Raw genomic sequence first — 55,719 nt, 5'->3', positions numbered from 1 at the left:
CGGCGTAGATGAAGGTGATGTACGCCACGACCGCGAGCACGAGCGGGACGCCGATGACCGAGGTGCCCGCGATGTTCAGGAACGGGATGATGCCCGTCAGGTTCATGAACAGCACCATGAAGAAGATCGTGGTGAGGATCGGGAGGAACCGCCGCCCGTCCTTCTTGCCGAGCAGATCCTCGGCGATGTTCACGCGGACGAGGTCGAGACCCATCTCGACCAGCGACTGGAACCGTCCGGGGACGATCTTCATGCGGCGGGTGCCGAGCCAGAAGACCAGGAGGAGGGCGACGACGGCGATGAACCGGACCAGCATGATCCGGTTGACCTCGAAGCCACCGATGGAAAAGATGGCCGGTGGGAAGAACTCGTCGATCGACGGGCCGTGGAAGGTGGCTCCGTCATCGGAGCTTGCGGCCTGGACCAGCAGGTTCACAGCGTTAGCTAACAGCGCTATCTCCTGTTTCGGGGCGTCGAGCTGAAAGCTCTCGCGACGGCGAACGGTGGACACCCGCGCTCGCGCGCCGGTGAAGCAGGGGCGCGTACGGGTGGGGGATCACCATTACTCTACAAGAGTTTTCAGCGGGTAACGAATCGATATATGCCTCAACGCTTATCCCCCGGAAGCGTGGCATCGCTGACATACGGGATGCGCGAGCGGAACACCACGATCATGTCGACCACCAGGGAGCCGATCACGCCCGCGATCAGGCTCAGGAAGAGCACAACGGGGTTGATCCACGGCTGATCCTTGAGCACGATCGCGAGCACGATGAACAGCACGAACTTGACGATCCAGCCGCCCAGGACGATGCCGAAGAACAGCCCGACGAAGAGGTCGGAGCCGATGAACCGGTTGGCGATCAGGATGCTGAGCGCCGTGATGCCGAGGAACACCGCCGCGATCGCCGTGCCGATGAGCGCGCTCGTGACGCCGATCCAGCCGGCGAAGACGCCGCCGAGCACCATCCCGACGACCGCGATGGCCACCGCGAGGATCAGCCCGTAGCGGAGCGCGTCCCTGAGGACGGGATTCGAACTCGGCTGCTGGGGCGCTGGTTCGTCCGGCCCGGCGGCGGAAGCGCCGTCCTGGTGGTCGGTCATCGGATCTCCTTGCTGGTGGTGGGGTCTTCGGGGACGGCCGGCGCCCGCGCGGGGACGCGCTCGCTCGCCGCGTCGAGCTGGTCGTAGCGGGCCGTCTCCGCGGCCTCCGGCGAGCCGGCGGGCGCCAGCTCGGCCGCGGCCTCCTTGGCCTTCTTACGGCTGAGCGGGGCGAGCGTGAGAGCGGTGCAGACGACGAGGCCGATCGCGACGAAGACGATGGCGATCCAGTACGAGTCGACGACGAAGAACAGCAGACAGCCGATCGACAGCACGGCCGTCCACGCGTAGAAGAGGAGCACGGCGTGCAGGTGCGAATGTCCCATGTCGAGCAGCCGGTGGTGCAGGTGCTTGCGGTCCGCGCTGAACGGCGACTTTCCCGCCCGGAGCCGCCGGATCACCGCGAGGCCGAAGTCGAGCAGCGGCACCACCAGCACCGCGAACGGCAGGATGATCGGGATGAACGCGGGCACCAGGGACGACTTTCCGAGGGTCTGCAGTTCCTCCGGGTTGATCGTGCCGGTGACCGAGATGGCCGAGGTCGCCATGAGCAGCCCGATGAGGAGGGCACCAGCATCCCCCATGAACATCTTCGCCGGGTGCCAGTTCAGCGGCAGGAAGCCGGCGCAGGCGCCGACCAGGATCGCCGCGATGACGCCGGCGAGGCTGAAGTAGTTCTGCGGGCTGATCTCGCGCTGCAGCAGGTACGTGTAGATGAGGAAGGTGCCGTTGGCGATCAATGCGACGCCGGCGACAAGGCCGTCCAGACCGTCGATGAAGTTGATCGCGTTCATCACGAGGACGATCGCGAACAGCGTGATGACGATGCTCATCACCGGGGAGCCGACCGTCAGGCCGCCGATCGGCAACGAGTAGATCTGGACGCCGAACCAGGCGACGAGACCGGCCGCGACGAACTGCCCGGCGAGCTTGGTCATCCAATCCAGGTCCCAGATGTCGTCCGCGACACCGATCACGACGATGAGCAGCGAGGCTCCGAGGACGGCCAGGATCGGCCCGGTGTCGGAGAAGATCAAGGTCAGCACGCCGAACTGGCTGGAGAGAAGCCAGGAGACGGCGAAGGCGACCAGGATCCCGAGGAACATCGCCACTCCCCCGAGCCGCGGCGTCGGCCGGGTGTGCACGTCGCGGGCGCGGATCTTCGGGTACAGCTTGTAGCGCATCGCCAGCTTGTAGACCACGAAGGACATCCCGAACGTGATCACGGCCGAGATGAGCGCGAGGGCGAGGAGGAGGGTCACGGCTCAGGCGTCCGAGGGGGTCTCGGCCGGCTCCGGGTCCGCGAGCGCGTCGCCGACGACCTCGCGCAGCTGCTCGGCGGAGATGACGCCGTGGCGCAGGATGCGGAGCTTTCCGGAGCCGGAGGCGAGAGCGGTCGCGTCCACGATGGTCGAGGAGGAGTCCTTGCCCTCAACGCGCTCGTAGCCGGTGCCCGCCTCTCCCCCGTCGAGGTAGACCGAGATCGAGTCGCCGAGCATCCCCTCCGCCTCCGCTGCGGTGCGGGCGGCCGGATGTCCGGTGAGATTGGCGGAAGAGACGGCCAGCGGGCCGGTCTCGGAGAGCAGTTCGAGGGCGATCCGGTCCTGCGGCATGCGCAGCGCGACCGTGCCGCGGGTCTCGCCGAGGTCCCAGACCAGGGAGGGCGCCGCCGGCAGCACGATGGTGAGACCGCCCGGCCAGAACGCCTGCACCAGCGCATCCACCTCGGCGGGCACGTGCTCCGCCAGCGCGGCGAGCGTGGGGATGCCGGGGACCAGCACGGGAGGCGGCGACTGGCGTCCGCGGCCCTTGGCGTCCAGCAGCCGCTGCACGGCGGCGGGGCTGAACGCGTCGGCGGCCACTCCATAGACCGTGTCCGTGGGGATGACCACCAGCTCACCGCGGCCGATCGCCGCGCGGGCGAGACGCATACCGGTGAGGAGGTCGGATTCGACGGAGCAGTCGTAGATGGTTGCCATGACGCACCAATGATAGTTGAGGGAGCGCACGGTTCCCTGACCGCGTGTCCCGGCGTCGCCTGGTCGATACTGGAGGCGATGGACGTCTACTTCTTCGACTGCGACAAGACCCTCTACGACTACGACTTCCACAAGCGTCTCCCGAAGCTCGCCGAGCTGGGCGGTGTGAGCCAGTACCGGCTCGCCTCGACCTGGTGGGCGGGCGGACACGAGCGGGCGGCCGAGATCGGCGAATACTCGACGAGCGAGGAGTACCTGGCCGCGTTCGCCGAGGTGACCGGCGCGCGGCTGACGCTCGCGCAGTGGCAGGAGGCGCGCAAGGCGGCCATGACGCCCATCCCCGGCTCGATCGCGGCCCTGAAGGAGGCGGCGACGCTGGGCACCGTCTCGCTGCTCTCGAACAACCCCATCCCGTTCAAGGACTCGCTCCCGGTGCTCACCCCCGAGATCGTCGACACGCTGCGCGACAACGACCTGGTGTCCGCCGTGCTCGGCGCGCGGAAGCCCGAGCGCCGCATCTACACCCGCGCGCTCGGCCGGTTCGGCGCGCGACCGGAGGACGCCATCCTGTTCGACGACTCGCTGCCCAACGTGGAGGGCGCCCGCGCGGCCGGGATGCACGCCCACCACTTCACCCGGCGCGAGGACGGCGGTTTCGACACGGACGCGATGCTGGACGCCATCCACGCGTTCGCGGAGCGCGAGAGGTGAGCGCGCCGCTGTTCGTGTTCGACATGGACAACGTGCTCTACGACTACGACTGGCGGCGCCGGACGGCGGCGATGGCTCGGCTCACCGGGCTGAGCGCGGAGCAGCTGCGCGAACGCTGGTTCAACCTCGACGGCGAGGGCTCGGCGGAGGCGGGCGCCTTCCGGACCGGCGAGGAGTACCTCGACGCCCTCTCGACCGCGCTCGGCGTCCGGGTCGCGGAGGAGGACTTCCTGCGGATCCGCGGCGAGGCGATGACGCCGTGGCCGGTCTCCCTCGCTGCGGTCCGCCGCGCCGCGGAGGCGGGGACGGCCACGCTCCTGACGAACAACGGCCCGCTCGTGGCCCGGAACCTCCCCCGGCTGGCGCCGGAACTCGCGGAGATCCTGCCCGTCGAGCACCTGTGCGCTTCGTCGGACTACGGGGCGCGCAAGCCCGACCCCGTCGTGTTCGAGCGTGTCCTCGACCGCTACGGGTTCGCCGCGGAGGACACGTTCTTCGCCGACGACCTGCCCGAGAACGTGGCGGCGGCGGCATCGATCGGCATCCGCGCGCACCTGTTCGAGACGCCGGACCGCCTGCTCGACGCCGTCGAGCAGGCCGTCGCGGTGCGCGCCTGAGACCGCCCGTCAGCGGCGGCCCGCCTTGCGGCGGAACGAGAAGGCCGCCCAGGCGTACGCGCCGACGATGATCAGGGCGCACCAGCCGAGGGCCCACCAGAGGTCGCTTCCGGGGTCGCGGCCGAACAGGAACGCCCGGATGGTCTCGATGATCGGTGTGATCGGCTGGTTCTCCGCCACCCACTGCAGCCAGCCGGGCATCGTGTCCGTCGGGACGAACGCGCTGGAGAGGTACGGCAGGAAGAGCAGGGCGAACCCGTAACCGCTCGCCGCGGCGGGCGTGGCGGCGACGAGCCCGATCGCCGCGAACAGCCAGGTGATCGCGAGGATGAAGAGGGCGACGATCCCGAGGGCGCCGAGCCACTCGAGAACGTTCCCGGTCGGCCGGAAGCCGACGGCCAGCGCGACCCCGATGACCACGCCGGTCGCGAGCAGGTTGCGCACCAGGCTCGCGACGACGTGGCCGGTGATCACTCCGTTGGCCTGCAGCGGCATGGTGCGGAACCGGTCGACGATGCCGTTGGTCATGTCCTCCGCGACGTCGACGGCCGTGCTGGAGGCTCCGAATCCGGCGCAGAGCAGGATGATGCCGGGCACGACATAGTCGACGTAGCCGCCCTCCGCATCCAGCGCGCCGCCGAACACGAACGTGAACAGCAGCATCAGCATCACCGGCAGCACGATCGCCATGGTGAGCGCCTCGACGTTGCGCAGCGAGTGGGTGAGGCTGCGGCGGATGAACACCGCCGTCGAGGTCAGCCGTCCGGCCGGGGCCGGGGCTGTCGCGGGGACGGTGGACGGGATGGTGAGCGCGGTCATCGGACGGCCTCCTCGCGGGTGCGGGCGGACGGGGTGGCCTCCGAGCCGGTGAGGGCCAGGAACACGTCGTCCATGGACGGTTTGCGGATCGCGATGGATGCGCCGGGAACGGCCAGCTCATCCAGCGCGTCGATGGCGTCGCGCAGCCCGTCGACGGAGCCGTCCGTCGGGACTTCGCGCACCAGCTCGTCGGCCGCGTCGCGCAGCTCGACGACCTCTCCGCCGACCCGTGCCTTCAGCTCGGCGGCCGTGCCCTCGGCCACGATCGTGCCGTGGTCGAGAACGGCGATGCGGTCGGCGAGCTGGTCGGCCTCCTCCAGGTACTGCGTGGTGAGCAGGATGGTGGTGCCTCGCGCCGCCAGGTCGCGGATGATCGCCCACAGCGTCTGCCTGCTGCGGGTGTCGAGACCGGTGGTCGGCTCGTCGAGGAAGATCACCGGAGGGGTGGAGACCAGGCTGAGCGCCAGGTCGAGCCGGCGGCGCATCCCACCGGAGAAGGTCTTGACGCGCTTGCGCGCCGCATCCCCGAGGTCGAACCGGTCGAGGAGCTCGCGCGCCCGCGCCGCCGACTGCTGCGCGGTGTAGCCGGCGAGCCGTGCCATCATGCGCAGGTTCTCCTCCGCGGTGAGCACCTCGTCGACGGCGGCGGACTGGCCGGTGAGGCTGATGGAGCGCTTGACGCCCTCCCTGTCCCGCTCGACGTCGTGGCCGCAGACGCTGACCGTGCCGCCGTCGGGCGCGACGAGGGTGGCGAGGATGGTGATGAAGGTGGTCTTGCCGGCGCCGTTCGGGCCGAGCAGCGCGAATACGCTGCCCCGCTCGACGCGCAGGTCGACACCGTCGAGGACCGTCTGGGAGCCGAACGACTTCCGCAGTCCGGCGACCTCGATAGCCGCTGTCGTCATGGTGGATCCTTCCTGTGTATCCAGCAAACTGTTTATGACGTATACGCTTCGTTTAAGTGATACACAGTTCTAGGATGGGTGTCAACAACCGGATCGGAAAGGCGACGCGATGGCGGACGAAGTCGAGGAGGCGCTCCCCCGCGCCGTCGCCCTGAGCTGGGGCGTGGCCGAGCGGCCGCAGCGCGGACCCAAGCGCGAGCTCAGCATCGAGCGCATCGTGGACACGGCGATCGGCATCGCGGACAGCGACGGACTCGCCGCCGTGTCGATGAGCCGCATCGCGAGCGACCTCGGCTTCACGACCATGTCGCTGTACCGCTACGTGACGAGCAAGGACGACGTGCTCGCCCTCATGCAAGACGCCGTCTGCGAAATCCCCATCCCGGCGGAGGGCGAGGAGGGAGAGGACTGGCGGGCCGCGCTGCGGCGTTGGGCGATGGCCAGCATCGAGGTGATCCAGGAGCACCCCTGGTACCCCGACATCCCGATCTCCGGCATCCCGCTGATGCCGAACAATCTGGCCGTTCTCGACTGGGGGCTGCGCGCGATGCGTGATCTCCCGCTCACGGACGCCGAGAAGATGTCGACGGCGCTACTGCTGTCCTCGTACGCGCGGGCGGTCGGCGTTGTGGAGCGGGACGTCGGCCGCTCACGCGGCGACCAGGCGCCGCCGCAGAACGGCGAGGCGTTCACCGCCGCCCTCGCCGAGCTGGTGACCCCGGAGCGCTTCCCCGACCTCGCGCCGCTGGTGCGTTCCGGCACCTACGCCGACGCCGACGGCGGGGACGACCAGGACGACTTCGCGTTCGGCCTCGAGCGCATCCTCGACGGCATCGAGCGCTACGTGTCGGCCCGCGCCGCCGGCGAGCCGGTCACGGCGTTCGAGGAGCGCCCGGAGCCGATCCCGAACGACAAGTCGGTGCGCGAGGCAGCCAAGCAGCGCCGCGAGGCGGAGAAGGCGCTGCGCGAGGCGCGCAAGCGCGAGCGCGAGGCGATCGCCCGCGCCCGCGAGCGCGTCGCCCGCGGGCGCTGAGACGGTCGCCTGCCGCCGAGCGTCGGGCCGGGCCGGATCGCACCGCTTCAGCGGAGTGCGGTGGTCGCGCGATCCCGCGTGGTCAGGTCGCGGTGGGTCGCGGCGGCGCGCCAGCCGTCCGCGGTGAGGATCGCGCGGATGTCGGCGCCCTGCAGTTCGCCGTGCTCGAGCACCAGAGTGCCGCCCGGGCGGAGCAGCCGCTGGGCGACGCGCGAGATCACGCGCACCACATCCAGACCATCCTCGCCGCCGTAGAGGGCCGCCGCGGGGTCGAACAGCCGCACCTCCGGGTCGCGGGGCACCGCGGCTGCGGGCACGTACGGCGGGTTCGAGATGACGACGTCGACGGTTCCGTCGAGCTCCGGGAAGGCATCGGCGAGGTCGGCGAACGCCCCGCTGATGTTGTCCCCGCCCAGCTCCTCGATGTTGCGCCGGGTCCACACGAACGCCTCGCGGGAATTCTCGACGGCGTAGACGCGGGCGTGCGGCACCTCGGTCGCCATCGCCAGCGCGATCGCGCCGCTGCCGGTGCCGAGGTCCACCGCGACGGGCTGCTCGGAGGGCACGGCGCGGAGCGCGTCGATGGCGAACTGGACGACCTGCTCGGTCTCCGGGCGTGGCACGAAGACGCCGGGGCCGACGGCGAGCTCCAGCGATCGGAACGGGGCGACGCCGGTGATGTGCTGCAGCGGCTCGCGGGCGGCCCGCCGGGCGGCGAGCTCCCGGACGCGTGCGACGTCCTCGTCCCCTGCCGTCGCATCCATCACGACGAGCGCCTGCACCCGGCCGCGCGGGACGCCGAGCACGTGCCCGATCAGCAGCTCCGCATCCACCTCGGGGTCGGGGACGCGCGCCGTGGCGAGCAGGGCGACGGTCTCGTCGCGGAGCGTGCGGACGGAGACGGGGGCGGGTTCGGTCATGGCCCGACGAGCTTACCGTCACACACGCCACGCACCTTCTGCGCGCGGTTAGAGTTGGACCCATGCCAGCACAGGTTTACGAGAACATCACCGAGGCCGTCGGCCGCACTCCCCTCGTCAAGCTCAACCGACTCGCCGCGGACACCGGCGCGACGGTGCTGGCGAAGCTGGAGTTCTACAACCCCGCCGGGAGCGTCAAGGACCGGATCGGCGTCTCCATCATCGACGCCGCCGAGAAGGCGGGGGCGCTGCGCTCGGGCGGCACCATCGTCGAGGGCACGAGCGGCAACACGGGCATCGCGCTCGCGATGGTCGGCGCGGCCCGCGGTTACAAGGTCATCCTCACGATGCCGGAGACGATGAGCAAGGAGCGCCGCGTGCTGCTGCGCGCCTTCGGCGCCGAGATCGTGCTCACCCCGGGGCCGGAGGGGATGCGCGGCGCGGTCGAGAAGGCCAAGGAGATCGTCGCGTCCACGGAGAACGCCATCTGGGCTCAGCAGTTCGCGAACGAGGCCAACCCCGCCGTGCACCGCGCCACCACCGCCGAGGAGATCTGGGCGGACACGGACGGCGGCGTCGACATCTTCGTCTCCGGGGTCGGCACCGGCGGCACCATCACCGGCGTCGGGCAGGTGCTCAAGGAGCGCAAGCCCGAGGTGAAGGTGATCGCGGTGGAGCCGCTGGATTCGCCGATCCTGAGCGGTGGCAAGCCCGGCCCGCACAAGATCCAGGGCATCGGCGCCAACTTCGTCCCCGAGATCCTCGACACCACCGTCTACGACGAGGTCGTCGACGTGTCGTTCGAGGACTCGATCGAGACCGCGAAGCGGCTGGCGAGCGAGGAAGGCATCCTGGCCGGGATCTCCTCCGGCGCCATCGTCTGGGCGGCGCTCCAGGTCGCCTCGCGGCCCGAGAACGCCGGCAAGACGATCGTGGCGGTCGTGTGCGACACCGGCGAGCGCTACATCTCGACGGCGCTCTGGGCCGACCTCCTGGACTGACCTCGGTGCCGATCTTCCGGGCGCGGGAGGACATCCGCAACGCGCGCACGCACGACCCCGCAGCGCGCGGCTCCTTCGAGGTCGCCGCCGTGTACTCGGGTCTGCACGCCGTGTGGGCGTATCGGGTCGCGCACCGGCTGTGGCGCTCCGGGTTCCGGATGCCGGCGCGCTTCCTGTCGCAGTTCGCCCGCTTCCTGACCGGGATCGAGATCCACCCCGGTGCGCGGATCGGGCGCCGGTTCTTCATCGACCACGGGATGGGCGTCGTCATCGGGGAGACCACCTGGATCGGCGACGACGTGATGCTCTACCACGGCGTGACGCTGGGCGGCCGCGGCAGCGGGCACGGAAAGCGACATCCCACCATCCACGACGGGGTGACAGTGGGCGCGGGCGCGAAGGTGCTCGGCGCCATCACCATCGGCACGCGCACGGTCATCGGCGCGAACGCCGTCGTCGTGCACGACGCCCCGCCGGACTCGGTCCTCACCGGCGTACCCGCCCGGGCCCGCCCCCGCTCCGGCCACGAGCAGATCGCCGGCGACGACTACCTCGACCCCGCCCTCTACATCTGACCCGCGAACCCGAACCGCCGAGTACGCAGATTCTCTGCGTACTCGGCGGTTTTCGCTGGATTTGGTTCGGACTCGCGGGGTTCAGTCGTTGGCCAGGTCGGCCAGGCGGGCCTCTTCATCGGCGAGGATGTTGGACCCGATGACGGGGTCGAGCGCGCCGTTCATCACCGCGTCGAGGTTGTAGGCCTTGTAGCCGGTGCGGTGGTCCGCGATCCGGTTCTCCGGGAAGTTGTACGTGCGGATGCGCTCCGAGCGGTCCATCGTGCGGATCTGGCCCTTGCGGAACTCCGCGGCCTCGGCGTCCGCCTCCTCCTGCTGCTTCGCCAGCAGCCGGGCGCGCAGCACGCGCATCGCCGCCTCGCGGTTCTGCAGCTGGCTCTTCTCGTTCTGCATCGAGACGACGATCCCGGTCGGCACGTGCGTGATGCGCACCGCGGAGTCGGTCGTGTTGACCGACTGGCCGCCGGGGCCGGACGAGCGGAACACGTCGATCTTGAGGTCGTTCTGGTTGATGTCGACCTCCTCCGGCTCGTCAACCTCCGGGAAGACCAGGACGCCGGCGGCGGAGGTGTGGATGCGTCCCTGCGACTCGGTCGCGGGCACGCGCTGCACGCGGTGCACGCCGCCTTCGTACTTGAGGTGCGCCCAGACGCCCTCCGCGGGGTCGCTGGAGGAGCCTTTGAAGGCGACCTGGACGTCCTTGATGCCGCCGAGGTCGCTCGAGGTCTGCTCGATGATCTCGGCCTTCCAGCGCTTCGAGTCGGCGTAGTGCAGGTACATCCGCAGCAGGTCGCCCGCGAACAGCGCAGACTCGGCGCCGCCCTCGCCCATCTTGATCTCCATGATGACGTCGCGGCTGTCGTTGGGGTCGCGCGGGATGAGCAGACGACGCAGGCGCTCCCCCGTCTCCTCCAGCGACTGCTCGAGCCCGGGGATCTCCTCGGCGAACGCCGCATCCTCCGCCGCCAGCTCGCGCGCCGCCTCCAGGTCGTCGGACAGCTGCTTCCACTCGTTGTACGCGGCGACGATGCGGGAGAGCTCGGCGTAGCGGCGGTTCACCTTCTTCGAGCGGACCGGATCGCTGTGCAGCTCGGGGTCGGAGAGCTGCTGCTGGAGGTCGTCGTGCTCGGCGATGAGGCCGCTGACCGACTCGAACATGCGTGTCTTCTTTCTTGGGGTGCGTCGTGCGGAAACGTGAAAGTGCCCGCCCGGTGCGCACGGTGGCGCGCCGGACGGGCACTTCGTCAGCTAGCGGTGGTCGTTCTCGTGGCCGTGCGAGTGCGCGGTGCCGTGGCCGTTGGCCGGCTGCGGCATCGACTTCTGCACCTGCATGAGGAACTCGACGTTGCTCGAGGTCTCCTTCAGACGGCCGAGCACGATCTCCAGGGCCTGCTGCTGGTCGAGGCCGGCGAGGGCGCGACGCAGCTTCCAGGTGATCTTGACCTCGTCCTGACCCATCAGCATCTCCTCGCGACGGGTGCCGGAGGCGTTGACGTCGACGGCCGGGAAGATCCGCTTGTCGGCGAGCTGACGCGACAGGCGCAGCTCCATGTTGCCGGTGCCCTTGAACTCCTCGAAGATCACCTCGTCCATCTTCGAGCCGGTCTCGACGAGGGCCGACGCGAGGATGGTGAGCGAACCACCGTGCTCGATGTTGCGCGCGGCGCCGAAGAAGCGCTTCGGCGGGTACAGCGCGGACGCGTCGACACCGCCGGAGAGGATGCGGCCCGAGGCCGGAGCCGTGAGGTTGTACGCGCGGCCGAGGCGGGTGATCGAGTCGAGCAGCACGACGACGTCGTGACCGAGCTCGACCAGGCGCTTGGCGCGCTCGATCGCCAGCTCCGCGACGGTGGTGTGGTCCTCCGCAGGGCGGTCGAAGGTCGAGGCGATGACCTCGCCCTTCACCGTGCGCTGCATGTCGGTGACCTCTTCCGGACGCTCGTCCACCAGGACGACCATCAGGTGCACCTCGGGGTTGTTCGTGGTGATCGCGTTCGCGATCTGCTGCATCACGATCGTCTTGCCGGCCTTCGGGGGCGCGACGATGAGACCGCGCTGGCCCTTTCCGATCGGCGCGACCAGGTCGATGATGCGCTGGGTGACCTTGGTGGGCTCGGTCTCCAGGCGCAGGCGGTCCTGCGGGTAGAGCGGGGTCAGCTTGCCGAACTCGACGCGGGTCGCCGCCTCCTCGACCGTCTGGCCGTTGATGGAGTCGACCTTCACCAGCGCGTTGTACTTCTGGCGGCTGTTGTTCTCGCCCTCACGCGGCTGGCGGATGGCGCCGACAACGGCGTCGCCCTTGCGCAGGTTGTACTTCTTGACCTGGCCGAGGGACACGTAGACATCGCTCGCGCCCGGGAGGTAGCCGGTGGTGCGCACGAACGCGTAGTTGTCCAGCACGTCGAGGATGCCGGCGACGGGCAGCAGCACGTCGTCGTCGCTCAGCTCCGGCTCGAACTCGTCGCCGGGGCCACCGCGGCGCTTGCGGTTGCGGTCGCGGTAGCGGCCGGAGCGCTCGCCCTCGGCCTCGCGGTTCTCGCGGTTCTGCTGGGGGCCACGGTTCTGCTGGCCCTGCTTCTCGCCCTCGCCGCCCTGCTGAAGGTCCTTCGGCTGGCTCTGGCCGCCCTGCTGACCGTTCTGGTTCTGGTCGCCGTTCTGGCCGTTGTTCTTGTTGCGGTTGCGGTTGCGACGGCTGCGGCCGCCCTGCTGCTGCTCGCCGCCCTGCTGGTCGCCGTTCTGCTGCTCGGCCCGCTGCTGGTCCGCGCCCTGCTCGCCCTGCTGGGCGTCAGCGGCGGTCTGCTCTGCGGCCTCGGCCTGGTCCTGCTGGCCGCTCTGGCTGCCGCGACCGCGACGGCGACGGCCGCCCTGGCCCTCGCGCTGCGCCTGCTCGCGGGAGGCGAGGGCCGAGTCGAGCAGGGCATCCACATCGGGGATGAGCGACTCGACACCGGTCTCGCCGGTGTTGACGTGGGTGCCGGCACCGATGCTGGTGCCGTCCGGGCTGCTGGCGCGACGCGGGCCGCGGCGGCGCGACTCGGTCGCGGGCGCCTGCTCGGCGGCGGGCGCGATGGCCTCGGGCTGCTCGGCGTCGGCCGGAGCCGCGGCCTCGGCCGGAGCGCTGGGCTCGGCCGGCGCGGCCTCCTCGGCCTCGGCCTGCTCGGCGGGAGCGGCCTGCTCGGCGGGAGCGGCCGGCTCGGCGATGAGCGGCTCGATGAGAACCTGCGACGCTGCGGTCGCGTGGTCCGCCGGCCGCTCGGCCGGAGCCTCGGCCTGCGGGTCCGCTGCGGCACGGGCCGCGGCGATCGCCGCGACCAGCTCGCCCTTGCGGAGCTTGCTCGCGCCCTGGAGACCAAGCTGTGCGGCGAGAGCCTGCAGCTCCGCCACCTTGAGCGAGGTCAGGTCGCTGGTGTCCACGCCCCCGGCGTGGAGTTCGACATCAGTCACTGAAGAGGATTCCTTTCCCCCGACGCGCGCTCTGCGCGCCGCTGTGGAGCACTCGTCACGTGAAGCCTGCCTTGACGCGCTGCGTTCTGATCCGCGCTACGTTGCGACCCGGGCAGCCGGAGACACCGGCCGTCGAAAGATCACAGGCAGGAGTGACGGCATGATTGCTAAGAGATCACCCGGAAGCTGGATTCGCTCGTGACGCGGGTTCTTCACGGGTGCACGCACAGTTTACCACCTCGCGACGGCCGCGAACGCCGCTACGCGGCCGGTGTGTCCGCGTCCTGTGCGGGCAGCTGCGAGACCGTCGCACCCTTGAAGTCGACCGCGAGCATCAGCGGCTGCCAGGCCGTCTGCGCCTCGCGGGCCACCAGCTCCGCCGCGGCCAGCCGCTGGCTCGGGTCGCTGCAGAGCACCAGGATGGACGGACCCGCTCCGGAGACGACGGCGGCGAATCCGCTCGCGCGCAGCAGCGTGATCAGCCGGTCGGTCTCCGGCATGGCCGAGGCGCGATAGCTCTGGTGGAGCTTGTCCTCCGTCGCGGCGTGCAGCAGCTCGGGGCTCTGGATGAGAGCGGCGACGAGCAGGGCGGAACGGGACACATTGAACACCGCGTCCTCGTGCGGCACGGACTGCGGCTGCAGGCTGCGCGCGAGAGCGGTGGACATCACGTGCTCCGGCACCAGCACCAGCGGCGAGACGCCGCGATGCACGATCAGCTTCTTGAAGCGCGGGCCCTCCGGGGTCACCCAGGCGATCGTGAGGCCGCCGAAGAGCGCGGGAGCCACGTTGTCCGGGTGGCCCTCCATGTCGTTCGCCAGCGCGAGCAGGTCCTGTGCGGAGAACTCGACGACCCCCTCCAGCAGGCCCTTCGCGGCCATGATGCCGGAGACGATCGCGGCGCCGGAGGAGCCCATCCCCCGGCCGTGCGGGATGCTGTTGCGGGCGATCAGGTCGAGCCCGGGAAGCGGGACGCCGACCGATTCGAAGGTGTGCGCGATGGCGCGGACGACGAGGTTGCTCTCGTCGGTGGGCACCTCGCCCTCGCCGACGCCGATCACCTGCACGGTCGCGCCGGGCGCATCGCGGACGGAGACGCGGAGCTCGTCGTACTGCGCGAGCGCGAGCCCGAGCGTGTCGAAGCCGGGGCCGAGGTTCGCGCTCGTCGCCGGGACCTTCACCGCGACCGCACGGCCGCTCAGGTCGACGGCGGCGGTCGTCACGCGCCGGCCTTGGCGTCGGCGGCGAGGCCGAGCACGTCGGCGATCGCGGCGGTGTCGACGGGGACGACGGTCGGCTGCACGTCGGAGCCGTCCGCGGTGCGGAGCGCCCACTGCGGATCCTTCAGGCCGTGACCGGTGACGGTGAGCACGACGGTCGCTCCCGCGGGGATGACGCCCGCCTCTGACCGCTCCAGGAGGCCGGCGACGCTGATCGCGGACGCCGGCTCCACGAAGATGCCGACCTCGGCGGAGAGGATGCGGTGCGCCTCCAGGATCTTGGCGTCGTCGATCGCGCCGAAGTATCCGTCGCTGTCGTCGCGGGCGTTCAGGGCGAGCTCCCACGACGCCGGGTTGCCGATGCGGATGGCGGTGGCGATGGTGTCGGGGTCCTTGACGGCGTGGCCGAGCACGATCGGCGCGCTACCCGCGGCCTGGAAGCCGAACATCCTGGGCAGCTTCGTGGCCTCGCCGCGCTGCAGCTCCTCGGTGTAGCCGCGGTGGTATGCGGTGTAGTTGCCGGCGTTGCCGACGGGGACGATGTGGAAGTCGGGCGCGTCGCCGAGCACCTCGACGACCTCGAACGCGGCCGTCTTCTGGCCCTCGATGCGGTCAGGGTTGACCGAGTTCACGAGGTGGACGGGGTAGTTCGTCGCGAGGTCGCGCGCGATGTCGAGACAGTCGTCGAAGTTGCCCTGCACCTGGAGGAGCTGCGCGTTGTGCGCGATCGCCTGGCTGAGCTTGCCCATCGCGATCTTGCCCTCGGGGACGAGGACGACCGCCTGGATGCCCGCGTGCGTGGCGTACGCGGCCGCCGACGCGGAGGTGTTGCCGGTCGAGGCGCAGATGACCGCCTTCGCGCCGTGCTCGACGGCCTTGGAGATGGCCATCGTCATGCCGCGGTCCTTGAAGGAGCCGGTGGGGTTCATCCCCTCGAACTTCACGAAGACGTTCGCGCCGGTGCGCGCGGACAGCGCGGCCGCCGGGAACAGGGGCGTCCCGCCCTCGCCGAGCGTGACGATCGGAGTGGCCTCGGAGATGTTCAGGCGGTCCGCGTACTCGCGGAGGACGCCCCGCCACTGACGACTGTAGGACTTCTCGGGCATTACGATCCTTCGACTCGGAGAACGGAAGAGATGGCGATCACCACATCGCTGGCCGCGAGCGCCTCCACGGTGGCCGCGAGCGCGGCCTCCTCGGCTTCATGGGTGCCGATCACCAGGGTAGCGGTGGGCGCGCCCGCGCCGTGAATCGCAGCGTTACCGGAGATGACGACGACGCCGGTGCCGGTCGGCACCGACTGCTGCACGTTCTCGACGCTGACGCCGCCGTCGCTCAGGATGCGCGCGACCGCGGCGAGCACGCCCGGCTGGTCCGCCACCTCGAGCGTGATCTGGTAGCGGGTGACGACGCGGCCGATGTCGAGCACCGGAAGGTCGGCGTGGGTGGACTCGGCCACGCCCGGTCCGCCGACCACGTGCCGGCGAGCGGCCGAGACCACGTCGCCGAGCACGGCGGAGGCGGTCTCGACACCGCCGGCCCCCGCGCCGTAGAACATCAGGTCGCCGGCGGCGGCGGCCTGCACGAAGACCGCGTTGTGCGCGCCGCGCACGGCGGCGAGCGGGTGCTCGCGGCCGATCAGGGCCGGGTAGACGCGGGCGGAGACGCCCTCCTCCCCCGTCTCCGGGTCGGTCAGGCGCTCGCAGATGGCGAGCAGCTTGATGACGGAGCCGCCCTCGCGGGCCGCATCCACCTGCTCCTTGGTCACCGACGTGATGCCCTCCCGGTAGACGCGGTCGAGCGGGACGGTGGTGTGGAAGGCGAGGCTCGCGAGGATGGCCGCCTTCTGCGCGGCGTCGTAGCCGCCGATGTCGGCGGTGGGGTCCGCCTCGGCGTAGCCGCGCTCGGTCGCCGTCGCGAGCGCGTCGGCGAGGGTCTCGCCGGTGACGTCCATCCGGTCGAGGATGAAGTTGGTGGTGCCGTTGACGATGCCGAGGATGCGGTTGACCCTGTCGCCGGCGAGGCTGTCGCGCAGCGGGCGGATGATCGGGATGGCCCCGGCGACCGCGGCCTCGTAGTAGAGCTGGGCGCCGACCTGCTCCGCGGCCTCGAACAGCTCGGGGCCGTGCGTCGCCAGCAGCGCCTTGTTGGCGGTGATCACGTCGGCGCCGGAGTTCAGCGCCTCCAGCACGTACCCGCGCGCAGGCTCCACGCCGCCCATCAGCTCCACGACGATGTCGGCGCCGAGGATGAGCGAGCTGGCGTCGGTGGTGAGCAGCTCACGCGGCAGGTCGACGTCGCGGGGCGCGTCGATGTCGCGCACGGCGATGCCGACGAGCTCCAGCTTCGCGCCGATGCGCGAGGCGAACTCGTCCCCCTGCTCCAGCAGCAGGCGCGCGACCTGCGAGCCGACCGAGCCGGCGCCAAGCAGGGCCACCCGGAGGTTGCGGTACTCGATCATCCCTTCACTCCTTCGTATGCGGCGTCGCGCGCCAGCAGGTCCTCTTCGGTCTCGCCCCGCACGATCACGCGGGCTTCGCCATCGCGCACCGCGACGACGGCCGGGCGGCCGAGATAGTTGTAGTTGCTGGCCAGCGACCAGCAGTAGGCGCCGGTGGCCGCGACGGCGAGCAGGTCGCCCGGCGCCACATCCCCCGGCAGGTAGTCGGCATCGACGACGATGTCGCCGCTCTCGCAGTGCTTGCCCGCGACCCGGACGAGGGCGGGCTCGGCGTCCGAGGCCCGGTTCGCGATGCGCGCCGAGTACTGCGCCTCGTACAGCGACGGCCGGGCGTTGTCGCTCATCCCGCCGTCGACGCTGACGTAGCGGCGCACGGCGGTCTCGGCGTCGTCTTGGTACGAGACGAGGACGTCCTTCGTCGTGCCGACGGTGTAGAGGGTGAGCCCGGCGGTCCCGATGATGGAGCGGCCCGGCTCGAACGCGACGACAGGGAGCGGGATGCCGAGCTCCTCGCATCCCGCCGCCACGGTCTCGGCGATCCGCTGGGCCAGCTCGCCGATCGGCGCCGGGTCGTCGGCCGCGGTGTACGCGATGCCGAAGCCGCCGCCGAGGTTCAGCTCGGGGACGTCGCCGCCGGCGAGCAGGTCGCGGTGCACCGCGAGCAGCCGGGCGGCGGACTCGGCGAACCCCTCCGCACCGAAGATCTGGGAGCCGATGTGGCAGTGCAGGCCGAGGAACTCCAGGCTCTCGTGCGCGCGGATGCGTGCGACGGCGTCCGGCGCGTCGGCCAGCGCGATGCCGAACTTCTGGTCCTCGTGCGAGGTGGCGAGGAACGCGTGGGTGTGCGCGTGCACACCGCTGTTGGTCCGCAGCCGCACGCGCTGGACGACGCCGCGGCGGGAGGCTGCGGCGGCGACGCGGTCGATCTCCTGGACGCTGTCGATGATGATCGCGCCGATCCCGACGGAGACGGCGCGCTCGATCTCGGCTTGCGACTTATTGTTGCCGTGGAAGCCGAGGCACTCCGGGTCGACGCCGGCGGCGAGGGCGACGGCGAGCTCGCCGCCGGAGCAGACGTCGATGTTGAGCCCGGCGTCCGCCATCCAGCGGGCCACCTCGATCGAGAGGAACGCCTTGCCCGCGTAGTAGACCTTGGCGGCCGAGCCGACACGGGCGAGCGCGTCCTGCAGCGCGGAGCGGACCTCGACCGCGCGCTCGCGCGCCTCCTGCTCGTCCACCACGTACAGCGGAGTGCCGAAGCGGGTGGCGAGCTCGGAGACGGGGACGCCTCCGACGACCAGCTCGCCGTCGGAGCGGGCGACGGTGCGGGACCAGAGTCCGGGGACGAGCGCGTTGGCATCGTCCGGGACGCTCAGCCAGGACGGCGCGAGCGGATTCGATGGCATGGGGACAACCTCACGGGGCGACGAGTGGGGGCGGCCTCCCAGGCGAGCGGACCCGGATTGGCCCCTGAAGCCGGTGGAGAAGTAACAGAAGTCTATCCAGGTCCCGGGCCGCATCCCGGCCGTGTTACGAGCAGCTGCCCTTGCTGTGCAGGAACTTCTCGTCCAGCACGAAGTCGGACGCGGTGAGCGTCACCGTCGCCGCCTTCGGCGTGACCTGGATGTCGCTGACCTCGACGCCGTCGGGGAGGTACTGCGCCGCGCAGACCGGGAACGGGCCGTTGTCGGTGAGCGCCTGCAGCAGCCGGGTGAGGTTCACGTCGCCGCCGCCGGTGGTGAGGCTGGCCTTGCCCGGCTGCAGCAGCACCTCTTTGCCCGCGGCCTTGGGGGTGGCGTTCACGGTGTAGCCGACGGGCAGGCCGAGCAGGTCGATCTTCCCCGCGTAGCCGATGGTGCCCTCCCCCAGGGTGATGTCGCCGGTGGAGCCGGGGATGGTGATCAGCTTGTTGAGCGAGTCCTGCGACACGGTGAGCACGCCGGTCGCCGACTGGACCGGTTTCGTGAAGTCGGCCGGAACGCCGGTGGCCGTGATGGTCGCGGAGAGCGGTGCGCCGTTCACGGTCGCGTGCGGCGCATCCAGCTCGACGCTTTCGAACGAGCCGGACAGGTACTGCTGGATCACCGAGAGGCCGCCGATGTGCACCGAGACGTCGGCCTTCACGGTGTCGGGGAGGTTCTTCTCGATCTCGGAGGCGACGCGCTGCTCCGCGATCGAGCGCACGACGACGTCCGCGATCACCAGCAGCGCGACGATCACGACGAGCGGGATGAGCGTCCACAGCAGGACGCGCACCCAGCGCGGTCGACGACGGCGCTGGGCGGGGGCGGGCGACACGGGACTCCGGTCGGCGCCGATGACCTCGGTCGGCTGATCGCTCATCGCGTCACATCCGCTCCGGGGCGGACACCCCCACCAGCGTGAGGCCGTTGCGGATGACCTGGCCGGTCGCATCGTTCAGCCACAGCCGGGTGCGGTGGGCGTCGGTCACCGGCTCCTCGCCGTGCGGGAGGACGCGCGTCGAGCCGTCGCGGACCGCGTACCAGGCGTGGTAGAGGCCGGCGAGCTCCTCGACGTAGCGGGCGACGCGGTGCGGCTCGCGCAGCTCGGCGGCCTGGGCGACCACGCGGGGGAACTCCTGCAGGCCGCCGAGCAGGGCGCTCTCGGTCTCGTTCGTGAGCAGCTCCGGCTTGAAGACGCTGCGGTCGACACCGGCCTTCTCCGCGTTCGCGGCGACGGAGCGGGTGCGGGCGTGCGCGTACTGCACGTAGTAGACGGGGTTGTCGTTGCTGCGCTTGGTGAGCAGGTCGAGGTCGATGTCCAGCTGCGAGTCGGTGGACGAGCGCACCAGCGCGTAGCGGGCCGCATCCACGCCGACCGCGTCGACCAGGTCGTCCAGCGTCACGATGGTGCCGGCGCGCTTGGACATCTTGACCGGCTCGCCGTCGCGCATCAGGTTGACCATCTGGCCGATGAGGATCTGCAGGTTCACGTTCGGGACGTCGCCGAACGCCTCCACCATCGCCATCATCCGGCCGATGTAACCGTGGTGGTCCGCGCCCAGCATGATGATGTTCTGCTCGAAGCCGCGCTCGCGCTTGTCGAGGTAGTAGCCGAGGTCGCCGGAGATGTAGGCGGGCTCGCCGTTGGAGCGGATGACCACGCGGTCGCGGTCGTCGCCGAACGTGGTGGTGCGCAGCCAGATGGCGCCGTCCGACTCGAAGATGTGGCCCTGCTCGCGCAACCGCTCGATCGCGCGCTCGACCGCGCCGGACTCATGCAGCGAGTCCTCGTGGAAGTACACGTCGAAGTCGACGCCGAAGGCGTGCAGGCGGTCCTTGATCTCCTGGAACATCAGCTCGGTGCCGCGGGAGCGGAACACCTCCTGCTGCTCCTCGCGCGGCAGCGAGGACAGGTCGCCGTCGTAGCCGTCGACGACCCGCGCGGCGATCTCGCCGATGTATGCGCCGCCGTAGCCGTCCTCCGGAGTGGGCTCGCCGAGGTGGGCGGCGAGCAGGCTGCGTGCGAAGCGGTCGATCTGCGACCCGTGGTCGTTGAAGTAGTACTCGCGGGTCACGTCGGCGCCCTCGGCCTGCAGGATGCGTGCGAGGCTGTCGCCGACCGCCGCCCAGCGGGCGCCGCCCAGGTGGATGGGGCCGGTCGGATTCGCGGAGACGAACTCGAGGTTGACGAGCAGGCCGTCGTAGACGTGCCCGGTGCCGTACGCCTCACCGGCGTCGAGGATGGTCTTCGCCAGCTGACCGGCGGCCGCCGCCTCCAGCCGGAAGTTGATGAAGCCAGGCCCTGCGACCTCCGCGGAGGCGACGCCGTCGATGGACGCGGCCGCCTCTGCGATCTCCGAGGCGAGCTCGCGGGGGTTCGCGCCGACGCGCTTCGCGAGGCGCATGGCGACGTTCGACGCCCAGTCGCCGTGCTCGCGGTTCTTCGGCCGCTCGAGCGGGATGTCCGCGGCCGTGATCGTCAGCTCGGCGGCGTCCGTCGCGCCCTCTCGTCGCCGGTCGACCACCGTCGTCACGATGGGCAGCAGGGCGTCGGAGAGGTCAGCGGGAGTCATGGGGATCGATTCTACCGGGCGCGGAGGCAACCCTTGTGCGCGCTTGATAGGGTGCAGGCGACTCGCACCGTGACGACCAGGAAGACACCCGCAGCATGCGCCACCTCACTGCCCGGACGGCCGCCGCCGCCCTCGCTTTCGCCGCCGTGGTCGCCCTCGCCGGCTGCGCCCCGAGCGCAAAGCCGGCCGCGACGCCAGGCGCCACCGGCACGGGCACTCCGGCCGCCGTCGCCACCCCGACGCCGACCCCGACCCCGACGCTGCCGCCGACCCCGGTGACCCTCACCTGCGACCAGGTGGTGACGCCGGATCAGCTGCAGGCGGCCGAGCCGTCCTTCGCCGCCGTACAGGACTACGCACCGAAGGCCGGAACGCTCGAGAAGCGGATCGCGGACTGGCAGGGCGCGACCTGCGCCTGGCGGAACGCATCCACCGGCGCCGTCATCGAGATCGCGATCGCCCGGCCCCCGAAGGACCGCCTGGAGGGTCTCAAGAACGACGCCATCACGGTGGCCCACCCGGTCCCCACCTACGGAACGCCTCCCATCGAGGGCTACTTCAAGCCGGGGACGAGCGGCCAGGTGCAGATCTTCCGCGGCAGCTACTGGGTGGTCGCGGAGTCGACAGCGTTCTTCGAGCCCGGCGACCCGGCGCCGCTCATGCAGGACGTGCTGGCGAACATCCCGACGGACTGATCCGCGCCGGTCCGTTTGGACGAACCGCGGGCCGAGGGATGCTACGCTGGACGGGCACTCCTGGCCCCCATAGCTCAGGGGATAGAGCGTCTGCCTCCGGAGCAGAAGGCCGTAGGTTCAAATCCTACTGGGGGCACCGTATCCACTCGGCCGCCGCGCACTCCGCCGCCGCGGCGGATCACTCCGCGTCGAGGTCCGTCTCGAGCAGCGCGACCAGGTCGTCGAGCGCCGCGTCGGCGCCGGGGGCGTCCGATCGCAGCGTGACGACGGTCCCCTTGCCCGCCGCCAGGCCCATGAGCGACAGGATGCTGGCCGCGTTCAGCTGCGGGCCGTCGCCGACGGCGATGGTGATCGGGATGGCCTTCTCCTGCACGGCCTGCACGAACAGCTTCGCGGGGCGGGCGTGCAGCCCGGAGGCGCTGGCGACGGTTGCTTCTCGCTGGGACATGGTTCTCTCGTTCTCTCTCGTTCTGTCGTTCTCTCGATGCCCCCGGCCGGGCGCGGTGCTCAGACGACGGCCGCTTCGACGCGCTCGTCGACGGCGTCCTCCGCGGCGATCGCCGCGTCCCTGCTCGGAGCGGCGAACCGCTTGAGCGCGACGACGATCAGCGCCGTGACGACGGTTCCGGCCGCGAGCGCCAGCAGGAAGCCCCAGATCGGGTCGATCGCGAAGAACACGAAGACGCCGCCGTGGGGTGCGCGGGACTCGACGCCGAACGCCATCGCGAGGCCGCCGGCGACCGCGCCGCCGACCAGGTTGGCGGGGATGACGCGCAGCGGGTCGGCCGCGGCGAACGGGATTGCGCCCTCCGAGATGAACGAGGCGCCCAGCAGCCAGGCCGCCGCCCCGTTCTCGCGCTCGACCTGCGTGAAGCCGCGCCGGTAGAGCACGGTGGAGGCGAGAGCCATGCCGAGCGGCGGGACCATCCCGGCGATCATCACCGCGGCCATGATCTGGAAGCTGGCGGGCGTCTGCGCCGCGAGACCTGCGACGGCGAACGCGTACGCCACCTTGTTGACCGGTCCACCCAGGTCGAAGCACATCATCAGGCCGAGGATGATGCCGAGCGCGATCGCGCCGGCCCCCGTGAGTCCGTTGAGGAAGTTCGTCAGCTGGGTCATCAGCCAGGCGATCGGCGCTCCGAGGATGAGCAGCATCAGGCCGGAGGCGATGATCGACGCCCCGAGCGGGATGATCACCACGGGCATCAGGCCGCGCAGCCAGCGCGGGACCGCGGGCCGGCCGATCAGCCACGCCGCGAACCCGGCGAGCAGGCCGCCGATGAGGCCGCCGAGGAAGCCGGCGTTCATGAACACCGCGATCGCGCCGGCGACGAAGCCCGGTGCGATGCCGGGCCGGTCGGCGATGGCGAAGGCGATGTACCCGGCGAGCGCCGGGACGAGGAAGCCGAGGCTCACGCTGCCGATCTCGAACGCGATCGCGCCCAGGTAGTAGCCGAGTCCCTCCGGCGGCAGGTTCCAGATCGCGAAGTGCTGCAGGGTGTAGACCGCGTTGTTGACGCCGGATGTGCCGTGCGCGAGTGCGATGCCGTAGCCGCCGAGGAACGGCAGGAAGCTGATCGCGATGAGCAGACCGCCGCCGGCGACGAACGGGATCATGTAGCTGACGCCGGTGAGCAGGATGCGCTGGATGTTCTTGCCCCAGGAGAGGTTCTCCGCGGTCGCCGCCGAAGCGGTGGCCCCTGCGGCGCTGACGCGCGCTCCGTTCGGGTCGGACGCGACGGCGACGGCCTCGGCGATCAGCTGCGTTGGCTGCTCGATGCCGCGCTTGACGCCGGAGCGCACCACCGGCTTGCCGGCGAAGCGCGCCTCCTCGCGAACATCCACGTCGTTGGCGAAGATGACGGCGTCGGCCGCGTCGATGACGCTCTGCGGCAGCGCCTGGTAGCCGCTGGAGCCCTGCGGTTCGACGACGAGGTCGACGCCGGATTTCGTGCCGGCGGCGGTCAGGGCGTCCGCGGCCATGAAGGTGTGGGCGATGCCGGTGGCGCACGAGGTCACCGCGACGATGCGGGCCGGCCGGCCGTCGATGAGGAGCCCGGCGTCGGTGGCCGTGGCGGAGGGGGCGGGCGAGGCCGCTGCCGGAGCGGCCACTGCCGGAGCGGCCGCTGTCGCCGGTTCCCCCTCGCCGATCGCCTCGTCGACGAGCGCCACCACCTGCTCCGGGGTGCGGGCCGCGCGCAGCCCCGCGGTGAACTCGTCGAGCATCAGTCTGCGCGCGAGCTTCGACAGCACGGCGAGGTGGGCCTCCGCTGCTCCCTCCGGCGCGGCGATGAGGAAGACGAGATCAGCGGGGCCGTCGGTCGCTCCGAAGTCGACGCCCGGTGTCAGGCGCGCGAACGCGAGCGACGGGACGGAGACCGCGGAGCTCTTGGCGTGCGGGATGGCGATGCCGCCGGGCAGGCCGGTCTCGTCCTTCTGCTCGCGCGCCCAGGCGTCCTCGAACAGGGCATCGGCGTCGGTCGCGCGCCCCTGTTCGACGACGCGGGCGGCGAGCGCGCGGATGACCGCGCTCTTGTCGTCGTAGCCGAGATCGAGTCCGACGAGTTCGGGGGTGATGGTCTTCGGTGACACGGTTGCCTCCAGGGTGTTCCAGGGTTCGGGAGTTCAGGGGTGCAGGGCGGCGACCCGGATGTCGTCGCCCGGCAGGTCGGCGGCGCGCGGGGCCTGCGTTCCGGGGAGGGACGCGGCGGCCGAGCCGAAGCGGACCGCCTGCACGAGCCGGCCCTCCGGCGCAGCGCCGGCCACATCCGCCAGCAGGTAGCCGGCCAGGGCGCTGTCGCCCGCACCGACGGTGCTGCGCACGCGGATGCGCGGAGCCTCCGCGACGTATCCGCCGTCGGCGGTCACGAGCACGGAGCCGAGCGCCCCGAGGGTGACCAGGGCGGCGCCGGCGTGGACGGGGACCAGCGTGCGTGCGACGGCGAGCACGGCCTGCGGCAGGTCGTCGCCCGCGAAGGCGACGCCGGCGAGCTCGGCGAGCTCGTCCTCGTTGGGCGTGATGAGGTCGGGATGCGCGTCGAGCACGGCCGTGCGCAGCGCGTCGCCCGAGGTGTCGACGGCGACCTTCGGGGCCGCGCTCCCCCACCGCGCGCGGACGGCGCGGATGACGGTGACATAGAAATCGTCGCCGGCGCCGGGCGGCAGCGAGCCGGCGAGGACGAGCCACGCGGCGCCCGCGCAGGCCTGGACCACCGCCTCCACCAGGGCGTCGGCGTCGGCGGGCTGCAGGGTCGTGCCCGGCAGGTTCAGCTTGGTGGTCACCCCGGCCGGGTCGGTGATGGTGAGGTTCGCGCGCGCGTGGCCGTGGATCGGGACGGGCCGGGTGGCGACACCGGCCGAGCGCAGGACCGCGGCGAACGGGTCGTCGGCGGCCAGCGGCAGCACGGCGACGGCGGGCACGTCCGCCGCGGCGACGACGCGCGCGACGTTGATGCCCTTTCCTCCGGCGTCCTCGCGCGCCGCGAGCGCGTACTGCACCTCGCCGGGGAGCAGCGGCGCACCGAGTGTGATGGAGCGGTCGAGTGACGGGTTCGCCGTGAGGGTGACGATCATGCCGCCCACACCTCCACGCCGGCGTCGGCGAGCGCGTCTGCGAGCTCGCCCTCCGGTGCGCGGTCGGTGACCAGCAAGTCCAGCGTGTCCAGGGAGGCGAAGCTCACCAGGGACTCCTCGCCGAACTTGCTGGCGTCGGCGACGACGACGACGCGACGCGCGGCGCGGACGATCGCCTCCTTGACCGCGGCCTCCTCCGGGTCGGGGGTGCTGAGCCCGAAACCCGCGGAGAGGCCGTTGGCGCCGACGAAGACGACGTCCGGCCGCAGCGACTGGATGGAGCGCACGGTGGCAGCTCCGACCGCGGCGGCGGTGACCCCGCGGATTCGGCCGCCCACCACCGTGAGGGCGACGCGGTCCGCGCCGGCAAGCGCCGGAGCGAGCGTGAGCGAGTGGGTGACCACCTCGGCGTCGCCGCGGATCTCGGAGAGTCGCGACGGCAGCAGTTCGGCGACCGCACCCGTTGTCGTGCCCGCGTCGAAGTAGAGCGAGCCGGTGAACGCGTCGCCGAGCACGTCGAGCGCGCGGGCGGCGATCCGCTGCTTGGTGTCGGCGCGCAGGCCGCTCCGCTCGAGGACCGAGAACTCCGCCGTGCTCGCCCGCTCCAGAGCTACGGCCCCGCCGTGAACACGCCGGAGGGCTCCGGCCTGCTCGAGGGCGTCGAGGTCGCGGCGTACGGTCTCGGTGGTCACGCCGAATCGCTCGGACAGATCGACGACGGCGACCCGGCCCTCGTCGACCAGCAGCCGCTCGATCAGCCCTTGACGCTCCGTTGCATACACGCCGACTCCTTCGTTGGTTTCCAACACGGTACAACACAGTTCAACAGAAAACAACATCCCTGTGCGTTGTTTCTTGTGGGATCGGCGAGGAGAACGCTCGGCTCGGGCCCGTAAACTCGTGTGCGCAATGGACTGTTCGTACTTCGACGCCGGTGTGTGCCGGTCGTGCACGCTCATGGGCGTGCCGTACGCGGCGCAGCTCGCCGACAAGGACGCGCACGCGCGTGAGCTGCTCGCGCCGTTCGGCGACGCCGCGTGGCTCCCGCCGGTGGCGAGCGCGGAGTCCGGCTACCGCAACAAGGCCAAGATGGTCATCGGCGGCACGCTGGAGGCACCGACCGTCGGCATCCTCGACGAGAACGGCCGCGGCGTCGACCTGCGGGAGTGCGGCATCTGCGCGCCCGGCGTGCGCGCGGCACTGCCGGTGCTCGCCGATTTCGCGACGCGGACGCGCCTGGCGCCGTACAGCGTGCCGGAGCGGCGCGGCGACCTGAAGTACGTGCTCGTCACCCTCTCCCCCGACGACGAGCTGATGGTGCGGTTCGTGGTGCGTGACGAGAACGTCGTGCCGCGCATCCGTGCCGGGCTTCCCGGGCTGCTGCGCGCCCTGCCGAACGCGCGCGTGGTGACGGTGAACATCCAGCCGGAGCACAAGGCCGTCGTGGAGGGCGAGCGCGAGATCGTGCTCACCGCCGACTCGTCCCTCGTGATGACCGTCGGCGGGATGCCGCTGCGGCTGCGCCCGCAGTCGTTCTTCCAGACGAACACCGCGGTGGCCGAGGCGCTGTACGGCCAGGTCGCCGAGTGGGTGGACGCCGTGTCGCCCGCCAGCGTGTGGGACCTGTACTGCGGGGTCGGCGGCTTCGCCCTGGCCGTCGCCGCTCCTGGCCGTCGGGTGGTCGGCGTCGAGACCAGCAGGGAGGCGGTGCGCAGCGCCCGCGCGACCGCCGCTGCGGCAGGGCTCCCCCACGTCGCCTTCCGGGCGGGGGACGCGACGGCGTTCGCGCTCTCCGCGAAGGCGCGTCCCGAGCTCGTGATCGTGAACCCGCCGCGACGCGGCATCGGCGCCGACCTCGCCGGCTGGCTCGAGGACTCCGGCGTGCCGGGCGTCGTGTACTCCAGCTGCAACCCGAAGAGCCTCGCCCACGACCTGGCCAGGATGCCCTCCTACCGCATCCGTACCGGCCGAGTGCTCGACATGTTCCCGCAGACCGGGCACATGGAGGTCGCGGTGCTCCTCGAGCGCGCCGCGTAAAGCGCGCCGCGGTGCGCGCATACGAAAGGGCCGCCCCGGATCTCCGGGACGGCCCTCCTCACGGACGTGCGTCAGCTCGCGGCGGCCTCACGGCGCGGAAGCTTCCAGTCGGGGCGCGCGAAGTGGCAGGTGTACCCCCACGGGATGCGCTCCAGGTAGTCCTGGTGCTCCGGCTCCGCCTCCCAGAACGGGCCGGCGGGGCTCACCTCGGTGACCACCTTGCCCGGCCAGAGACCGGAGGCGTCGACATCCGCGATGGTGTCCTCCGCGACGCGGCGCTGCTCGTCGTCCTCGTAGAAGATCGCCGAGCGGTAGCTGGTGCCGACGTCGTTGCCCTGACGGTTCTTGGTCGACGGGTCGTGGATCTGGAAGAAGAACTCGAGCAGGTCGCGGTAGCTGACCCGCTCCGGGTCGAACTCGATCTCGATCGCCTCGGCGTGGCCGCCGTGGTTGCGGTAGGTGGCGTTCGGGACGTCGCCGCCGGTGTAGCCGACGCGCGTGCTCACGACGCCGGGACGCTTGCGGATGAGGTCCTGCATTCCCCAGAAACACCCTCCGGCGAGGATGGCCTTCTCTGTCGTCATCGCTGATTCTCCTTCTTTCCTACTTCTCGAACAGGTGGCGGTAGTCGCCGTAGCCCGCGGCGTCCAGCTGGGCGAGCGGGACGAACCGGAGGGCGGCGGAGTTGATGCAGTAGCGCAGGCCGCCGGCCTCGGCGGGGCCGTCGTCGAACAGGTGGCCGAGGTGGCTGTCGCCGTGGGCGGAGCGCACCTCCACCCTGCGCATCCCGTAGCTGTTGTCGGCCTTCTCGACGATGTTGGCGGGGTCGACGGGCACCGTGAAGCTGGGCCAGCCGGAGCGGCTGTCATACTTGTCCACGGACGCGAAGAGGGGCTCGCCCGAGACGATGTCGACGTACAGGCCCTCCTCGTGGTTGTTCCAGAACTCGTTGCGGAAGGCCGGCTCTGTCGCCGCCTCCTGGGTGACCGCGTACTGCGCGGGGGTGAGCCGCTCGATGGCGTCCTGGTCCTTGCGGTAGTCCTGTGTCACGTTTCCTCCTCGGTGCGGCGGCGCTGGCTGCGACGCCGTCAGTGAGAAGAACAGCGTGCGGCCCCGGGATGGTCCCGCCGCCGCTGTGAGTTCCCTGATAGCGGGCGGGCGGGTTTCCGGCGCGTGAACAGTGCGGGAGCACCGTAGACGCACGCGGCGCGGCTCCCCTACTCTGCCGCCATGTCAGAGCCCACCATCGTCCTCGTCCACGGGGCCTGGGCCGACGCATCCAGCTGGAACCCGGTCACGACCGCCCTGCTGGAGCGCGGCCACAGCGTCCTCCTCCCGCCGAACCCGCTGCGCGGGCTCTCCGGCGACGCCGCCTACGTCGGCGCCTTCCTCGCCCAGCACACCAGCGGTCCGGTCGTCCTCTGCGGCCACTCCTACGGAGGCGCTGTGATCAGCGGCGCCGGACTCCTCGGCGGGGACGTGCGCGCGCTCGTGTACGCCGACGCGTTCGTGCCAGACGAGGGCGAGACCGTGTTCCAGCTGCTCGGCGGGTCCGGCTCGGCGCTCGACGTGCCCGACCCGACGACGGTGCTCGACTTCGTCGTCTACCCCGGTGCACCGGAGGGCGATGTCGACGCATACCTGAAGCCGGAGACGGTGCACACGGCCTTCGCCCAGGACCTCCCGGAGCCGGACCGCGGCCTCATCCTGGCCACCCAGCGGCCGATCACCCTGCAGGCGAACACCTCGCCCGCCGGCGCCGGTGCCTGGAAGAGCATCCCCAGCTGGGCGGTCGTCGGCACCGAAGACAGGGTGATCCCGCCCGCCCTCCAGCGCCGGATGGCCGAGCGGGCGGGCGCGACGATCACCGAGGCGCCGGCCGGCCACGTCTCGATGCTCTCCGCGACGCAGGTTGTGCTGGACGCCGTGCTCGCGGCGGTCGCCTCGGTCAGTTGAGCGGGGCGTCCGGGTCGTTCCGTCTCGAAGCGCTTGGCCCGGCCGCCTTCTCCGCCGACTCGCCCGGATCCGCCTGGATCGGGATCGCGTCAGTGAACTGGGCGGCGCGCTGCTCCGCCTCCGGCGACCCGCCGAAGAGCCGCGCGTCGTCGGCCGTGTGCGCCTGGGCGCGCGCGGTCGGTACCGTGCGCTCGGGCGCCGCCACCATCTCCACGCGGGTGCGCGGGAGGGAGGCGTCCGAGTAGCGCTGCATCCAGTCGATGAGCCGCTCGCGCACCAGGCAACGCAGGTCGAACAGCGTCGGCGCGTCCCTCGCGGTGACGAGCACGCGCACGCGCACCCAGCCGCCCACCGCGTCCGTCACCTGCAGGACGCCGGTGCGGCCGTCCCACAGATCGGTGCCGGCGAGCACCCGGTTCAGCTCGGCCCGCATCCCGCCGGGTGAGACCCGCCAGTCGAGGTCGAACTCCACCGAGCCGAGCAGTTCGCTGTGCTGTCGCGTCCAGTTCTCGAACGGCTTGGTGGTGAACTGCGTCGACGGGAGCACGAGCCGCCGGTCGTCCCAGATGTGTACGACGACGTAGGTCAGCGTGATCTCCTCGACGGTCCCCCACTGCTGCTCGACCACGACCACGTCGTCGATGCGGATCGCGTCGCTGAAGGCGAGCTGGATGCCGGCGAACAGGTTCGCGAGGCTCGACTGCGCCGCGACACCGGCGATGATGCCGATCACACCGGCGGAGGCCAGGATGCTCGCCCCGGCGGCCTGCAGCGCGGGGAAGGTGAGCAGCACGGCGCCGAGGCCGATCACGACGGCCGCGACCACGGTCAGCCGGCGGATGATGAGCACCTGTGTGCGGACCTTGCGCGCGTAGCGGTTGTCCGGCACGTCCACCCGGTACCGGGCGAGGCCCAGGTCCTCGACGAACACGGCGAGCGCCGCCGCGAACCACACCCCCGTCGCGATCGCGAGGATCAGGAACGCGTGGTGGATCCCGTCCGCCCAGTCGGCGGTGGCCTCGGCCGGCAGGCTGATGGTCACCGCGATCCACAGCGCGATCACCGCGATGAACAGCCGGAACGGCACGCGCGCCCGCTTGATCAGGAGCGCCGGCCACTCGCGTCTGCGCCCCACCGAGCGCAGGATCAGCCCGACGATCGCCGTGATGAGCACGGCGGCGACGATGGCGAGCAGGCAGGAGATGGCAAGTCCGGGCCAGGTACGCAGGGACACGTCGAGCGGGGCTCCTTCCGGGGCGGGATGCGGTGGGCGCAACGCACTGTACGCCTGCGGTCTCGCATCCGACCGTCCGGCGCGCTTCATCCCGACGCGGACACCGGACTAGTCTGAGGGCTTCGGGGGACGCCTGTGGCGACGACGCGTTAGGAGTGAATGAGGTATGGCTGCAACACGGACACTCTTCATCGGCGGCACGGGGGTCATCAGCTCCGCGTGCGTCGCGCGGGCGCTGGAGAACGGCCACGACGTCACCGTCGTGAACCGCGGTTCCAGTGCTCTGCGCCCACTGCCGGACGGAGTGGAGGTGCTGCACGCCGACATCCGCGACCCGGTGAGCGTGCACGCCGTCCTCGGCGAGCGCAGCTTCGACGTGGCTGCGGAGTTCCTCGCCTTCACGCCCGACCACATCCGCACCGACTTCGACCTGTTCGAGGGCAGGGTCGGGCAGTACGTGTTCATCAGCTCGGCCTCGGCGTACCAGACCCCGCCGTCCCGGATGCCCGTCACCGAGTCCACTCCGCTGCGCAACCCGTTCTGGCAGTACTCGCGCGACAAGATCGCGTGCGAGGAACTGCTCGTGGAGGCCTACCGCGAGCGCGGCTTCCCGATCACGATCGTCCGGCCGTCGCACACCTACGACCGCACCATGATCCCGACCAGCGGCCACTGGACCGACCTGGAGCGGATGCGCCGCGGCGCGCCCGTGGTGGTGCACGGGGATGGGTCCAGCCGCTGGACGATCACCCACAACACCGATTTCGCCGTCGCGTTCGCCGGGCTGCTCGGCCGGCCCGAGGCGGTGGGCGACAGCTTCCACATCACCTCGGACGAGGCTCCGACGTGGGACCAGATCTACTGCTACCTGGCGGAGGCCCTCGGCGTCGAGGCGGAACTCGTCCACGTGGCCAGCGAGTCCATCGCGGCGGTCGTCCCCGAGCTCGGCCCCGGCCTGCTGGGCGACAAGGCGCACTCGATGCAGTTCGACAACAGCAAGGTGAAGGCGCTCGTGCCGGAGTTCCGGGCGCAGGTGCCGTTCGCGCACGGCGCCGGCGAGATCGTCGACTGGTACCTCGCCGACGCGGAGCGCCAGCGCTTCGACCCGGATCTGGATGCGGCGTTCGACCGTCTCGTCGACCACGCCCGCGCGTTCGGGTAGACCGTCCGGCCGCTCGTCCCGCACAGGGGACTCGACACGCCGCGCCCCCGCCCGGGCGGCGGCATGTCGCGTCCCCCTCATCACGATTTCGCATCCGCTATTTCTATAAAGAAAGTTTCCTGATACATTCTTCGCAACCCGACGAAGGGACGAGGGATGGCCGGCACACCGGTACGCGGAACACCCGCCTGGCTGCGCGAGACGAACGACAGGACGGCCCTCGCCCTGCTGCTCGAACACGGCGTCCTCACGCGCACCAGGATCGGTGAGCTGTCCGGGCTCTCCAAGCCCACGGCGGCGCAGATGGTGTCGCGTCTGGAGACCGCCGGCCTCATCCACGTCGTCGGCGAGGTGTCCGCCGGCCGCGGACCGAACGCCGCCGGCTACGCCGTGCGCACCGACCGGATGCTCGGCGTCGCGGTCGACATCGACGCGGCGCATCTGCGCTCGACGGTCGTGGACGCGTCGGGCGCCGAGCACCCCATCGCCGTGGTCCCGCTGGAGACCCGCGGACCCGAGGAGGACCTGCGGCTCGCGATCGACGCCGCCTGCGACGCCGCCGGGGTCGACAGCGAGCGGGTGCGCGCCGTCAGCATCGGCGTTCAGGGCGCGCTCGATCCGCGCACGGACGAGCTGACCTACATCGAGACGCTCCCCGGCTGGACCAAGCGCGGCATCCGCGCCCGGCTCGAAGACGCCCTCGGCGTCGCCGCCCACATCGACAACGACGTGAACCTGGCGGCGATCTCCGAGCGCACCGACGGCGCCGGACAGGACACCGGCGGGTTCGCGCTGCTCTGGATGGGCGACGGCCTCGGCCTCGCCGTCGACCAGGCCGGCGCCGTGCACCGCGGGGCGTCGGGCGGAGCGGGCGAGATCGGCTACCTGCCCATCCCGCGCGCCGCCGCCGAGCTCGACCCCGACGCCCAGGATCTCCAGGACCTCATCGGAGGCCCGACCGTCGCGCGGATCGCCGCCGCCCACGGCCTTCCGGACGGTTACGAGGCGGCGCTCGCGGCCGTCACCGCCGACGGGGCTCCCGACCCCCTCCTCGCCGAGCTCGCGACGCGCGTCGCGGTCGGCGTCGTCCCCGTCCTCGCCCTGCTCGACCCGGAGCGGGTCGTGCTCGGCGGTCCCACCGGCGCCGCCTTCGGCCCGCGCCTCGCCGACCTCGTCGCCGACCAGTTGCGCGAGCGGTGGGGCTCCCCCACCGTCGTCGCCACCGGCGTCCCCGCGCACCCCGTCCTGCGGGGCGCGCGCGTGCACCTGCTCTCCGAAGTGCGCGACGCGCTCTTCGCCGAGGTGTCCCGGATCGCGGTCTAGGACAAAACCACCCCGCACCAGCACCAGGCACGTCCCATCCATTCGAAGCATCACGAGAAGGAATCAGTGAGGAAACCACCCGTGAAACACTCGTCTCTCCTCGCAGCAGCCGCGGTCGCCGCGGCCGCCGCGCTCGCCCTCGCCGGCTGCTCCGGCGGATCCGGCGGATCGTCCTTCCAGGACTCCGCACCCTCCGACCTCTCCGGCACGGTCTCGTTCTGGCACTTCTTCTCCGACCGGGAGGCGAAGGTCATCCAGTCGGTCGTCGACGACTTCGAGAAGAAGTACCCGAAGATCAAAGTGGACGTCCACTCCGGCCAGGACGACGAGAAGCTGCAGAAGGCGATCGCCACCGGCAGCAAGGTCGACGTCGGCCTCTCCTACTCCACCGACATCGTCGGCAACTTCTGCTCCAACGGCGCCTTCCGCTCGCTCAACAAGGTGATCGAGCGCGACAAGGTCGACATGAGCCAGTTCAGCGACACCGTGAAGTCCTACACGGAGTTCAAGGGCAACCGCTGCGCGATGCCCATGCTCGCCGACGTCTACGGCCTCTACTACAACAAGAAGCTGCTGCAGGCGGCCGGGTTCACCGAGCCGCCGAAGACACTCGGCGAGCTGGAGTCGATGGCGCAGAAGCTGACGACGTTCAACCCGGACGGCTCCATCAAGACCCTCGGCTTCAACCCCACGATGGGCTGGTACGAGAACTCTGCAGCGCACTATGGCCCGGCCGCAGGCGCCGAGTGGCTGAAGGCCGACGGAACGAGCGCGATCTCCTCCTCTCCCGGCTGGAAGGAGCTCATCCAGTGGCAGAAGGCCTACGTGGACAAGATCGGCTGGGACAAGCTGAACACCTTCACCTCCGGCCTCGGCCAGGAGTTCTCGGCGGACAACGCGTTCCAGACCGGCCAGGTGGCGATGAACATGGACGGCGAGTACCGCACCGCGTTCATCGACGACCAGGCGAAGGGTCTCGACTACGGCACCGCGCCGTTCCCGACGGCCGACGGCCACACCGACCTGTACGGCGGCGGGTACATCACCGGCAACATCATCGGCATCTCCAAGGGCTCCAAGAACCCGGAGCTGGCCTGGACGCTGCTGAAGTACCTCACCACGGACACGGACGCGGTCGTGAAGCTCGCCAACGGCCTGAAGAACGTGCCGACCACGAAGGATGCGCTCGCCTCGCCGAAGCTGGAGGTCTCCCCGCAGTTCAAGACCTTCCTCGACATCTCCTCGAACAAGAACGTGATGACGACGCCCGCGAGCCCGCTCGGCGCCGGCTACCAGAACTCGTTCCAGGACTGGTGGAACAAATACCAGAGCCAGGGCGGCGACATCGACGCCGGGCTGAAGTCGGTGGACAAGCAGATCGACGACGCGCTCGCCCTCGCGACGGGTCCGTGACGTGACCACCACCGCACAGAGCGCGGGGCGGGCGACCGCCCGCCCCGCGCGCCCCTCCCGCTCGCGGAGGCGCCGCAACCTGGTGACGCTGGCGCTGCTCGCGCCGGCGCTGCTCGGCCTCGCGATCTTCTTCGTGTACCCGCTGATCGCCTCCCTCTACTACTCGTTCACCCGGTTCGACCTGGTCTCCCCTCCGCAGTGGATCGGCCTGCGCAACTACCAGTACCTGTTCACGCAGGACCCGAACGTCTGGCTGGCGACGCTGAACACCCTGTGGTTCGTCGTGATCTGGGTGCCGGTGAAGACGGCGTTCGCGCTGATCATCGCAGGTCTCCTTGCCCGCGCGCGGCGCGCATCCGGCTTCTGGCGGACGGTGTTCTACCTGCCGGCTCTGGTGCCGCCGGTCGCGAGCGTTGTCGCGTTCGTGTTCCTGTTCAACCCGGGCACCGGTCCCGTCAACCAGGTGCTCGCCTGGTTCGGCATCAAGGGTCCGCTCTGGTTCAACGATCCGGCCTGGTCGAAGCCCTCGCTGGTGCTGCTCGGCATCTGGGTGATGGGCGACATCATGATCATCTTCCTCGCCGCCCTGCTGGATGTGCCGCGCGAGCAGTACGAGGCCGCGGGCCTGGACGGCGCGAACGGCGTGCAGAAGGTGCGCTACGTGACGCTGCCGAGCATCGCGCCCGTCCTGCTGTTCGCCGCGGTGACGGGGGTGATCGCGGCGATCCAGTACTTCACGGAGGCGGCGGTCGCCTCCTCCGTCGCCAGCGGCAAGGCGGTCGTCGGCGAAGGCATCGGCAACACGCTCGGCTACCCGGACGGCTCGCTCCTGACCTACACCCAGTGGCTCTACGTCCGCGGCTTCGGCACCTACCAGCTCGGCTACGCGTCGGCGCTCGCCGTGCTGCTGTTCATCGTGGCCGCGTTCGTGCTCATCCTGCTCCTGCGCCGGTTCAAGGCGTTCACCCCGGAAGGCGCGCAATGACCTCAGCGACCTCTGCCCCCGTCCGGCCGGCCCCTTCCGGCTCCGCCGGCCGAGCCGCTCCACCGCAGCGCCGGATCCGCTCGCCGCGCTCGCTGCGCACCCGGCGCATCCTCGGCTGGATCGCCGAGCACGCCGTACTGATCGTGCTCGCCGTGCTGTTCATCGCGCCGGTGGTGTTCGTGCTGCTGACCTCGCTGATGTCGAGCACGCAGACGCTCACCGCGTCGCTCTGGCCGCAGCCGTTCGAGTGGAAGAACTATGTGACCGTCTTCACGACGGTGCCGCTCGCGCAGTGGTTCGCGAACTCGGCGATGTACGCCGTGCTCGCCACCGCGTTCATGCTGATCTCCTCGGTGCCGGCCGCGTACGCGCTCGCCAAGATCCGCTTCCGCGGCTCCGGCGTGCTGTTCACCGCGATCATCATCGCGATGCTGCTGCCGCCGCAGGTGACGGCCATCCCGATCTACGTGATGTGGTCGCAGCTCGGCCTGACCGGCACGCTCTGGCCGCTCATCCTGCCGAACCTGCTCGGCGACGCGTTCTCGATCTTCCTGCTGCGGCAGTTCTTCCTGACGATCCCGACCGAGTACTCGGACGCCGCCCGGATCGACGGCAACGGCGAGTTCGGCGTGCTCTGGAGGGTCGTGCTGCCGATGGCGAAGCCGGGGATCGCGGCGACCGCGATCTTCATGTTCTTCAACTCGTGGAACGACTACTACGGTCCCCTGCTCTACACCTCGGAGAACCCGGCTTCGTGGCCGGTCGCCTACGGGCTCGCCTCGTTCCGGGGCGTCCACGGCACCGACTGGGGGCTGACCATGGCGATGACGATGCTCGTCACCGTGCCGGTCGTCATCATCTTCTTCTTCGCCCAACGCGTCTTCGTGGAGGGCATCACACTCACCGGCGTGAAGGGATAGCGCGTGAAACTGGCAGTCGTGGGTGGCGGATCCACCTACACCCCCGAGCTCATCGACGGCTTCGCGCGGCTGCGCGAGCTGCTGCCGATCGAGGAGCTCTGGCTCGTCGACACCGACCCCGACCGGCTGCGCCTGGTGGGCGGGATGAGCGAGCGGATGTTCCGGGCGGCCGGGCACCCCGGGCGCATCGTGCCCACCAGCGACCTCGTGGCGGGTGTCTCCGACGCGGACGCGGTGCTGATCCAGCTGCGTGTCGGCGGGCAGGACGCCCGCCAGGGCGACGAGACGTTCCCGCACGAGTGCGGCTGCATCGGCCAGGAGACCACCGGGCCGGGCGGCTTCGCGAAGGCGCTGCGGACCGTTCCCGTCGTCCTGAACGTGGCCGACGTCGTCCGCAGGCACGCCAAGCCGGGCGCGTGGATCGTCGACTTCACCAATCCCGTCGGCATCGTCACCCGCGCGCTGCTGCAGGAGGGGCACCGTGCGGTGGGCCTCTGCAACGTGGCCATCGGCTTCCAGCGCCGGTTCGCGAAGCTCCTCGGCGTCGATCACACCGAGGTCGCGCTCGGGCACGTCGGGCTCAACCACCTCACCTGGGAGCGGTCCGTCGCCGTCGGCGGCATCGACAGGCTCCCCGACCTGCTCGGCGCCCACCTCGGCGAGCTGGCCGAGGAGATCGAGCTGCCCGCGTCGCTCATCTCGCTGCTCGGCAGCGTGCCCAGCTACTACCTGCGCTACTACTACGCGCACGACGAGGTGCTCCGGGAGCAGCTGAATGCGCCGACCCGCGCGGAGGCGGTGCGGAAGGTGGAGCACGAGCTGCTCGACCTGTACGCCGACCCGTCCGTCGACACCAAGCCGGAGCAGCTCGCCCAGCGCGGCGGCGCCTTCTATTCGGAGGCGGCCGTCGACCTGATCGCGTCGCTGACCGGCGACCGCGGCGACGTGCAGGTCGTGAACCTGCGCAACGACGGCTCGCTTCCGTTCCTGCCCGACGACCACGTGATCGAAGTGTCGGCGACCGTCGGCGCGGATGGTGTCCGCGCCCTTCCGATCGAGCCGCTGCCGGCCGACCTGGCCGGGCTCATCGGTCACGTCGCCGGCTACGAGCGGCTCGCGCTCGACGCGGCGGTGCACGGCGGACGCGACCGGGTGCTGCGCGCGATGCTCGCGCATCCCCTCGTCGGCCAGTACGAGCGGGCGGAGAAGCTGACCGACCTGCTGATCGCCGGCAATCGGGAGCACCTGGCGTGGGCGAAGTGAGCGATCAGCGACCGATCGTGGTCGCCGTCGACGGCGGCGGCTCGAAGACCGACGCGGTGGCGCTGGAGCTCGACGGCACCGTGATCGCGACGGCACGCGGCGGCACCTCCAGCCCGCACATCATCGGGATGACCGAGGCGGCCGGGCTCGTCGACGACCTCATCGAGCGGCTGCTCGCGCAGACCGGCGACCGGCCGCTCGCCGCCGCCGCGATCTACCTCTCCGGGCTCGACCTTCCCGCCGAGGTCGCGGCGTTCCGCGACGGCATCTCCGGCTACGCCTGGGCCGACGCGATCGTCGACAACGACCTGTTCGCGCTGCTGCGCGCGGGCACCAGCGAGCCGGACGCCGTCGCGGTGGTCTGCGGCACCGGGATCAACTGCGTCGGCGTGCGCGCGGACGGCGCCGTCGTGCGCTACCCGTCGCTCGGGATGACCTCCGGCGACTGGGGAGGCGGCTGGCACCTCGGCGAGCAGGCGTTGTGGCACGCGGCGCGCGCGGTCGACGGCCGGGGCCCGGCGACGGCGCTGGCCGCGCTCATCCCCGAGGTCTACGGGCTGGACGAGGTGCAGGACGTGATCGAGGCGCTGCACTTCGGGCGCATCCCGAACGCAGAGCTCGCGCAGATCGCCCCGTCGGTGTTCGCTGCGGCCAGGGACGGCGACGCGGTCGCGGCCTCACTCGTCGATCGCCAGGCGGAGGAGATCGTCGCGTTCGCCGCGACGACCCTGCGCCGTCTCGACCTGCTCGGCCGTCCCGTCCCCGTCGTCCTCGGCGGCGGCATCGTCGGTTCCGGCGACGCTCGGCTGATGGGCGGCATCGAGCGTGGGCTCGCGGAGCGTGCGCCGCTCGCGCGGATCGAGCTCGTCACCGCTGCGCCGATCCTGGGCGCGGCACTGCTCGCGCTGGAGGCCGCCGGCGCCGACGCCGCCGCACGCTCCGTCGCGGTTTCGAGCCTTCAGGAGCGACCGGCCGCGGTGGTTCAATAGCCTCACGGACAGGGACTACGAAGCCGAGCGCAGGCGGATGGTCGAGGAGCAGCTCGTCCCCCGCGGGATCCGGGACCAGAGGGTCCTCGGTGCGATGGGACGCGTCCCGCGCCACGAGTTCGTGCCGGAGCGCTCCGCACCGTACGCCTACGAGGACCACCCGCTCCCGATCGGCGATGGTCAGACGATCAGCCAGCCGTACATCGTCGCCCTGATGCTGGAGGCCGCGCGGATCGGCCCGGAGGACAGCGTCCTCGACATCGGCACCGGCTCGGGTTACGCGGCGGCGGTCGCGGCCGAGCTGGCGTTGCACGTCGTCAGCGTCGAGCGGCATCCCGGGCTGGCGCTGTCGGCAGCGGCGACGCTCGAGGCGCTCGGTTTCCGCGTGGACGTTGAGACCGGCGACGGCACGCTCGGCTGGCCTGCGCGCGCGCCGTACGACGCCATCCTGGTGGCCGCGACCGGGCCGTCCGTGCCGCCCGCGCTCGTGGAGCAGCTGAAGCCGGGAGGCCGGATCGTCATGCCGGTCGGGCGTCCGGGCGGGATGCAGCGGCTGGCGGCCTTCGAGCTGCTGCCCGATCGCAGCCTGCGGGAGACCAACCTCGGCGGTGTCGCCTTCGTGCCGCTCGTCGGGGACGCGGGCTGGCCGGCCTGAGACGGGCGTCCTGCTCACCTCCGCAACTCCGGAGATATGCCGCGCTTCGCGTCACATCACCGGAACGACGGAGCGTGCGGCGGCGTGTCGCCCCGAATCTCCGGATGCGGCGACCGTGCAAGCGGCCGACGCGGCTCAGGCCGCGGCGGCGACCCGCAGCCGCAACGCACCGAGCAGCGCGTCCAGCTGGCCGGCCGGCGCGGCCGGGTCCTCGGGGTGCCACTGCACCGCGAGCACCGGGGCGCTCTCGTGCTCGATCGCCTCGATGTGTCCGTCGGGGGCGCGGCCCGTGACGACCAGCCCGGCGCCGAGGGCATCCACCGCCTGGTGGTGGGCGCTGCGGACGTCGGCGACCGTGGCGCCGAGCAGCGCCTCCACGCGGCTTCCCGGCTCCAGGAGAACGGGATGCGTCGTCAGCACCTCCGGGATCGGCACTCCGCGGTTGACGTGAACGCTCTCTCCGAGGTCCTGGACCAGCGTGCCGCCCAGCGCGACGTTCACGATCTGCAGGCCGCGGCAGATGCCGAGCAGCGGGATGCCGCGCTCGACGGCCCGGCGCGCGAGGCGAAGCTGGGCCTCGTCCGCGACCTCCAGGTGACGGCTCTCGCCCGGGTACCCCTGCGCGCCTCCGTAGAAGCGCGGTGCGATGTCCTCTCCCCCGACGATCACGACGCCGTCCGCGCGCTCGGTGCGGGCGAGGAGTGCCTCCGCGCCCTGGTCGGCGGCGAGCCGGACGACCGTCCAGCCCTGCTCCTGCGCTCCGGCGATCACCCGTCCGACCAGGATCTGCACGTACGCGTGATACGCCGGATCGTGCCCGCGGAAGCGCGTCGCCTCGACGACGGCGAGCGTGCGGAGGGCCTCGGACATGTCGACCATCCTGCCTCGCGTGCCCGCGTCCCGCAGCCGCACGCGTAACAGCCCGCAACAGTGACAGCGTCCGGGGCCGTCAATAGACTCGGCTTGGTGACAGGAAACCTCGAAAGGGTCGATGCATGGGCGTGAGGCGTTTCGTGGCGGGGTTCCTGATGACGGCCGGTCTGCTGACCGGCGTGGTCCTCGGAGCAGCACCGGCCGCGATGGCCGCCGACCCCGTGGATCTCGGCTCCGGTCACGTTCTCGACCAGGCCGGCGTCCTCTCCCCCGGCGACACCGAGAAGATCGACGACGCCGCGGCATCGCTGTACAGCGGGCACAAGATCGACCTGTACGTGGTCTACGTCGACCGCTTCACGAACCCGGCCGACGCAGCGGACTGGGCCAACGAGACCGCGGCCCGCAACAACCTCGGCCCGACGGACTACCTCCTCGCCGTCGCAACGGACGGCCGCGCCTACTACCTGAGCGGCGACGACAGCGGTCCGGTCAGCGAGGACCAGCTCTCTCAGATCGAGCGGGACGACATCGAGCCGAAGCTGCACGCCGGCGACTGGGCGGGCGCCGCCGTCGCCGCAGCGGATGGTCTCGGCAACGCCGTCGGCGGTGGAGGCGGAGGCGGCGTCTTCTTCTGGGTGTTCCTGGCCGGGGTGATCGTGATCGGCATCGTGGTGTTCGTCCTGGTGCGGGGACGCGGACGCTCCAAGACGGCGGCGAAACAGGCCCCGCAGAGCGAGCTGCAGACCCAGCCGATCGCGGACCTGGAGCGCCGCGCGGGCTCCGCCCTGGTGCAGACCGACGACGCGGTCCGCACCAGCGAGGAGGAGCTGGGCTTCGCGACGGCGCAATACGGCGCGGACGCGGTCGTGCCCTTCCAGGCAGCGCTGGACGGGGCGAAGCAGCAGCTCACGGAGGCGTTCCGGATCAAGCAGAAGCTGGACGACGCGGAGCCGGACACCGACGAGCAGCGCCGCGAGTGGAACATCCGCATCGTGCAGCTGTGCGCCGCGGCGAACGAAGCGCTCGACAAGCAGGCCGACGCGTTCGACGAACTGCGGGCGCTGGAGAAGCGCATCCCGGAGGCGAGCGCCGAGATCGCGCAGCGCGTGACCGAGCTGCACGGCAGGCAGGATCAGGCGAAGGGGACGCTCGCGGGGCTCGCGCAGCGTTACACCGACGCGTCCCTCGCGACGGTCGCCGACAATATCGAGCAGTCCCAGCAGCGACTCGCCTTCGCCGAGACCGCCCTCGCGGCGGCGAAGCAGAGGGCGGACGCCGGCGAGGCGAGCGCCGCCGCCGTCGGCGTGCGCGCCGCGGAGGAGTCCGTCGACCAGGCGGCCCTGCTGCTGGACGCGGTGGACCGGCTCGGCACCGACCTGGCCGCCAGCCAGCAGAGCATCGACGCCACCATCCCGGAACTGGAGAGCGACCTCGCGGAGGCCCGCACGATCGCGGCGGCCGGCGACCCGGGCGGCACGGTGTCCGGTGCGGTCGCCGGCACCGAGCAGACCCTCGCCGACGTGAAGGCGAAGCTGGCGGCGGGCCGGGTGAACCCACTCGAGATCGCCCAGCGCCTGGACGCGGCGAACCGGTCCATCGACGGCGTGCTGCAGGGCGTCAGGGACGCGCGGGCGCAGCAGCAGCGCGCGGCGTCCGCCCTGCAGCAGACGCTCGTCACTGCCAAGGCGCACGTGTCCGCCTGCGAGGACTTCATCACCGCGCGCCGGGGCGCCGTCGGGGCCGAGGCCCGCACCAGGCTCGCCGAGGCCGGCCGGCTCGTCGCGCAGGCGGAGCAGACCGCCACGACCGACCCGGTGGCCGCTCTGGCGCAGGCGCAGCGCGCGGCCCAGCTCGCCGACCAGGCGACGCAGCTCGCCCAGCAGGATGTGGGCGGGTTCCAGCCCCAGACCGGCGGGATCGGCGGGATGTTCGGCGGTTCCGGCGGCGGAAGCACCAGCGGCGCGATCGGCGCGATCCTCGGCGGCATCCTCATCGACTCCGTCCTCCGCGGCGGAGGCGGCGGAGGCGGCTGGTCCGGCGGTGGCGGCGGCTGGGGCGGAGGCGGCGGGGGCCGCGGTGGCGGCGGCTTCAGCCCGGGCAGCTTCGGCGGCGGCGGGACGCGCAGCAGACGCGGCGGCGGACGTTTCTGATCCCGGCCGGGTCCGCCCGGCCGCACCAGAGGATCGCCCGATCGGGGGCGGCGACGAAAGGAAGAGCACCATGGCAAAGCAGTCCATCTTCGGCCGGATCTCCCAGCTGCTGAAGGCGAACATCAACGCGCTCCTCGACCAGGCCGAGGACCCGGAGAAGATGCTGGACCAGATGGTCCGCGACTTCACCAACAGCATCGCCGACGCCGAGAGCGCGATCGCCGAGACCATCGGCAACCTGCGCCTGCTCGAGGACGACCACAAGGAGGACGTGGAGGCGGCCGCCGAGTGGGGCTCGAAGGCCCTGGCCGCGAGCAAACAGGCGGACGGCTACCGCGCGGCGGGCAACACCGCGGACGCCGACAAGTTCGACAACCTCGCCAAGGTGGCGCTGCAACGCCAGATCTCGTCCGAGAACGAGGCGAAGGCCGCCGAGCCGCAGATCGCGTCGCAGACCGAGGTGGTGGAGAAGCTGAAGGCCGGCCTGAACGGCATGAAGGAGAAGCTGGAGCAGCTGAAGTCCAAGCGCGCCGAGCTCATCGCGCGCGCCAAGAGCGCGCAGGCGCAAGCGCAGGTGATGGACGCGGTGAAGAGCATCGACATCCTCGACCCGACCAGCGAGGTCTCGCGTTTCGAGGAGAAGATCCGGCGCGAGGAGGCCCGGGTCCGCGGTGCGCAGGAGCTCGCCGCATCCAGCCTCGACGCCCAGTTCAACCAGCTCGACGACCTCGGCGAGATGACCGAGGTGGAGGCGAGGCTCGCCGCCCTCAAGTCCGGCGGCACCCCGCAGGCGGTCACGTCCGGCAGCGACGCGTCCGAGCCGTACACGCCGGGACAGTGACGCGATGACCTCGATGGGGCCGTCGATGACGTGGAAGGAGAACGGATGAGCGGAGCGTCGTTCCTCGTCATCCCGCAGTGGCAGGGCTCCGGGTCGTCCCGGGCGATGCGCCTGATCGACGGGGCGGAGGCGATCCAGGGCGATCTGCCGGCCGGTGCGACGCACGTGGTGCCGGTGCCCGCATCCGCCGGTGAGTCCCTCGGCACGGGTGTGCACCGGTTCTCGTCGCTGAACGCCGTCCGGGAGCTCGCCGCCGCCGAGCTGGCTGTGCTCGAGGCGCCGGTCGTGACGATCGGCGGCGACTGCGCGGCGGATCTGGCGAGCGTCCAGCACGTCCTCGCGACGCATCCCGAGGGCTCGGTCGCGCTGGTCTGGTTCGACGCCCACGCCGATCTGAACGACGTCGAAGGGTCGCCGTCCGGCGCCTTCCACGGGATGGTGGTGCGCGCGCTCCTCGGCGACGCCCCGGACGGTCTGGCGGCGACCGGCGCCTCCCGGCTCGACCCGTCCCGGCTGATCCTCGCCGGCACCCGCGCCCTCGACGACGGCGAGAGCGCGTATGTGGAGGCGGAGAGCGTGCGCGTGATCGCTCCGGGCGAACTGGATGATCCGGATGCGCTCATCCGTGCGGTCGAGGCGACCGGGGCGACGGCGGTCTACCTGCACATCGACCTCGACGTGCTCGACCCCGCCGCCATCGAGGGAATCGGTTATCCGGAGCCGTTCGGGATCGCGCCGGAGCAGCTGACGGAGGCGATCCGGGCGCTGCGCGGACGGTTCGAGCTCGCCGGCGCCGCCGTCACGGAGTTCGCGCCGGAATCCCCCGATGCCGCCGGACGCGACCTGCCCGTGATCCTGCGCATCCTCGGTGCTCTCACCGGCCCGCTGCGGCCGCCGGGAGGTTCCTCCACAGCCCGGCCACCGCGTCATCTCTCCACCGATGACGCGCCGCCCGAGACCGCCGGCTGACCCGGCGGTAGCGTGAAGCGCATGAGCGAACCCAAGATCGTCACCGAGCAGCGAGGCCACGTCCTGCTGATCGGCTTCAACCGGCCCGAAAAGCGCAACGCCGCGGACTTCGAACTGCTGAGCGCGCTGGCGGATGCGTACGGACGCCTGGAGCACGACCCCGAGCTGCGCGTCGGGCTGGTGTACGCCGTCGGTGACCACTTCACGGCGGGCCTCGACCTCGCCGACCTCGGGCCGCGCATCGGCGCCGACGGGCTGTCCTTCGTCGGCGAGGGCGGCATCGACCCGTGGCAGGTCTCTGGCACGAGCCTCAGCAAGCCGGTCGTCGTGGCCGTGCAGGGCACCTGCCTCACCCTCGGCATCGAGCTCATGCTCGCGGCGGACATCGCGGTGGCCGCACGGTCGACGACCTTCGGTCAGATCGAGGTGACGCGCGGCATCCTGCCGTTCGGCGGTGCGACGCTGCGGTTCCCGCGCGCGGTCGGCTGGGGCAACGCCATGCGGTACATCCTCACGGGCGACCTCTTCGACGCAGCGGAGGCCCATCGGCTGGGGCTGGTGCAGGAGGTCGTGGACGACGGCGCCCAATTCGACGCGGCCCTCGCGATCGCCGAGCGCATCGCGGCACAGGCGCCGCTGGCCGTGCAGGCGGCGCTCGCGAACGCCAAACGCGCGGTCCGCGACGGTGACGCGGCGGCTGAGGCGGAATTGCAGCCGGCCCTGGTGCGGTTGGTGTCAAGCGAGGACGCCCGCATCGGCATGGAGGCGTTCCTCACGAGGACACCGGCAGAGTTCGTCGGCCGGTGACCGCGCGCCGCCTCACCGCGATCGTCGCGGCATCCCTCGACCGTCCGCACTGCACCGAACCATCGAGCCCGAAGCACCACCAGGAGGAAGCATGACCACATCCACCGAGTACGACGTCATCGTGATCGGCGCCGGCGCCGTGGGCGAGAACGTGGCCGATCGTGCGGCGCAGGGGGGCCTGCGCACCGTGATCGTCGAATCGGAGCTGGTCGGCGGAGAGTGCTCGTACTGGGCGTGCATGCCGTCCAAGGCACTGCTGCGCTCCGCCGCCGTCCTGCGTGCGGCCGAGCGCGTGGGCGGTGCCCGCGAGGCGGTCACCGGTCCCCTCGACGTGGAGGCGGTGCTCCGGCGCCGCGACTACATGACGAGCGACTGGAAGGACGACGGCCAGGTGAAGTGGCTGGAGGGGGCCGGCATCGACCTCGTCCGCGGATTCGGCGTCATCACCGCGCCGCGCGAGGTCACCGTCACCGCCGAGGACGGCACGGTCACCGTGCTCACGGCGAAGCACGCCGTCGCGGTCAGCACCGGTTCCGCGTCGCTGCTGCCGGACATCCCGGGGCTGCGCGAGAGCGAGCCGTGGACGAGCCGCGACGCGACAAGCGCGAAGCGGGTCCCCGTGTCCCTGGCCGTGCTGGGCGGCGGCACGGTCGGCACCGAGATGGCGACGGCCTACGCCGGGTTCGGCACAGAGGTGCACCTCATCGCCCGCAGCGGCCTCCTCGGCTCCGACGAGCCGTTCGCCGGCGAGATGGTGGCGGCGTCGCTGCGGGAGCTCGGCGCGACACTGCACCTCGACGTGTCGACGATCGCGGTCGAGCGGGTCGACGGCGGGCGTTACCGCACGACCCTCTCCGACGGCACGACGGTGGAGACGGACGAGCTGCTGGTCGCGACCGGCCGGGTGCCGCGCACGGCCGGCATCGGCCTCGACGCCTTCGGCCTCGAAGAGGGCGCCTGGCTGCAGGTCGACGACAGCATGCGCGTGCTCGGCGCCGACGGGGAGCCCGTCGACGGCGGCTGGCTCTACGGCGTCGGCGACGTGAACCACCGCGCGCTGCTCACCCACCAGGGCAAGTACCAGGCGCGCGCGGCCGGTGACGCGATCGCCGCCCGCGCGAAGGGGCGCGACGTCTCGCTCGCGCCGTGGGGCGCGTTCGTGGCGACGGCCGACCACCGCGCGGTTCCGCAGGTCACCTTCACCGACCCCGAGGTCGCGTCCGTCGGGCTCACGGCGGCGGCCGCGGAGAAGGCCGGTCACCGCATCCGCGTCGTCGACTACCCGATCGGCAGCGTCGCCGGAGCCTACGTGGTCGCCGACGACTACGAGGGCCACGCCAGGATGGTCGTCGACGAGGACCGCGGCGTCGTCATCGGCGCCACGTTCGTCGGCCAGGACGTCGGGGAGCTGCTGCACTCGGCGACCATCGCCGTCGTCGGCGAGGTTCCGCTGAACCGGCTCTGGCACGCGGTTCCCTCCTACCCCACCATCAGCGAGGTCTGGCTGCGCCTGCTCGAGGCGTACGGACGCCCGGAGGAGTGACGGTGCGTCTGCTCACCGGGGTCTTCGTCGACTCCCCGCTCAGCCGGCTCGGATACCTCTACGCGACCATCGTCGGCCTGGTCTGGGGCTTCGTGTGGAGCACCGGTCGGGTGGAGCGTCGCGATGGCCTGTTCGTGTTCCGTGGGATGCCCAAGCGCACCTTCGGACGCGGCGGGTCGTGCGTCGGAGCGTGCTACCTCACCGACCGGAACGTGTCGGACGCCGTGCTGGAGCACGAGGTGGTGCACAAGCGGCATTGGCAGCGCTACGGGATGCTGCTGCCGTTCCTCTACCTGCTGTCCGGTCGCGACCCGCTGCGCAACCGGTTCGAGATCGAGGCGGGACTCGAGAAGGGCGGCTACCTGTGAGTGAGACGGGCACAGGGCGGCGCACGGTCGTCGTCACCGGCGCGAGCTCCGGCATCGGCGCGGTGGCGGCCGCGCGACTGGCCGAGAGCGGGGACGAGGTGGCGGTCGTCGGCCGCAACCCGGAGCGCACCCGCGCGGTCGCGGAGCGCGCTGGGGCGACACCCTTCCTCGCCGACTTCGAGCGCCTGGACGACGTCCGCGCGCTCGCGGCCGCCCTGTTGGAGCGTTACGAGACCATCGACGTTCTGGCGAACAACGCCGGCGGACTCTACAGCCGGCGTGAGCTCACCGCCGACGGTCACGAGCGCACCATCCAGACCAACCACCTCGCCCCGTTCCTGCTCACCCACCTTCTGCGGCCCCGGCTCGAGGAGACCGCCGCCCGGGGCAGGGACGTCCGCGTCGTGTCCACCGCGAGCCTCGCCAACCGGTTCGGCAAGCTGCGGCTGGACGACCTCGACTGGGAGCGACGCCCGTGGCGGGGCGGCTGGCAGGCATACGGCACGGCGAAGCTCGCGACCATCCTGTTCGCCGCCGAGCTGGGCGAACGCCTCACCGGGACGGGGGTGACCGCCTACTCGTTCCATCCGGGGACGGTGGTCACGAGCTTCGGCGCGACGTCACCGCTCATCCGCTTCGGAAACGCCGTCACCGGAGGACGGTACGGGGTCGGCCCGGAGAAGGGCGCGGCTCCGCTGCTCCATCTCGCAGGGCCGGTGCCGGTGGGCGCGCCGAGCGGCACCTACTTCGACCGGTTCCGCGCGAACGGCGCGATGGCCGCGCAGGCCCGCGACGCGCAGCTCGGGCGCGACCTCTGGGCCCTCACTGCTGAACGGGTGGGTGTGCCCGCGTAGCCTGCGGTTCAGCCCCGAGCGGGCTCGACGATCGACTCCGGCGTCATCCCGACGACCTCGGCGAGGTGCTCGCGGATCTCGGTGACGACCGGCCACGAGCCGAGCACGATGGCTCGCGTCCGGCCCGGGCCGTCGCACAGCATCTCGGTCGTCCAGGCGCGCACGGCACGCAGCGCCGCCTCCCCGCGCCCGCAGCGCCCGGCGGTGCCGGGGCGGCCGGACCGGCGGGAGCGCGGAAGCCAGGTCACCGTCATCCGGATCGGGGCGGCGATCGGCGCGACGTCACCCTCGTCCTCCACCTCGACGAACACGCGGCCGCGGGCGCACAGCGGGAGCAGCGCGAGTTCCGCCTCCAGCTCAGCGAGCGACGTCTCGTCGGCGACGACGAGGAACTGCACGCGGTCGTCGTGGTGCGCGGTGGACGCGGTGTGCGTGGCGTGGTCGGGACGGTACATGGCGCTTTCGAGTATAGGCGAGCCTTACCTAACTCTGATCCTTCCGAGCGAGCTCGCGGCGGACGTCCAGCCTCGTCTCCCTTCCCCTCCCCCTCCGCTCGCGGCATGATCGAACCATGCGCCCGTCAGCGGAGTCCCCCGTCGCCCCGATGCTCGCCAAGGCCGTCCCCGCCGTGCCCGACCAGGACAGCGTCGCAGGCGGCCTCAGTTACGAACCGAAGTGGGACGGCTTCCGCGCCATCGTCTACGCCGCCGACGCCGGCGACGGGACGGTCGGCGACGTCGAGATCGGCAGCCGCGGCTCCAAGATGCTCACCCGCTACTTCCCGGAGCTGGTGGAGGCGTTCCGCCGCGTGCTGCCCGGCCCGTGCGTCCTCGACGGCGAGATCGTGGTGCCGACCGGCGAACCGGGCAAGCAGCGGCTGGACTGGGAGGCGCTCTCCCAGCGCATCCACCCCGCCGCGAGCCGGGTGAAGCTGCTCGCCGAGCAGACCCCGGCCACTTTCGTCGCGTTCGACCTGCTCGCCATCGGCGACGAGTCCTACCTCGAGAAGCCGTTCGCCGAGCGCCGGGCGGCGCTCGAGGGGTTCGCGGGCGACCTGCCCGCACCCGTGCAGCTGACCCGCACCACGACCGACGACGAGCTGGCCAGGCAGTGGCTGATCGAGTTCGAGGGCGCGGGGCTCGACGGCGTCGTCGCCAAGCCGCTCGCCGGCGCGTACGCGCCGAACAAACGCACGATGCTGAAGATCAAGCACCACCGCACGGCCGATGTCGTCGTGCTCGGCTACCGCATCCACGCCAGCGGCCGCGGCGTCGGCTCGCTGCTGGTCGGTCTTTACGGCGACGACGGTGACCTGCGCAACGTCGGCGGGGTCTCCGCGTTCAGCGACGCCACGCGCCTCGCGCTCGTCGATGAGCTCGACCCGCTCGTCGAGCGCGACGAGACCGGGGCCACCGTGAAGGGCGAGACCGACCGCAGCCGGTTCTCCGCCAGCAAGGACGTGTCGTTCATCCGGCTGCGCCCCGAGCGCGTGCTCGAGGTGCGCTACGACCAGATGGAGGGGATGCGGTTCCGCCACACGGCGCAGTTCGAGCGCTGGCGCCCGGACCGGGACCCGCGCTCGTGCACCTACGAGCAGCTCGACCGGCCCGTCGCCTACGACCTCGGCGACGTCCTCACCTGATCCCGGTCGCTACACCTTCTTGGCCCGGCTCGGCTGCACGCGCGGCGGCTCCCCCGGCATCTTCGGGTAGTCGGGAGGGAACGGCAGCTCACCGAGGCCGTTCTCGGTGTCGCGCTGCCACCACTCGAGCAGGGTGTCGATGCGGCCGGGCTTCTCCCCGAACGACTCCCACGGGTCGCCGACCGACCGCAGCCGGTCCGGCACGGTGAGGATGGTGAAGTCCCTCGGGTCCACCGACTCCAGCTCATCCCAGGTCACGGGCGTCGCCACCGGGGCGTGTGCGAGCGCCCGCGGGCTGTATGCGCCCGCCATCGTCCTGTCGCGGTTGGCCTGGTTGAAGTCGACGAAGATCCTCTCGCCGCGCTCCTCCTTCCACCACGCCGTCGTGACCTTCTCCGGCATCCTCCGCTCGAGCTCGCGCGCGGCCGCGATGACCGCGTGCCGCACCTCCAAGAACTCGTGCGCCGGCTCGATCGGCGCGAAGACGTGAAGCCCGCGGTTGCCCGAAGTCTTGATGAAGGCGTCGAGGCCCGCCTCCCCCAGTACCCGGCGCAGTTCGATCGCGGCGGGAACGGCGTCGGCGAAGCCGGTGCCGGGCTGCGGGTCGAGGTCGATCCGCAGCTGGTCGGGGTTGTCGGAGTCCTCCGCCCGCGAGGGCCAGGGATGGAACACGATCGTGTTCATCTGGACCGCCCAGACCGCGGCCGCCGGCTCGTCGATCACCAGCTGCGGATGGGAGCGCGCACTCGGGTAGACGACAGGGACGGCCCGGATGAAGTCCGGCGCACCGCGCGGCGGGTTCTTCGAGAAGAACTGCTCGCCGTCGATCCCCTCCGGGAAGCGCTGCAGCGAGACCGGGCGGTCGCCGTTCGCGCGGACGAACGCGTCGCCCACCTCCACGATGTAGTTCGCGAGGTCGAGTTTCGTGATGCCGAGCTCCGGCCAGAGGATCCGGCCCGGACTCGAGATCCGGATCTCGCGATCCCCGTGCGGACCCGGGACGGTGAGGACAACCGCATCGCCTGCCATGGGTCCACCGTACCGTCCGAACTCCCCGTGACCAGGGTGTGAATTCCGTGTGGTTCGTCGCGCCTCGGCTTGCCCCCTCGCCCGCGTGGGACAGAATGGCGATGCATGCGCCTGCCCGGGGCGCGGCACGAAACGAGGTGGATCAACGGTGCGGATCGTCAGCTACAACCTCCGCAAACACGCGGCCGGTCACGAGCTCGCCGACATCGCCCAGACCTACGACGTTGACGCCCTCTGCCTCCAGGAGTGCGACAGCGAGGCTCTCCCGCACGAGCTGCACCACCTCCGGCTCGCCGACGCCACCCGAGCGAACCGCCTCGGTCTCGCCATGTACGTGCGAGACGAGCGCTACGAAGTGCTCGACACCCAGGTGTTCGCGGTCAACAAGTCCCTGCACGACCGGGTGCTCGCGCCGGCGAACGAGCGGCTGCTCGCGGCGCTGCTGCGCGACCGCGACAACGGCGAGCGGGTGCTGGTCGGATCGTTCCACGCCGCGCCGCTCACCGCATCCAACTCGCTGCGCCGCAAGCAGATCGCCGCCGCCCACGACGGGATGCGCTCGCTCGCACCCGACACCCCGGCGATCATGGTCGGCGACTTCAACTACCCGTGGTTCATCAGCGGCCTCGAGCGCCGGCTGACGACGGCCGGATACACGCTGAACCGGACGGACGAGCCGACCTACCTGCGGTACAAGTACTTCACCGGCTACTTCGACTTCGTCACCTCCACCGGCTTCGAGGTCCAGCACGTGGATGTGCTGCCGGCCGGAGCATCCGACCACCGGGCGATCCGGCTGGACGCCCAGCGCGTCGTCCCGGACGAGCGCGCCGCCTAGCGCTCGCTTTCGCGGTACGCCCGGCGTACGGTGAACGCGTTTGCGAGGTGAGGGTGCGTGGACGTGTTCGGGTGGCTGGCGGGAACCGATTACACCATCGCTCGGGAGATCCTGCAGCGCGGTGTGGCGGCGCTCTACCTGATCGCGTTCGTCTCGGCGGTGAACCAGTTCCCCGCCCTGCTCGGTGAGCACGGCCTGCTGCCGGCCCCGCGGTTCCTGCGGCACGCGTACGCCCGCAGCCAGCCGACCCTGTTCCGGTGGCGCTACAGCGACGGGATGCTGCTGGCGGTCGCGTGGACGGGCGCCGCGCTGTCCGCGCTGATCGTGGCCGGCGTCGTGCAGCTCGCGCCGTCGTGGCTGCTGGTGCCAGTCGTCCTGATCGTCTGGTTCCTCTACCTCTCGATCGTGCACATCGGGCAGACGTTCTACGGCTTCGGCTGGGAGAGCCTGCTGTGCGAGGCCGGGTTCACCGTCGCGTTCCTCGGCTCCTGGGACACGGCGCCGCCGATCACGATCATCCTGCTGGTGCGCTGGCTGATGTTCCGGCTGGAGTTCGGGGCGGGGATGATCAAGATGCGCGGCGACCGGTCGTGGCGCGACCTGACCGCGCTGTACTACCACCACGAGACCCAGCCGATGCCGAACCCGCTCAGCCGCACCGCCCACCTGCTGCCGCGCTGGTGGCACAGGGTGGAGGTTCTGGGCAACCACTTCGCGCAGCTCGTGGCGCCCTGGCTGCTGTTCCTGCCGCAGCCGGTGGCGAGCGCGGCAGCAGCCGTCGTCATCCTCACCCAGTTCTGGCTGATCGCGACCGGCAACTTCGCCTGGCTGAACTGGATCACGGTCGTGCTCGCGTTCTCGGCCGTCAGCGACCCGGTGTGGGCGTGGGCCACCGGAGGAGCCGTGCACGGCGGGATCGGCGCGTCCGGCGTCCCGCTCTGGTTCGCCGTCGTCGCTCTCGCGGCCAGCGCGCTGCTCATCGTGCTCAGCTGGTGGCCGTTGAGAAACCTGTTCTCGCGACACCAGCTGATGAACGCGAGCTTCAACCGCTGGCACCTGGTGAACGCCTACGGGGCGTTCGGCAGCGTGACGAAGCAGCGCTACGAGGTGGTCGTCGAGGGGACGGCGGACGACCCGCACGACCCCGAGGCGGAGTGGAGGGAGTACGGCTTCAAGGGGAAGCCGGGCGAGGTCCGGCGCCTCCCCCGCCAGTTCGCGCCGTACCATCTGCGGCTCGACTGGCTGATGTGGTTCCTCGCGCTGGGCTCGCGGGACTCGCCGTGGTTCGAGGTCTTCCTGCTCCGGCTGCTCCAGGCCGACCGTCCGACGCTCCGGCTGCTGCGGGACGATCCCTTCGACGGGACTGCGCCGCGGGCCGTGCGCGCTCGGATGTTCCTCTACCGGTTCAGCACGCGGGCGGAGAAGCGCGAGACGGGCGACCGCTGGGTCCGCACCGAGGTCGGCGCCCTGGTGCCGGCCGTGAGCCTGCGCGGCGACGACGAGCGGTGAGCGCCGCTCAGTAGCCGGTCCGCTCCTCCTGCAGCCGCGCGAGGTCGCGCCAGATCAGGAGTTTCAGCCGCGCGGGCTTCTCGCGCTCGTAGTTCTCCTTGAGCGCCTCCATCCCCGAGAACGCGTCGAGTCCGGCCTCGATCGCCCGGCTCACCTCGTCCCAGGCGTCCTGCCTGCTGCGCTCGACGATGCGCAGCAGCTCGTCCTCCGACTCGGCCTCGGCGCGGAGCGCGTCGGCGAGGGCGAGGGCGACCGTGTGCCGCAGCCGCAGGTTCGCGACGTCGACGTCCCGGTAGTCGTGCGGATGCCTGGCGTCGCCGCGGACGCCCTCCGCCGAGGCCAGCTCCTCCTCGATCCGGCCCGCAGCCTCGCCCTGCTCGGCGGCGAGCTCGCGTAGCATCGCCGCGGCCTCCTCCGTGTGCCGGGCGGGGTCGAAGTCGTGACCGTACTGGATCGTGTCCACCACGATGTGATTCTTGACGGCCATCCTGGTGGCGTATTCCGCGAGGAGCATGCCTTCCTCAAGCGACTGCTCCGCCGTCGGCGCGGCGGGCTCCGGCAGGGCGTCCTCGTCGAACGGACGCGTGCGCACCGTCTTCACGGTGCGCCGTCGGAGCCAGGACGGCCAGCGCATCGCCACAGCCTTTCGGGTCGATCACGAGCGACGCCGGCGTCGGCGCCTCTCCCATTCTGTCTGATCCCGTCAGCTGGTCTGCCGACGAGCGAAGAATGCGTTGGCGCGCCGGGTGAAGAGCAACGCCAGCATGAGGAACGCCCAGAGGATGTCGATGATTCCGCTGACGAACTGCAGCGTGAACATCAGCAGCACGCCGTTGAAGATGTTGATGATCATCACCACGGTGACCAGTCCCCGGGAGACGGAGCTCCCGTTCAGCAGGCCGCGCGCGACGACGAGGATCACGATGCCGAGGATGATCGAGATGATGGCCGAGGTCGTGATGCCCGCCGCCGTCCCTGCGTTCGAGGCGCCTGCCATCGAGTCCCGGGTGAAGAGCATCACGACTCCGCCGATGATGCTCAGTACGCCGTTGACGTAGGCGAGCACGGCGACGAACGTGACGGATCCTGGGCGCGGTGCCATCTCGACCTCCTGGTGTCCCGGCGAGGATACCGCGCGGGATGTGCCGCGCGGCAGGGCGTATTCCGCGTGTGGATCGCGCTGTCTGCGGTTCGGTGCAGGATGGGAGTCATGGCCGGAACCCGCTATGAGTTCGAGACCGAGCTGTTCCGCTGGGCGGCGCGGCGCGACCTGTGGGTGTTCGCGCGCCTGCCCGACGACGTATCGGAGGACATCCGGCTGCAGCCGCATCCGCCGGCCGGCTTCGGCGCGGTGAAGGTGATCGTCACACTCGGCGGGTCCCGGTGGTCGACGTCCGTCTTCCCCGAGAGCGCCGACGGCCCGTACACCCTCGCGATCAAGGGATCGGTGCGGAAGGCGGAGGGCGTCGGCCTCGGCGACCGGGTGCGGATCGGCATCGAGACCGTCCTGTAGCACGGAGGACGCGTGCCGAATGTGGAGATCGGCTGCGCGAGACTCGACATTCGGCACGAATCGTCCGCACCGCGTGAGGTGGCTCAGGCTCCGAACGGGTCGGGCGTGAGGGTGTACTTCGTGCTGAGGTACTCGTGGATGCCCTCGAAGCCGCCCTCCCGGCCGAGGCCGGACTGCTTCACGCCCCCGAACGGTGCCGCGGCGTTGGACACCACGCCGACGTTCAGCCCCATCATCCCCGTCTGCAGCCGCTCGATCATCCGCTGACCGCGCGCCAGGTCCCTCGTGAACACGTACGAGACCAGGCCGTACTCCGTGTCGTTCGCCAGCCGGATCGCCTCGTCCTCGTCCGCGAAGGTGGCGATCGCCAGCACCGGGCCGAAGATCTCCTCGCGCAGGATCTGGCTGCCCGCCGCGACGCCGGAGAGCACGGTCGGCTGGAAGAAGCTGCCGGCGCCGGGGATCGCCTCGCCGCCGGTGAGCACAGCGGCGCCGCGAGAGACCGCGTCGCCGACGAGCTCGGCCGCCTTCGCGACCGCGTCGGCATCGATCAGGGGGCCGATCGCCACCCCCTCGTCCGCGCCGTGGCCGACGCGCATCCCCTTCACCCGCTCGGTGACGCGGCGGGCGAACTCGTCCGCGACCGCCTCGTGCACGATGAACCGGTTGGCGGCCGTGCAGGCCTGGCCGATGTTGCGGAACTTCGCGGCGAGGGCGCCGTCGACGGCCTTGTCCAGGTCCGCATCCTCGAACACCACGAACGGAGCGTTGCCGCCCAGCTCCATCGACGTCCGCAGCACGTTCTGCGCGGACTGCTCGATGAGCCGCTGGCCGACCGGCGTCGAGCCGGTGAAGGAGAGCTTGCGCAGGCGGGGGTCGCTGAGGATGGCGGCCGAGAGCTTCCCGGACCCGGTGGTGGTGACCACGTTGACGACGCCGGCCGGGAGCCCCGCCTCCTCGAGCAGCCGGGCGAAGGCGAGCGTCGTCAGCGGCGTCAGCGCCGCGGGCTTGATGACGACGGTGCAGCCGGCCGCGAGGGCCGGGGCGATCTTGCGGGTCGCCATCGCCAGTGGGAAGTTCCACGGCGTGATCAGGAAGCACGGACCCACCGGATGCTGCGAGACGATCATCCGCCCCGTCCCCTCCGGACTGGTCGCGTACCGGCCGGAGATGCGCACCGCCTCCTCCGAGAACCAGCGCAGGAACTCCCCACCGTAGGTCACCTCGCCGCTCGCCTCGGCCAGCGGCTTGCCCATCTCCAGCGTCATCAGCAGCGCGAATTCGTCCCGTCGCTCCTGCAGCAGATCGAACGCCCTCCGCAGGATCTCGCCCCGCGTCCGCGGCGGCGTCGCCGCCCACGCCTCCTGCGCCGCCACCGCCGCATCCAGCGCCCGGATCCCGTCCTCCGGGGACGCGTCCGCGATCTCGACCAGAGTGCCGCCGGTGGCGGGATCGGTGACCGGGAAGGTGCTGCCCATCGAACCCGGCTGCCATTCGCCGCCGATGAACAGCCCGGTGGGGATCGCCCCCAGCAGGTCGCGTGCGGCGGGGAGGTCGTGCGCAGGTGCGCTCATCGGCGTGCTCCTTCGGTAGCGGGATACGGATGCTGGGCGGCGGATCGGATCGGCAGGGGAGGCCTGCCACGTCCCATCCGCGCCCGGTGCGACCATAACCCGGTGCGAGCGCGGGCGCGGCGGAGGCCGGTCAACCGCGCGCGAGCGGGCTAGCGGCCTGCGTCCACGGTCAAGCC

At 71.2% G+C, this 55,719-nt stretch carries 55 protein-coding genes and 1 tRNA gene (1 of these 56 running past the window's edge); 28 read left to right on the top strand and 28 right to left on the bottom strand.

The features are described from left to right. The 4 genes from atpB to AAME72_RS13845 form a co-directional block, all read right to left on the bottom strand. Window positions 1-436, bottom strand: the 5' portion of a protein-coding gene (gene atpB, locus AAME72_RS13860) for a F0F1 ATP synthase subunit A (protein ID WP_348787140.1). 365 nt of this gene lie to the left of the window's left edge; only the first 436 of its 801 coding nucleotides appear in the window; it begins with the start codon at window positions 434-436; its stop codon lies off the left edge, out of view. Window positions 437-606: 170 nt separating this feature from the next. After that, complete coding sequence (locus AAME72_RS13855; protein ID WP_348787139.1) at window positions 607-1,104, bottom strand: hypothetical protein; 498 nt, start codon at window positions 1,102-1,104, stop codon at window positions 607-609. Further along, on the bottom strand, window positions 1,101-2,363 hold the full coding sequence (locus tag AAME72_RS13850; protein ID WP_348787138.1) for an MraY family glycosyltransferase: 1,263 nt from the start codon (window positions 2,361-2,363) through the stop codon (window positions 1,101-1,103). The genes AAME72_RS13855 and AAME72_RS13850 overlap by 4 nt, the downstream gene beginning before the upstream one ends. A 3-nt stretch (window positions 2,364-2,366) precedes the next feature. Continuing rightward, window positions 2,367-3,080, bottom strand: coding sequence for an L-threonylcarbamoyladenylate synthase (locus tag AAME72_RS13845; protein WP_348787137.1), 714 nt, complete (start codon window positions 3,078-3,080; stop codon window positions 2,367-2,369). 78 nt (window positions 3,081-3,158) lie between these two features. On the opposite strand from AAME72_RS13845, the gene AAME72_RS13840 reads away from it, so the two are divergent. Together AAME72_RS13840 and AAME72_RS13835 are read left to right on the top strand one after the other, a co-directional pair. Beyond that, window positions 3,159-3,791 carry an HAD family phosphatase gene (locus tag AAME72_RS13840; RefSeq protein WP_348787136.1) on the top strand — a complete coding sequence of 211 codons (633 nt, stop codon included), beginning with the start codon at window positions 3,159-3,161 and terminating at the stop codon, window positions 3,789-3,791. Next, entirely contained in the window at window positions 3,788-4,408 is a 621-nt protein-coding gene (locus AAME72_RS13835; RefSeq protein ID WP_348787135.1) for an HAD-IA family hydrolase, read from the top strand. The genes AAME72_RS13840 and AAME72_RS13835 overlap by 4 nt, the downstream gene beginning before the upstream one ends. 9 nt (window positions 4,409-4,417) lie before the next feature. Here AAME72_RS13835 and AAME72_RS13830 read toward each other — a convergent pair whose 3' ends face one another. Together AAME72_RS13830 and AAME72_RS13825 are read right to left on the bottom strand one after the other, a co-directional pair. Further along, the gene (locus tag AAME72_RS13830) at window positions 4,418-5,227 is read right to left on the bottom strand and encodes an ABC transporter permease (RefSeq protein ID WP_348787134.1); all 810 of its coding nucleotides are present in this window, start codon (window positions 5,225-5,227) and stop codon (window positions 4,418-4,420) included. Continuing rightward, entirely contained in the window at window positions 5,224-6,132 is a 909-nt protein-coding gene (locus AAME72_RS13825) for an ATP-binding cassette domain-containing protein (protein ID WP_348787133.1), read from the bottom strand. The genes AAME72_RS13830 and AAME72_RS13825 overlap by 4 nt, the downstream gene beginning before the upstream one ends. A gap of 109 nt (window positions 6,133-6,241) precedes the next feature. On the opposite strand from AAME72_RS13825, the gene AAME72_RS13820 reads away from it, so the two are divergent. Beyond that, the gene (locus AAME72_RS13820; protein WP_348787132.1) at window positions 6,242-7,165 is read left to right on the top strand and encodes a TetR/AcrR family transcriptional regulator C-terminal domain-containing protein; all 924 of its coding nucleotides are present in this window, start codon (window positions 6,242-6,244) and stop codon (window positions 7,163-7,165) included. 47 nt (window positions 7,166-7,212) lie between these two features. On the opposite strand, the gene prmC is transcribed toward AAME72_RS13820, so the two are convergent. Continuing rightward, on the bottom strand, window positions 7,213-8,085 hold the full coding sequence (gene prmC, locus AAME72_RS13815) for a peptide chain release factor N(5)-glutamine methyltransferase (RefSeq protein ID WP_348787131.1): 873 nt from the start codon (window positions 8,083-8,085) through the stop codon (window positions 7,213-7,215). Window positions 8,086-8,147: 62 nt separating this feature from the next. Between prmC and cysK the strand changes: the two genes are divergently transcribed. Next, window positions 8,148-9,086 (top strand): cysteine synthase A, encoded by a 939-nt coding sequence (gene cysK, locus AAME72_RS13810; RefSeq protein WP_348787130.1) that lies wholly within the window; start codon window positions 8,148-8,150, stop codon window positions 9,084-9,086. A gap of 5 nt (window positions 9,087-9,091) precedes the next feature. Then, a complete protein-coding gene (gene epsC / locus AAME72_RS13805) occupies window positions 9,092-9,661 on the top strand; it encodes a serine O-acetyltransferase EpsC (RefSeq protein WP_348787129.1) in 570 nt (189 codons plus the stop codon). A gap of 81 nt (window positions 9,662-9,742) precedes the next feature. On the opposite strand, the gene prfA is transcribed toward epsC, so the two are convergent. The 8 genes from prfA to argS form a co-directional block, all read right to left on the bottom strand. Continuing rightward, window positions 9,743-10,819 (bottom strand): peptide chain release factor 1, encoded by a 1,077-nt coding sequence (gene prfA, locus AAME72_RS13800; protein WP_348787128.1) that lies wholly within the window; start codon window positions 10,817-10,819, stop codon window positions 9,743-9,745. A gap of 90 nt (window positions 10,820-10,909) precedes the next feature. Then, a complete protein-coding gene (gene rho, locus AAME72_RS13795; RefSeq protein WP_348787127.1) occupies window positions 10,910-13,105 on the bottom strand; it encodes a transcription termination factor Rho in 2,196 nt (731 codons plus the stop codon). 260 nt (window positions 13,106-13,365) lie between these two features. Continuing rightward, window positions 13,366-14,328: a homoserine kinase gene (thrB, locus tag AAME72_RS13790; protein ID WP_348787126.1), complete on the bottom strand. Its 963-nt coding sequence runs from the start codon at window positions 14,326-14,328 to the stop codon at window positions 13,366-13,368. Further along, window positions 14,325-15,431 (bottom strand): threonine synthase, encoded by a 1,107-nt coding sequence (thrC, locus tag AAME72_RS13785; protein ID WP_348787125.1) that lies wholly within the window; start codon window positions 15,429-15,431, stop codon window positions 14,325-14,327. The genes thrB and thrC overlap by 4 nt, the downstream gene beginning before the upstream one ends. After that, a complete protein-coding gene (locus tag AAME72_RS13780; protein ID WP_348787124.1) occupies window positions 15,431-16,786 on the bottom strand; it encodes a homoserine dehydrogenase in 1,356 nt (451 codons plus the stop codon). Before AAME72_RS13780 ends, thrC begins: the two co-directional genes overlap by 1 nt. Beyond that, window positions 16,783-18,192, bottom strand: a complete 1,410-nt coding sequence (gene lysA / locus AAME72_RS13775) for a diaminopimelate decarboxylase (protein ID WP_348787123.1) — start codon at window positions 18,190-18,192, stop codon at window positions 16,783-16,785. The genes AAME72_RS13780 and lysA overlap by 4 nt, the downstream gene beginning before the upstream one ends. A gap of 124 nt (window positions 18,193-18,316) precedes the next feature. Beyond that, window positions 18,317-19,129: a DUF2993 domain-containing protein gene (locus AAME72_RS13770; protein WP_348787122.1), complete on the bottom strand. Its 813-nt coding sequence runs from the start codon at window positions 19,127-19,129 to the stop codon at window positions 18,317-18,319. 4 nt (window positions 19,130-19,133) lie between these two features. Further along, on the bottom strand, window positions 19,134-20,822 hold the full coding sequence (argS, locus tag AAME72_RS13765; RefSeq protein WP_348787121.1) for an arginine--tRNA ligase: 1,689 nt from the start codon (window positions 20,820-20,822) through the stop codon (window positions 19,134-19,136). Window positions 20,823-20,917: 95 nt separating this feature from the next. On the opposite strand from argS, the gene AAME72_RS13760 reads away from it, so the two are divergent. Then, a complete protein-coding gene (locus tag AAME72_RS13760) occupies window positions 20,918-21,517 on the top strand; it encodes an iron ABC transporter ATP-binding protein (RefSeq protein WP_348787120.1) in 600 nt (199 codons plus the stop codon). A 63-nt stretch (window positions 21,518-21,580) separates the two neighbouring features. Continuing rightward, a tRNA-Arg gene (locus tag AAME72_RS13755) sits at window positions 21,581-21,653 on the top strand. A gap of 42 nt (window positions 21,654-21,695) precedes the next feature. Here AAME72_RS13755 and AAME72_RS13750 read toward each other — a convergent pair. From AAME72_RS13750 to AAME72_RS13735, 4 genes are read right to left on the bottom strand one after another with little or no spacing between them, the layout of a single operon-like run. After that, a complete protein-coding gene (locus tag AAME72_RS13750) occupies window positions 21,696-21,965 on the bottom strand; it encodes an HPr family phosphocarrier protein (RefSeq protein ID WP_348787119.1) in 270 nt (89 codons plus the stop codon). A 59-nt stretch (window positions 21,966-22,024) separates the two neighbouring features. After that, window positions 22,025-24,112, bottom strand: a complete 2,088-nt coding sequence (locus AAME72_RS13745) for a fructose-specific PTS transporter subunit EIIC (RefSeq protein WP_348787118.1) — start codon at window positions 24,110-24,112, stop codon at window positions 22,025-22,027. 33 nt (window positions 24,113-24,145) lie between these two features. Beyond that, window positions 24,146-25,093 carry a 1-phosphofructokinase gene (locus AAME72_RS13740; protein WP_348787117.1) on the bottom strand — a complete coding sequence of 316 codons (948 nt, stop codon included), beginning with the start codon at window positions 25,091-25,093 and terminating at the stop codon, window positions 24,146-24,148. Further along, window positions 25,090-25,875, bottom strand: a complete 786-nt coding sequence (locus AAME72_RS13735) for a DeoR/GlpR family DNA-binding transcription regulator (RefSeq protein ID WP_348787116.1) — start codon at window positions 25,873-25,875, stop codon at window positions 25,090-25,092. The genes AAME72_RS13740 and AAME72_RS13735 overlap by 4 nt, the downstream gene beginning before the upstream one ends. Window positions 25,876-26,002: 127 nt before the next feature. Here AAME72_RS13735 and rlmC point away from each other — a divergent pair, with 127 nt between their 5' ends. Continuing rightward, entirely contained in the window at window positions 26,003-27,130 is a 1,128-nt protein-coding gene (gene rlmC / locus AAME72_RS13730; RefSeq protein WP_348787115.1) for a 23S rRNA (uracil(747)-C(5))-methyltransferase RlmC, read from the top strand. 71 nt (window positions 27,131-27,201) lie between these two features. On the opposite strand, the gene msrA is transcribed toward rlmC, so the two are convergent. Next, window positions 27,202-27,714: a peptide-methionine (S)-S-oxide reductase MsrA gene (msrA, locus tag AAME72_RS13725; RefSeq protein WP_348787114.1), complete on the bottom strand. Its 513-nt coding sequence runs from the start codon at window positions 27,712-27,714 to the stop codon at window positions 27,202-27,204. Between the two features lie 19 nt (window positions 27,715-27,733). After that, the gene (msrB, locus tag AAME72_RS13720; protein ID WP_348787113.1) at window positions 27,734-28,180 is read right to left on the bottom strand and encodes a peptide-methionine (R)-S-oxide reductase MsrB; all 447 of its coding nucleotides are present in this window, start codon (window positions 28,178-28,180) and stop codon (window positions 27,734-27,736) included. Between the two features lie 180 nt (window positions 28,181-28,360). On the opposite strand from msrB, the gene AAME72_RS13715 reads away from it, so the two are divergent. Next, window positions 28,361-29,086 carry an alpha/beta hydrolase gene (locus AAME72_RS13715; RefSeq protein WP_348787112.1) on the top strand — a complete coding sequence of 242 codons (726 nt, stop codon included), beginning with the start codon at window positions 28,361-28,363 and terminating at the stop codon, window positions 29,084-29,086. Here the strand turns inward: AAME72_RS13715 and AAME72_RS13710 are convergent. Continuing rightward, window positions 29,079-30,320, bottom strand: a complete 1,242-nt coding sequence (locus AAME72_RS13710) for a mechanosensitive ion channel domain-containing protein (RefSeq protein WP_348787111.1) — start codon at window positions 30,318-30,320, stop codon at window positions 29,079-29,081. The genes AAME72_RS13715 and AAME72_RS13710 overlap by 8 nt on opposite strands. Before the next feature lie 166 nt (window positions 30,321-30,486). On the opposite strand from AAME72_RS13710, the gene AAME72_RS13705 reads away from it, so the two are divergent. The 8 genes from AAME72_RS13705 (at window position 30,487) to AAME72_RS13670 (ending at window position 39,030) form a co-directional block, all read left to right on the top strand. Then, complete coding sequence (locus AAME72_RS13705; RefSeq protein ID WP_348787110.1) at window positions 30,487-31,482, top strand: SDR family oxidoreductase; 996 nt, start codon at window positions 30,487-30,489, stop codon at window positions 31,480-31,482. Window positions 31,483-31,638: 156 nt separating this feature from the next. Next, complete coding sequence (locus AAME72_RS13700) at window positions 31,639-32,805, top strand: ROK family transcriptional regulator (protein ID WP_348787109.1); 1,167 nt, start codon at window positions 31,639-31,641, stop codon at window positions 32,803-32,805. Window positions 32,806-32,886: 81 nt separating this feature from the next. After that, on the top strand, window positions 32,887-34,218 hold the full coding sequence (locus AAME72_RS13695; protein ID WP_348787108.1) for an ABC transporter substrate-binding protein: 1,332 nt from the start codon (window positions 32,887-32,889) through the stop codon (window positions 34,216-34,218). A gap of 1 nt (window position 34,219) precedes the next feature. Beyond that, window positions 34,220-35,203, top strand: a complete 984-nt coding sequence (locus AAME72_RS13690) for a sugar ABC transporter permease (protein WP_348787107.1) — start codon at window positions 34,220-34,222, stop codon at window positions 35,201-35,203. Beyond that, window positions 35,200-36,123, top strand: coding sequence for a carbohydrate ABC transporter permease (locus AAME72_RS13685; RefSeq protein ID WP_348787106.1), 924 nt, complete (start codon window positions 35,200-35,202; stop codon window positions 36,121-36,123). The genes AAME72_RS13690 and AAME72_RS13685 overlap by 4 nt, the downstream gene beginning before the upstream one ends. Before the next feature lie 3 nt (window positions 36,124-36,126). Then, window positions 36,127-37,386, top strand: a complete 1,260-nt coding sequence (locus tag AAME72_RS13680; protein ID WP_348787105.1) for a 6-phospho-beta-glucosidase — start codon at window positions 36,127-36,129, stop codon at window positions 37,384-37,386. Continuing rightward, the gene (locus tag AAME72_RS13675) at window positions 37,383-38,375 is read left to right on the top strand and encodes a BadF/BadG/BcrA/BcrD ATPase family protein (RefSeq protein WP_348787104.1); all 993 of its coding nucleotides are present in this window, start codon (window positions 37,383-37,385) and stop codon (window positions 38,373-38,375) included. Before AAME72_RS13680 ends, AAME72_RS13675 begins: the two co-directional genes overlap by 4 nt. Next, window positions 38,260-39,030 (top strand): protein-L-isoaspartate(D-aspartate) O-methyltransferase, encoded by a 771-nt coding sequence (locus AAME72_RS13670; protein WP_348790136.1) that lies wholly within the window; start codon window positions 38,260-38,262, stop codon window positions 39,028-39,030. Before AAME72_RS13675 ends, AAME72_RS13670 begins: the two co-directional genes overlap by 116 nt. Before the next feature lie 135 nt (window positions 39,031-39,165). Here the strand turns inward: AAME72_RS13670 and AAME72_RS13665 are convergent, their stop codons facing one another. Beyond that, complete coding sequence (locus AAME72_RS13665; RefSeq protein ID WP_348787103.1) at window positions 39,166-39,900, bottom strand: gamma-glutamyl-gamma-aminobutyrate hydrolase family protein; 735 nt, start codon at window positions 39,898-39,900, stop codon at window positions 39,166-39,168. A gap of 125 nt (window positions 39,901-40,025) precedes the next feature. Between AAME72_RS13665 and AAME72_RS13660 the strand changes: the two genes are divergently transcribed. The 7 genes from AAME72_RS13660 to AAME72_RS13630 all read left to right on the top strand — a co-directional run bounded on the left by AAME72_RS13660 (window position 40,026) and on the right by AAME72_RS13630 (window position 47,438). After that, on the top strand, window positions 40,026-42,056 hold the full coding sequence (locus tag AAME72_RS13660; protein WP_348787102.1) for a TPM domain-containing protein: 2,031 nt from the start codon (window positions 40,026-40,028) through the stop codon (window positions 42,054-42,056). 70 nt (window positions 42,057-42,126) lie between these two features. Then, window positions 42,127-42,897: a PspA/IM30 family protein gene (locus AAME72_RS13655; protein ID WP_348787101.1), complete on the top strand. Its 771-nt coding sequence runs from the start codon at window positions 42,127-42,129 to the stop codon at window positions 42,895-42,897. 45 nt (window positions 42,898-42,942) lie between these two features. Further along, window positions 42,943-43,866, top strand: a complete 924-nt coding sequence (locus tag AAME72_RS13650) for an arginase family protein (protein WP_348787100.1) — start codon at window positions 42,943-42,945, stop codon at window positions 43,864-43,866. Window positions 43,867-43,887: 21 nt separating this feature from the next. Next, window positions 43,888-44,673 (top strand): crotonase/enoyl-CoA hydratase family protein, encoded by a 786-nt coding sequence (locus AAME72_RS13645; RefSeq protein WP_348787099.1) that lies wholly within the window; start codon window positions 43,888-43,890, stop codon window positions 44,671-44,673. A gap of 91 nt (window positions 44,674-44,764) precedes the next feature. After that, a complete protein-coding gene (locus AAME72_RS13640; RefSeq protein WP_348787098.1) occupies window positions 44,765-46,216 on the top strand; it encodes an NAD(P)/FAD-dependent oxidoreductase in 1,452 nt (483 codons plus the stop codon). Window positions 46,217-46,218: 2 nt separating this feature from the next. After that, window positions 46,219-46,584, top strand: a complete 366-nt coding sequence (locus tag AAME72_RS13635; protein WP_348787097.1) for a Fe-S oxidoreductase — start codon at window positions 46,219-46,221, stop codon at window positions 46,582-46,584. Beyond that, a complete protein-coding gene (locus tag AAME72_RS13630; protein ID WP_348787096.1) occupies window positions 46,581-47,438 on the top strand; it encodes an SDR family NAD(P)-dependent oxidoreductase in 858 nt (285 codons plus the stop codon). Before AAME72_RS13635 ends, AAME72_RS13630 begins: the two co-directional genes overlap by 4 nt. A gap of 8 nt (window positions 47,439-47,446) precedes the next feature. On the opposite strand, the gene AAME72_RS13625 is transcribed toward AAME72_RS13630, so the two are convergent. Next, window positions 47,447-47,893 (bottom strand): SIP domain-containing protein, encoded by a 447-nt coding sequence (locus tag AAME72_RS13625; protein ID WP_348787095.1) that lies wholly within the window; start codon window positions 47,891-47,893, stop codon window positions 47,447-47,449. 116 nt (window positions 47,894-48,009) lie between these two features. Here AAME72_RS13625 and AAME72_RS13620 point away from each other — a divergent pair, with 116 nt between their 5' ends. After that, window positions 48,010-49,080 carry an ATP-dependent DNA ligase gene (locus AAME72_RS13620; RefSeq protein WP_348787094.1) on the top strand — a complete coding sequence of 357 codons (1,071 nt, stop codon included), beginning with the start codon at window positions 48,010-48,012 and terminating at the stop codon, window positions 49,078-49,080. Between the two features lie 9 nt (window positions 49,081-49,089). On the opposite strand, the gene ligD is transcribed toward AAME72_RS13620, so the two are convergent. Beyond that, window positions 49,090-50,109: a non-homologous end-joining DNA ligase gene (gene ligD, locus AAME72_RS13615; protein WP_348787093.1), complete on the bottom strand. Its 1,020-nt coding sequence runs from the start codon at window positions 50,107-50,109 to the stop codon at window positions 49,090-49,092. Between the two features lie 148 nt (window positions 50,110-50,257). On the opposite strand from ligD, the gene AAME72_RS13610 reads away from it, so the two are divergent. Continuing rightward, on the top strand, window positions 50,258-50,947 hold the full coding sequence (locus tag AAME72_RS13610; RefSeq protein WP_348787092.1) for an endonuclease/exonuclease/phosphatase family protein: 690 nt from the start codon (window positions 50,258-50,260) through the stop codon (window positions 50,945-50,947). A 57-nt stretch (window positions 50,948-51,004) separates the two neighbouring features. Then, complete coding sequence (locus AAME72_RS13605) at window positions 51,005-52,456, top strand: lipase maturation factor family protein (RefSeq protein ID WP_348787091.1); 1,452 nt, start codon at window positions 51,005-51,007, stop codon at window positions 52,454-52,456. 7 nt (window positions 52,457-52,463) lie between these two features. On the opposite strand, the gene AAME72_RS13600 is transcribed toward AAME72_RS13605, so the two are convergent. Next, the gene (locus tag AAME72_RS13600; protein WP_348787090.1) at window positions 52,464-53,090 is read right to left on the bottom strand and encodes a hypothetical protein; all 627 of its coding nucleotides are present in this window, start codon (window positions 53,088-53,090) and stop codon (window positions 52,464-52,466) included. Window positions 53,091-53,159: 69 nt separating this feature from the next. Continuing rightward, entirely contained in the window at window positions 53,160-53,558 is a 399-nt protein-coding gene (locus AAME72_RS13595) for a hypothetical protein (protein ID WP_348787089.1), read from the bottom strand. Window positions 53,559-53,666: 108 nt separating this feature from the next. On the opposite strand from AAME72_RS13595, the gene AAME72_RS13590 reads away from it, so the two are divergent. Beyond that, the gene (locus tag AAME72_RS13590; protein WP_348787088.1) at window positions 53,667-53,969 is read left to right on the top strand and encodes a DUF1905 domain-containing protein; all 303 of its coding nucleotides are present in this window, start codon (window positions 53,667-53,669) and stop codon (window positions 53,967-53,969) included. An 83-nt stretch (window positions 53,970-54,052) separates the two neighbouring features. Here the strand turns inward: AAME72_RS13590 and AAME72_RS13585 are convergent, their stop codons facing one another. Then, a complete protein-coding gene (locus tag AAME72_RS13585; protein ID WP_348787087.1) occupies window positions 54,053-55,543 on the bottom strand; it encodes an NAD-dependent succinate-semialdehyde dehydrogenase in 1,491 nt (496 codons plus the stop codon). Between the last annotated feature and the right edge of the window lie 176 nt (window positions 55,544-55,719).

This window comes from Leifsonia sp. NPDC080035, from assembly GCF_040050925.1.
Taxonomy (GTDB): Bacteria; Actinomycetota; Actinomycetes; order Actinomycetales; family Microbacteriaceae; genus Leifsonia.
The sequence above is the reverse complement of the archived record's forward strand: the minus strand, read 5'-3'. Positions and strand labels throughout refer to the sequence as shown.

Excerpts from the sequence above, each read along its gene's own strand:
- AAME72_RS13855 (WP_348787139.1), bottom strand. The coding sequence starts at position 1,104 with ATGACCGACCACCAGGACGGCGCTTCCGCCGCCGGGCCGGACGAACCA.
- AAME72_RS13845 (WP_348787137.1), bottom strand. The coding sequence starts at position 3,080 with ATGGCAACCATCTACGACTGCTCCGTCGAATCCGACCTCCTCACCGGT.
- AAME72_RS13840 (WP_348787136.1), top strand. The coding sequence starts at position 3,159 with ATGGACGTCTACTTCTTCGACTGCGACAAGACCCTCTACGACTACGAC.
- AAME72_RS13830 (WP_348787134.1), bottom strand. The coding sequence starts at position 5,227 with ATGACCGCGCTCACCATCCCGTCCACCGTCCCCGCGACAGCCCCGGCC.
- AAME72_RS13825 (WP_348787133.1), bottom strand. The coding sequence starts at position 6,132 with ATGACGACAGCGGCTATCGAGGTCGCCGGACTGCGGAAGTCGTTCGGC.
- AAME72_RS13820 (WP_348787132.1), top strand. The coding sequence starts at position 6,242 with ATGGCGGACGAAGTCGAGGAGGCGCTCCCCCGCGCCGTCGCCCTGAGC.
- prmC (WP_348787131.1), bottom strand. The coding sequence starts at position 8,085 with ATGACCGAACCCGCCCCCGTCTCCGTCCGCACGCTCCGCGACGAGACC.
- cysK (WP_348787130.1), top strand. The coding sequence starts at position 8,148 with ATGCCAGCACAGGTTTACGAGAACATCACCGAGGCCGTCGGCCGCACT.
- prfA (WP_348787128.1), bottom strand. The coding sequence starts at position 10,819 with ATGTTCGAGTCGGTCAGCGGCCTCATCGCCGAGCACGACGACCTCCAG.
- thrC (WP_348787125.1), bottom strand. The coding sequence starts at position 15,431 with ATGCCCGAGAAGTCCTACAGTCGTCAGTGGCGGGGCGTCCTCCGCGAG.
- AAME72_RS13780 (WP_348787124.1), bottom strand. The coding sequence starts at position 16,786 with ATGATCGAGTACCGCAACCTCCGGGTGGCCCTGCTTGGCGCCGGCTCG.
- lysA (WP_348787123.1), bottom strand. The coding sequence starts at position 18,192 with ATGCCATCGAATCCGCTCGCGCCGTCCTGGCTGAGCGTCCCGGACGAT.
- AAME72_RS13770 (WP_348787122.1), bottom strand. The coding sequence starts at position 19,129 with ATGAGCGATCAGCCGACCGAGGTCATCGGCGCCGACCGGAGTCCCGTG.
- argS (WP_348787121.1), bottom strand. The coding sequence starts at position 20,822 with ATGACTCCCGCTGACCTCTCCGACGCCCTGCTGCCCATCGTGACGACG.
- AAME72_RS13760 (WP_348787120.1), top strand. The coding sequence starts at position 20,918 with ATGCGCCACCTCACTGCCCGGACGGCCGCCGCCGCCCTCGCTTTCGCC.
- AAME72_RS13750 (WP_348787119.1), bottom strand. The coding sequence starts at position 21,965 with ATGTCCCAGCGAGAAGCAACCGTCGCCAGCGCCTCCGGGCTGCACGCC.
- AAME72_RS13740 (WP_348787117.1), bottom strand. The coding sequence starts at position 25,093 with ATGATCGTCACCCTCACGGCGAACCCGTCACTCGACCGCTCCATCACA.
- rlmC (WP_348787115.1), top strand. The coding sequence starts at position 26,003 with ATGGACTGTTCGTACTTCGACGCCGGTGTGTGCCGGTCGTGCACGCTC.
- msrA (WP_348787114.1), bottom strand. The coding sequence starts at position 27,714 with ATGACGACAGAGAAGGCCATCCTCGCCGGAGGGTGTTTCTGGGGAATG.
- AAME72_RS13715 (WP_348787112.1), top strand. The coding sequence starts at position 28,361 with ATGTCAGAGCCCACCATCGTCCTCGTCCACGGGGCCTGGGCCGACGCA.
- AAME72_RS13705 (WP_348787110.1), top strand. The coding sequence starts at position 30,487 with ATGGCTGCAACACGGACACTCTTCATCGGCGGCACGGGGGTCATCAGC.
- AAME72_RS13700 (WP_348787109.1), top strand. The coding sequence starts at position 31,639 with ATGGCCGGCACACCGGTACGCGGAACACCCGCCTGGCTGCGCGAGACG.
- AAME72_RS13685 (WP_348787106.1), top strand. The coding sequence starts at position 35,200 with ATGACCTCAGCGACCTCTGCCCCCGTCCGGCCGGCCCCTTCCGGCTCC.
- AAME72_RS13665 (WP_348787103.1), bottom strand. The coding sequence starts at position 39,900 with ATGTCCGAGGCCCTCCGCACGCTCGCCGTCGTCGAGGCGACGCGCTTC.
- AAME72_RS13660 (WP_348787102.1), top strand. The coding sequence starts at position 40,026 with ATGGGCGTGAGGCGTTTCGTGGCGGGGTTCCTGATGACGGCCGGTCTG.
- AAME72_RS13655 (WP_348787101.1), top strand. The coding sequence starts at position 42,127 with ATGGCAAAGCAGTCCATCTTCGGCCGGATCTCCCAGCTGCTGAAGGCG.
- AAME72_RS13650 (WP_348787100.1), top strand. The coding sequence starts at position 42,943 with ATGAGCGGAGCGTCGTTCCTCGTCATCCCGCAGTGGCAGGGCTCCGGG.
- AAME72_RS13645 (WP_348787099.1), top strand. The coding sequence starts at position 43,888 with ATGAGCGAACCCAAGATCGTCACCGAGCAGCGAGGCCACGTCCTGCTG.
- AAME72_RS13640 (WP_348787098.1), top strand. The coding sequence starts at position 44,765 with ATGACCACATCCACCGAGTACGACGTCATCGTGATCGGCGCCGGCGCC.
- AAME72_RS13625 (WP_348787095.1), bottom strand. The coding sequence starts at position 47,893 with ATGTACCGTCCCGACCACGCCACGCACACCGCGTCCACCGCGCACCAC.
- AAME72_RS13620 (WP_348787094.1), top strand. The coding sequence starts at position 48,010 with ATGCGCCCGTCAGCGGAGTCCCCCGTCGCCCCGATGCTCGCCAAGGCC.
- ligD (WP_348787093.1), bottom strand. The coding sequence starts at position 50,109 with ATGGCAGGCGATGCGGTTGTCCTCACCGTCCCGGGTCCGCACGGGGAT.
- AAME72_RS13600 (WP_348787090.1), bottom strand. The coding sequence starts at position 53,090 with ATGCGCTGGCCGTCCTGGCTCCGACGGCGCACCGTGAAGACGGTGCGC.
- AAME72_RS13595 (WP_348787089.1), bottom strand. The coding sequence starts at position 53,558 with ATGGCACCGCGCCCAGGATCCGTCACGTTCGTCGCCGTGCTCGCCTAC.
- AAME72_RS13590 (WP_348787088.1), top strand. The coding sequence starts at position 53,667 with ATGGCCGGAACCCGCTATGAGTTCGAGACCGAGCTGTTCCGCTGGGCG.
- AAME72_RS13585 (WP_348787087.1), bottom strand. The coding sequence starts at position 55,543 with ATGAGCGCACCTGCGCACGACCTCCCCGCCGCACGCGACCTGCTGGGG.